Genomic DNA, 56,511 nt, shown 5'->3' on the forward strand with positions numbered 1-56,511 from the left:
ATTATATGAAGCTATTTTTTCGTCGCTTTAACGTTTTGCAAGTTGTCTTGGCAACGGCGGCATATATTACTAATTTTTCTTCGCAGCGCAACTTAAATTTCGAATCAATCGTTTAACTGCTTGTTCTTCACACGATCAAGCCCAGAAATTAGCCGATCAGACCAATTACTGGGCTTAAAAAGACTAAAGAGCAGATAAACGCTTCTGCGCTTGTTTCGCCGTATCAGTGTTAGGGAATTGCTTGATCACTTGCTGGTAAACCGCCTTGGCTTTATCGCCCTGGCCTTTTTCCTGCATGATCACCCCAACTTTATACATTGCATCTGCACTTTTCGGAGACTTTGGATAATTTTTTACAACAACAGCGTAGTAATACGCAGCATCATCTTTCTTACCCTTGTTGTAATACAACTGCCCTAACCAGTAGTTGGCGTTAGGCTGGTAAGTCGATTTTGGGTACTGTTTCACAAAGTGTTGAAAAGCAACGATCGCCTGATCGTACTGCTTCTTCTCAAGAGCCAGTGAAACTGCCGTGTTGTAGTCGCTGTTCTCATCACCACTGCTTGCCGGTGCGGCTGTATTAGCCGCTGCACCCGCCGCAGAATCAGAACCACCACCTGTCGCCGCACTCTCTGTCGACGCGCCAGCTGCAGCAGACGCAGAATTTTGCGCACCCTGCCCGCCCAGACTATCCATTTGCTGGTAGATCTGTTTTTGCCGTTCGACAATTTGATTTAGCTGATATTGGTTTTCTTGGATCTGACCACGCAAACTATCGATATCGCGCTGCGAATCGGACAGTTGTTGTTGGAGTTGAGTCAATAGCTGGCTGTGAGCGTTAGAAATACGCTCTAAAGATGTGACTCGATCTTCTACCGAGCCGGAGCCGACATTACTGATTGGCGCTTGGGCAGTAGCGGCCCATGGGACCGCTACGCCAACCAGTAACGACAGACTCAACAGGTGACGTCTGAAGTTACTGTTCATGCGATTCTCTTAGTAAACCAGAACTGCACGACGGTTTTTAGCGAATGCTGCTTCGTCGTGGCCCAGTACCGCTGGTTTTTCTTTACCGTAAGATACGATAGAGATTTGGTCAGCAGAAACGCCTTTGCCTTGCAGATACATTTTCACTGCGTTAGCACGACGCTCGCCCAAAGCGATGTTGTATTCTGGCGTGCCGCGTTCATCCGCGTGGCCTTCAACAACAACTTTGTAAGACGGGTTGCTACGCAGGAATGCAGCATGTGCATCCAGCATTTGAGCGAAGTCAGAAGCGATATCGTATTTATCGAAGCCGAAGTAAACGATATTGTTCTTTTGCAGTTCCTGCATCTGCAGACGAGCTTGCTCTTCTGAAGACAGGTTGCTGCTTTCTGTACCAGTGCCAGCGCCCATGCCAGATTGGTCATTGTTTGCGCTTTTGTTAGAACTACAAGCAGCGATAGCCAGAACTGGCAATGCCAACATCAGCCCTTTCAGCACTTTGTTCAGTTGCATCTCTTTGATCCTTTTTTATAGTTTGCCATACATACGTATTTACACATGCATCACAGATACGGCGACCAGGCAGGGAATTTTACCTGTCCATCAGTTGCCGGAAGACGCGCTTTGAAACGCCCATCAGTCGAGACCAGCTGTAACACGGAACCTAGCCCTTGAGTCGAGCTATAGATAACCATGGTGCCGTTAGGCGCGATACTAGGCGTTTCATCCAGGAACGTGTCCGTTAACACTTGAACGGCTCCCGTTTCTAGATCCTGTTTGGCGATGTGCTGGGTTCCACTGCTGGAGCTAACCAGTGCCAGGAACTTACCATCAGCGCTAACGTCCGCGTTCTGGTTCTGAGAACCTTCCCACGTGATACGCTGCGGCGCACCGCCGTTTATATTCACTTTATACACCTGCGGACGGCCACCCTGATCTGAGGTGTAAGCCAGATTCTGGCTGTCCGGGAACCAACTTGGCTCCGTATTGTTGCTACGGCCATCCGTTACCTGACTGATCTGGCCAGACGCCAGGTTCATCACGTAGAGATTCAGGCTACCGCTTTTAGACAAAGCGAACGCCAGTTTGGTACCGTCAGGTGAGAATGCTGGTGCACCGTTATGACGAGGGAAAGAAGCAACCTGTTTGATTGCGCCGTTCGCCAACGTTTGAATAACCAGTGCAGACTTGCCACTCTCAAATGTTACATAAGCAATTTTGCTGCCATCCGCCGACCAGGCCGGTGACATCAGTGGCTCAGGAGAACGGTGTACTACAAACTGATTGTAGCCATCGTAGTCTGAAACACGTAATTCATGCGGGAATTTGCCACCGTTAGTTTGCACTACATAGGCAATACGCGTACGGAACGCCCCTTTAATACCGGTCAGTTTTTCAAATACTTCATCACTGGCGGTATGGGCAGAATAACGTAACCATTGCTTGGTTATTTTATACTGATTCTGCGCCAAAATACTTCCCGCTGCACCTGCTGTATCAACTAATTGGTAAGAAACCAAATAGCTGCCATCAGCGCCCGGCTGTACCTGACCCACAACCACGGCATCAATGCCTAATGCAGTCCATGCCGCAGGCGTCACTTCCGCTGCGGTAGACGGCTGCTGCGGCATACGCGCCACGTCAATCGGGTTGAATTTGCCGCTGTTGCGTAAGTCTGCACCCACGATAGCGCCGATATCTTCAGGAGGCGTACCCGGCCCCATCCATTTGAACGGAACTACGCCGATCGGACGAGCAGAGTCCACCCCTTGGGTTATCTCAATGCGAACCTCTGCGTGTAACACAGATGCCCATAAAACTAAAAAGCCTAGTGCTACTCGAAATGCCTGCTTCATCTTGTCTCCCTTATCCGAGCGGAATGCCCGCGATAATTAGCAGAATTTTAACAAACCAACGCAAACAAAACTACATAATCCGTGGTTGATTAACAAACTTATACCCCGTTAATCAACACTTATTGTGGCTTAAAGGAAACCGGCGCATTCTTAAATACTTCGTAAACATCTTTACTCGGTGGTTTAGGAATCTTAGCCTGTTTCGCTGCGGCTATCGCGGCCTGACACAATGCAGGGTCGCCACCTTCCGCTTTTACGTCTATCAACAGACCGTCCGGTGCCAGTTTAATCCGGAGATCGCACGTGCGGCCTTTGTACAAGTCTGCATCATAAAACTTACTCTGAATCGCCGCAGTAATCTGGCCTAAATAGCCGCTGATTTCTGCACCCGACGCACCGCTTTTCTTGCCACCGCCTTTACCTGCTGCGGCTTCACCTGCGCCAGTACCACTTTTTGGCGCATTCTTGGATGACGCCAGGCCACCAAAGAGATCGTCAACATCCGTAGCACTCGCTGCTTCTGCTGCCGCCTTCTTCTTGGCGTCAGCCGCTTTTTTCGCATCTGCTGCGGCTTTCTTGGCATCAGCAGCAGCCTTTTTCTCAGCGTCGGCGGCAGCTTTCTTCTCTGCGGCTTCAGCGGCCTGCTGTTTAGCTTCTGTAGCGGCTTTTTCTGCGGCCTTCTTCGCATCTTCTGCCGCTTTCTTGGCGTCAGCCTCTGCCTGCTTCTTCGCTGCCGCCGCTACGGCAGCCTCTTTCTTCGCATCTGCTTCGGCTTTTTTCTTCGCGTCGGCGGCGGCTTTCACTACCTGCTCGGCTTCAGCTTTCGCTTTAGCAGCCGCAGCTTCGGCCTGCTTCTGTTCTTCTTTGGCTTTGGCTGCTGCCTCTGCCGCTTGTTTTTGCTGTTCGGCGGCCTGTTTTTGTTGCTCAGCCGCCGCTTTTTTCTGTTCTTCCGCCGACTGCTTGGCCTGTTCCTGTGCCTGTAGCCGCTCTTTTTCCAGCTCTTTCAGGCGCTGCTGCTCTGCGGCCTGCTGCTGTTGTAATTCTTCTGCCTGTTGTTCGGCTTTTTTCTTGCGCTGTTCTTCAGCGCGCTTCGCGTCAGCCTGCTGTGACTGCTGGCGATTATATTGCTGTGTTATCGCACCGGGATCGACCATCACGGCGTCAATCACTTCGCCGCCAGCTCCGCCGCCGCCCATTTCAGTCTTCTGCGTCAACGAGCCCCAAATTAGCAGGCCAATTAATATAATGTGCAGAACGACCGAAACAATAACGGCGCGATTCAACTTATCGTTTTGCTCGGTTGCCTTTCCCACGCTCGATTTCCACACTCGATATTCAAAAACAGGGTCAATGCCGATACAGCGATATTTCGCGCTTAATCGACATCAACACAGACTTAGATCGGCTGAGTCATCAGCCCAACCGAAGTAACGCCAGCCTGATGGAGCATATTCAGCGCCTTGATGATTTCATCATAAGGAACTTCTTTAGCACCACCGATCAAAAACACGGTTTTCGGATTGGCTTTTAGACGCGCCTGAGCTTCCGCAACAACCTGCTGCTCTGGCAACTGCTCCATCCGTTGATGATCGACCACCACCGTATATTGACCAACACCAGAAACTTCCACAATCACCGGCGGATTATCATCGCTGGATACCGTTTTCGAATCCGTAGCGTCAGGCAAATCAACCTCAACGCTTTGTGTAATGATGGGCGCTGTGGCCATAAAGATCAGCAGCAATACCAGCAATACGTCGAGCAAGGGCACAATGTTAATTTCAGACTTAAGCTCGCGACGTCTACGACCACGTACTCGCGCCATACAACCCCCTACTTATTTGCTCTCGGTGCTGGCGAAAGCCTGGCGATGCAGAATAGCAATGAACTCTTCCATAAAGTTGTCATAGTTCTGCTCAAGCTTGCTGACGTGCAGATTCAGGCGGTTATACGCCATTACCGCAGGGATTGCCGCAAACAGACCAATCGCCGTAGCAATCAGTGCCTCAGCAATACCCGGTGCAACCATTTGCAAAGTTGCTTGTTTCACTGCGCCCAAGGAGATAAAGGCGTGCATAATCCCCCATACGGTACCAAACAGACCGATATACGGGCTGATAGAACCGACGGTGCCCAGGAACGGGATATGGTTTTCCAACGCTTCCAGCTCGCGGTTCATCGAGATGCGCATAGCACGGGAGGCGCCGTCGATAACGGCTTCCGGCGCATGGCTGTTTGCGCGATGCAAACGAGCAAACTCTTTAAAACCAGAGTGGAAAATTTGCTCTGAGCCACCCAGACTATCGCGGCGCGCCTGACTTTCCTGATATAAACGGGAAAGCTCAATGCCGGACCAGAACTTGTCTTCAAAGGCTTCGGCATCACGAGTGGCAGCATTCAGAACGCGCGTTCGCTGAATGATAATTGCCCAAGACGCAATGGAAAAGCCCATCAGTACCAGCATGATAAGCTTAACGAATAGGCTCGCCTGCAGGAATAAATCCAGAATGTTCATGTCAGCCACTACTTAAACTCCGCGACAATAGACTTGGGAAGCGCTTTTGGCTTCATTTTGTGTAGATCGATACATGCGACCAATACTTCTGCACTACTCAGAAGATTGCCATGGGAATCGAAAATTCGTTGAGCAAACGAGAGAGAGGCCCCCCGCATTTCAGTAATTTCGCTCTCCACCTCTAGCATATCATCAAGACGTGCTGGAGAAAGATACTCTACCGTCATGCGTCGGACAGCGAAAGCAATATGCTCACTGAACAATTGCTGCTGGTGAAAATTGCGTTGGCGCAGCATTTCTGTGCGCGCCCTTTCGTAAAAGGCTACGTAGCGCGCATGGTAAACCACGCCACCAGCGTCGGTGTCTTCATAGTAGACACGAACCGGCCATCGAAATAACGTATTACTCACTCTACTTCCCAGTAATGCAATTAACGGACACACTATACTGAAGAGCGATTCGGTTTGGAATGACTTGCAAGGTGAGAACGAAAATAATTATGGGCCGAACGGCCCATAGGGATGATTAGCTGCAAGATTAGGCGAAAAAATGGAAAATTCCCGCGCCTAAGATCACAATTGCAGGAAGAGGCGAGAAAAAAGCTCTCAGCCATACCCGCTGCGGTCGAAAACCTACGCCATGGATGACCCCAGTACAGACAGCCCACACTAAAAACACCTCTTGCCAGACTTCTAACGAACTGGTGGCGGCGGCAAAGCGCGTCGGGTCCCAGAAAATACAGAAAGCCAGCGTGAAGGCGAGAATAAGTGAAAGGGCCCGCAGCGGGCCCTTATCCATTAAAGCGTACAACTTATCGGACAACATCTTCGCTGCCGTTTTTAGCGGCTTTCTTCTCCGCCGCATTGGCCTCACTCTGCTCTAGCGCCAGAGCAGTAATGATACCGAAGGAGCAGGCCAGAAGTGTTCCGAGAATCCAGGCAAAATACCACATGCTTTATGCTCCTTAGTACAGTGAGTGCTTGTTGTTTTCGATATATTCTTTATCGATACGACCGAACATCTTGTAGTAACACCAGCTGGTGTAGAGCAGGATGAGCGGCACAAAGATAATCGCAACAATGGTCATCACTTTCAGCGTCAGCAGGCTTGATGTCGCATCCCACATTGTCAGGCTAACGTTCGGCATGGTACTTGACGGCATAACGAACGGGAACATGGTAACCCCGGCAGTCAAAATCACACAGGCAATCGTCAGTGACGAGGAGATAAACGCCAACGCGCATTTTTCCATACGCGAGAACAGGATGGTGAACAGCGGCAGGATTATCCCTAACGCTGGCAGCGCCCACAGGCTTGGGTACTTGTTGAAGTTAATCAACCAGGCGCCCGCCTGATGTGCCACTTCTTTACGCATCGGGTTGGATTCCGCAGCGGTGTTCAGCGCTGAAGTAATCACAAAACCGTCGATACCTTTCACTACCCAGATACCCGCCAGCAGGAAGGCTACGCCCATCACTAACGCACAAATCTGTGCGGCAGCGCGGGAACGTAGATGAATTTCACCGCGGGTACGCATTTGCAGGTAGGTAGCACCCTGAGTCACCAACATGGCCAGACTGACTACGCCCGCCAACAGGCCGAACGGGTTCAGCAGTTGGAAGAAGTTGCCGGTGTAGAACAAGCGCATGTAGGTATCCATATGGAATGGAACACCTTGCAGCAGGTTACCAAAGGCGACGCCGAACACTACAGCAGGAACGAAGCTACCGATGAAGATGCCCCAGTCCCACATATTGCGCCAGCGGCTGCTTTCCAACTTCGAGCGGTAGTCAAAACCGACCGGACGGAAGAACAACGCAGCCAACACCAGAATCATCGCAATATAGAAACCGGAGAAGGCAGCGGCGTACACCATTGGCCACGCGGCAAACAGCGCACCACCGGCGGTAATCAACCAAACCTGGTTGCCATCCCAATGGGGAGCAATCGAGTTAATCATGACACGGCGTTCAGTATCGGTTTTACCGATAATGCGTAGCAGGATACCTACGCCCATATCAAAACCATCGGTGACGGCGAAACCTATCAGTAGCACACCAATCAGTAGCCACCAGATAAATCGTAATACTTCATAATCAAACATAAGTGGACTCCCGTTTACCGTGCTTCTTGCGCAGGCGCAGTCGGCTGTTCAAAGTGATAGCGGCCAGTTTTCAGGCTACTAGGCCCAAGGCGCGCAAATTTGAACATCAGGTACATTTCTGCGACCAGGAACAGCGTATACAGACCGCAAATCAGCGCCATGGAGAACAGAATATCCCCTGCTGTCACCGAAGAGTTGGCAATGGCAGTGGGCAGAACCTCACCGATTGCCCAAGGTTGACGGCCATACTCAGCCACAAACCAGCCAGACTCGATCGCGATCCAAGGTAATGGAATACCCCACAGCGCCAGACGGTGCAGCCATTTTTTCTCACCGATACGACCACGGCATACGTTGTAGAACGAGAGACCGATAATCAGCAACAGCAGGAAGCCACAGACCACCATGATGCGGAACGCGAAGTACAGCGGCAGAACTTTAGGAATAGAGTCTTTAGCTGCCAGTTGAATCTGCGCTTCGGTAGCGTCAGTTACGTTCGGCGTGTAACGCTTCAGCAACAGGCCATAACCCAGATCTTGCTTGGTTTTGTTGAACTCGGCACGAACAGCCGGATCGGTGTTACCCGCACGCAGTTCTTCCAGCAAACGATAAGCCTGAATACCATTACGGATACGGACTTCGTGCTGTGACATCAGATCGCGCAGGCCGGTCACCGGAGTATCCAATGAACGAGTGGCAATCAAGCCTAATGCATAAGGAATTTGAATGGCGAACGAGTTCTCCATTTTTTCCTGATTAGGAATAGCAAACAGCGTAAAGGCTGCCGGAGGCGGCTGGGTTTCCCATTCGGCTTCAATTGCAGCAAGTTTGGTTTTTTGTACGTCACCCATTTCGTAACCGGATTCATCACCCAGAACAATAACGGACAGCGTCGCGGCTAAACCAAAGCTGGCAGCGATAGCAAAGGAACGTTTGGCAAACGGAATATCACGGCCTTTCAACAGATAGTACGAGCTGATACCCAGAACAAACATCGCACCGGTAACATAACCAGCAGCAACGGTATGCACGAATTTAACCTGAGCAACCGGGTTCAGAACCAGCTCAGAGAAACTTAGCATTTCCATACGCATGGTTTCGAAGTTGAAATCCGCCGCAATTGGGTTTTGCATCCAACCGTTGGCAACCAGAATCCACAGGGCAGAGAAGTTAGACCCCAATGCAACCAGCCAAGTAACGGCCAGATGCTGATGTTTACTTAACCGATCCCAACCGAAGAAGAAGAGACCAACAAAAGTAGATTCCAGGAAGAACGCCATCAGACCTTCGATTGCCAGAGGGGCACCGAAGATATCACCGACGTAATGAGAGAAATATGACCAGTTAGTCCCGAACTGGAACTCCATAGTCAGACCCGTAGCGACCCCCAGAGCAAAGTTAATAGCAAATAACTTGCCCCAGAATTTGGTCATATCTTTATAGATTTGTTTGCCAGACAGTACGTAAACCGTTTCCATAATTGCCAGCATAAACGCCATACCCAGCGTTAGCGGGACAAATAGGAAATGGTACATAGCCGTTAAGGCAAACTGTAACCGTGACAGTTCGACAATATCAAACATCTTGACTCCTTGCTCCTCGCAGGAAGACTCCGACTTGCGGCAACGCGACCTCCGCTATAATTGGAAGTCTCATAACTACCAGCAGTGAATGCCCAAAAAAACACAACAAAAATAACAATATCAACTACCCAGTATTACACCGCGATAATAGTACGCTTCTAATCCCATACAATAAATAGGATTTTACGTGACCTGGCTTTGAGTTCTGGATACAGGTCAACAAACCAACTAATTATCGATAGCAGGACAAATTGATCCAGAACAATTTAAGCTCATATGAACATTATTGCCATATTGAAAACTTGATTTAGAACAATTTTCTTCTGGAGGTGTTAATTAATCGTTCAAATATTTTTATATAAACCTCCAGTGTTAAATAAATGTGATTTAATGGTTTAAGTAATGATTTATTTTTTCATTTTTCCGCGATCAAGATTAACTTTTTTAATTTATAATCTTCATGGTGAGTTGAATCACAACTTAACAATTTATATGAATATATTAATCGATTCTTGGGGAAGCGTTCGCTTGTGTTGCTATTTTGTTGCATCATAAAATTCGGTTACATGATGAAACATTGGCCCCTTCAAGAAGATTAAAATGAAAAAAATAGCGCTCGCCTCCTTACTTTGTATCAGCACCTCTTCCTCCTTCGCCGCTGAAACTGTCAACCTGACGATTTTAGGTACCTCCGATCTGCACGGCACCTTCGTTCCCTGGGACTATGCCAGCGACAGTGAAAATCTGGCCGGCAGCCTGAGCCAAATCGCCACGCAGGTGAAAAAAATCCGCGCCGAACAGCCCAATATCATTTTGGTTGACGCCGGTGATACCATTCAGGGCAACTTCGTGGAAACCTTTAAAAACGAGGCCGTCAGCCCGATGATGCTCGGTTTCAACGCCCTGAATTACGATGCTTGGGTGCTAGGTAATCACGAATTCGATTTCGGTCTGAAGGTTCTATCCACCTCTTTAAACCAGTTTAAAGGTACCGCTCTGGCGGGGAATATCTTCTGGGACAGCGGCAAGCCTTACCTGCCCTCTTATAAGATTATCGAACGCCAGGGCGTCAAAATCGGCATCATCGGTATGGATACGCCAATGACAGCGGAATTTGCCCAAGGTACCGATCGTATCAAGGGGCTGAATTTTACCGATCCTGTGCAAGAAGTTAAGAAGGTGATTCAACAAATTCAGCCGCAGGTCGACGCTATCGTGCTGGTTGCCCATATGGGGATTGATAACGAGAACCAGCGTCCCGGTACTGGCGTGGGGGACATTGCCAAAGCCAACCCGGAGCTAGCGGCCATAGTCGCGGGCCATATGCACGTCAAAATTGATAAGGCCGTAGTGAACGGCGTTATTATTACTGAACCGGATAAATATGGCCGCGCCCTTTCCCGTATCGATTTGCAATTTGAACAGCGGGATGGAAAATATCATTTAATCAATAAAGACAGTTATACCTACCCCATCAAAGGAATTCATTCCGATAAAGAACTTGAAGCTATTTATCAGCCTTATCACAGTATTTTGCGCGCCAATGCAAATCGGGTTATTGCGACCCTAAGCGGAGTAGACTTAGTGCCTAAAGATGAGATAAAAGGCATTCCGCAAGTACATATTCAGGATACCGGTATCAGTGCTCTGTTCCAGGAAGCCGCACGCCACTATGCGCCTAAAGCGCAAGTTATTGCCTTACAGATCGATAATGACCGAGCTAAATTAGATTTAGGTGAGATAAAAGCTAAAGATATTGCTTTTAACTACCAATACGCCGGCGGGGAAATAACGGTTTATCAGCTTACGGGTAAAGAACTGAAAAAATATATGGAGTGGTCAGCCGATTATTTCAATCAGGTTAAACCGGGCGATGTCACCTACAGTTTTAATCCGCAACGTCGCGCGTCTAAATATTCCACCAATGATTTCTTTGATGGCGTCACCTACACCATCGACCTACGCCAACCTGCGGGTTCACGTATCACCAATTTACGTTTTAACCATGGCGAAGCCGTTACCGATAGCACGCCAATTCGCTTAGGAATGAACAGCTATCGAATGGGACATTTGACTCAGAAAGGTGGTGTACTGGCGGGTCAGCAGTTCCCGGTACTTTCCGATACTAAGGCAGAATATGGCGAAGAGGACGGCACCATTCGTAATCTGACCATCCGTTATCTAACCGAGGTCAAACACGGTCAATACCAAGGAAAAACCGAGCAACGTTGGAAGCTGGTTGGATTGGAAGGTTATGAACCGCAGCGAGAAGTGGTGAAAAAGCTAATCAATGAAGGGAAAATAGCGGTTCCTACCACCGAAGACGGACGTTTTACCAATATCGCATCGATTAACGTTAAGGATAAGCTGTTTAGCGATAAAGCCAGCTATAACGCAGCGCTGGCGTCACTTCAGCAGCAGCTTGGCAACGCTAAAAGCGAGCAAGCTAAGCAGCAGGCACAAACGGATATGATACTGATTACCGCCCTGAATAATTTCTGATGCCCTCCCCTCTCTAACGGAGGGGAATTCTGCGATATCGGAAGGTTCACGCGGTTTCTTTATAAAAAAAAGGCCACCGGAAGGTGGCCAATATATGTCGAGCTAATCGTTATTTTTATCTATATCTAGACCTGTATGCCTCAAGCTGCCTCTGCGTTGGCTTAACCCGATCGCCCAAATCACTTAGTCGCCTAAACTCATCGGGTTCACCTGTCTACCCTCTTGCCGCCGCTCGAATGACTTAAGTCAGCTTACTGAGGTAAAACTTCTTTCACCGCGTCACCGATATCGGCCAGGCTACGAACTGTTTTCACGCCTGCCGCTTCCAGAGCCGCAAACTTGTCTTCAGCCGTACCTTTACCACCGGCAATGATGGCGCCAGCATGGCCCATACGTTTGCCTTTAGGCGCAGTCACACCGGCGATATAACCCACAACAGGTTTGGTGACGTGATCTTTGATGTAGGCTGCGGCTTCTTCTTCCGCGGTCCCGCCGATCTCACCGATCATCACAATCACTTCGGTTTGCGGATCTTCCTGGAACAGTTTCAGGATATCGATAAAGTTAGAGCCTGGGATCGGATCGCCACCAATACCGACGCAGCTTGATTGACCGAAGCCAATATCAGTCGTCTGCTTAACCGCTTCATAAGTCAGGGTACCCGAACGAGAAACGATGCCCACTTTGCCTGGCAGATGAATATGGCCTGGCATGATGCCGATTTTACATTCACCCGGGGTGATCACACCCGGACAGTTAGGACCGATCATGCGCACGCCGCTTTCTTCCAGTTTCACTTTGATAACCAGCATATCCAGCGTCGGGATACCTTCAGTGATACAGATAATCAGCTGAATGCCTGCGTCAATCGCCTCCAGGATGGAATCTTTACAGAACGGAGCCGGCACGTAGATAACCGAAGCGGTCGCACCGGTTGCTTCCACGGCTTCACGCACGGTATTAAATACCGGCAGACCCAGATGCTGAGTGCCGCCTTTGCCTGGCGTTACACCACCAACCATTTTAGTGCCGTAAGCAATCGCCTGTTCGGAGTGGAAAGTCCCTTGGCCGCCGGTGAAACCCTGGCAAATAACTTTGGTGTTTTTATTGATTAAAATAGACATTATTTACTCCCCACTGCCGCAACAACTTGCTGAGCCGCATCTGTCAGGCTGGTCGCAGCAATAATATTCAAGCCGCTGTCTGCCAGCTTTTTGGCACCCAACTCAGCGTTATTCCCTTCCAGACGAACAACAACCGGTACGTTAACACCCACTTCTGCTACCGCACCAATGATGCCGTCAGCAATCAGATCGCAACGTACGATACCGCCAAAGATATTGACCAGCACCGCTTTCACTTTGTCGTCGGACAGAATGATTTTAAAGGCTTCGGTTACGCGTTCTTTGGTTGCGCCGCCGCCAACGTCGAGGAAGTTAGCCGGTTCGCCGCCGTGCAGTTTCACGATGTCCATAGTACCCATCGCCAGACCTGCGCCGTTGACCATGCAGCCGATGTTGCCATCCAGCGCGACGTAGTTCAGTTCCCACTGCGCAGCCTGAGCTTCACGGGCGTCTTCCTGAGTCTGGTCACGCATTTCGCGCAGCTCTGGTTGACGGAACAGGGCATTACCGTCCGCACCCAGTTTGCCATCCAGACACACCAAATCACCTTGTTTGGTGATCACCAGCGGGTTGATCTCAACCATCGCCAGATCGCGTTCCAGGAACAGCGCTGCCAGACCCATAAAGATCTTGGTGAACTGGCTGACTTGTTTACCGGTTAGACCCAGTTTGAAGGCTAACTCACGGCCTTGGTATGGCTGCGGACCCGCCAGTGGATCCAGAGCAATTTTGTGGATCAGTTCCGGCGTTTCTTCCGCAACTTTCTCGATTTCAACACCGCCTTCGGTTGAAGCCATGAAGATCACACGACGAGAACCGCGATCGACTACAGCGCCCAGATACAGTTCTTTATCAATATCGGTCGCGGCTTCTACCAGAATCTGGTGTACCGGCTGGCCGTGGGCGTCAGTTTGGTAAGTGACCAACTGCTTGCCTAACCAGTGTTCCGCAAAAGCACGAATTTCTTCTTTGCTATTAACCAGCTTCACGCCGCCCGCTTTACCGCGACCGCCAGCATGAACCTGACATTTTACCACCCAAGGTGCGCTGCCGATTTTTGATGCGGCTTCTTCTGCTTCACGGGGTGTGGTACAGGCGTAACCGGTTGGAGCCGGCAGACCATACCGAGCAAACAGTTGTTTGGCCTGATATTCGTGTAAATTCATGATGTTCTATCCATTTAAGTCTGTAGACGGGACGAGCCCCGCAGTGTCTGGATAATGCCGACCCTGGGATCGACCGCAATTAGCACATAGGTTTTTGTTAACACATAGGTTTTTTAACACTAGATTTATGGCGTCAGGAGCCTGACAGATCGGGATATTCCCCAACCGTCAGGCAGCCTTTAACCGTTATCTTTTTTATACGTCGAGCAACAGGCGTGCTGGGTCTTCCAGCATCTCTTTCACCGTAACCAAATAGCCGACAGATTCACGGCCATCGATCAAACGGTGATCGTAAGAGAGCGCCAGGTACATCATTGGCAAGATCACTACCTGACCATTTACCGCCATTGGACGATCTTTAATGGCATGCATACCAAGGATCGCGCTTTGTGGTGGGTTAATGATCGGAGTCGACATCAAGGAGCCGAACACGCCGCCGTTGGTAATAGTGAAGTTACCGCCGGTCAGTTCTTCCACTTTCAGTTTGCCATCGCGGCCTTTAACAGCCAGTTCTTTGATTTTCTTCTCGATATCAGCCATGCCCAGTGTGTCTACATCACGCAGAACCGGTGTAACCAGGCCACGTGGAGTAGAAACAGCGATGCTAACGTCGAAGTAGTTGTGATAAACCACGTCTTCGCCATCGATAGAAGCGTTCACTTCTGGATAACGTTTCAGGGCTTCAACTACCGCTTTGATGTAGAAGGACATAAAGCCCAAACGTACACCGTGACGTTTTTCGAAAGCCTCACCGTACTGCTTGCGCAGATCCATGATCGGCTGCATGTTGATTTCGTTGAAAGTCGTCAACATGGCAGTGCTGTTTTTCGCTTCCAGCAGACGCTCGGCCACGCGTTTACGCAAGCGGGTCATTGGTACACGTTTTTCACTGCGGCTGCCCAATGCAGGTGCGGCAACTTCCACTTTGGCTTCGGCGGCTTTCGGCGCTGCCGGTTTGTTCGCCAGGTGTTGTTCCACGTCTTCACGGGTAATACGACCACCGACACCGCTGCCTTTAATAGCGCTGGCATCAAGAGAATGTTCTGCAATCAGGCGGCGAATCGCCGGGCTGAGGGCGTCATTGCTCTCTTCTTCCAAACTGGCGGTTTGACGTTGAGCAGGGGTGGATTCTTTGCTCTGGCTCTTCTCTTCTGTCGGTTTACCTGAGCTATCGCCCGGACGGATTCGACCCAGAATCTGGCGAGAAAGCACGGTTGCGCCTTCGTCTTCCAGAATAGAGTCCAGAATCCCTGCTTCGCTGGCGGGAACTTCAAGCACAACTTTGTCAGTTTCGATTTCTACCAGGACTTCGTCACGTTGAACGCTGTCGCCCGGTTTTTTATGCCAGGTGGCCACTGTCGCATCCGCGACGGATTCAGGTAGGTCAGGAACCAGAATATCTACGCTACTCATTATCTATCCCTTGTGTTTTAAACAATTAGCTATTCGACGTTCAACGCGTCATTAACCAAACTTTGCTGTTGTTTCTGGTGTACAGACATATAACCTACCGCCGGAGAGGCAGAGGCCGGACGGCCGGCATAGCGTAAAGAGGAACCAAAAGGAATCACTTCACGGAAGTTATGTTGGCTGCAATACCAGGCACCCTGGTTCAGAGGCTCTTCCTGACACCAGACAAAGTCATGAACGTGGGCATACTGTTCCAGAACCGCTTGAACTGCCTGATGCGGGAATGGATAAAGCTGCTCGATACGTACAATAGCGACATCTTTCTGATCGTTCTTGCGACGCTGTTCCAGCAGATCGTAGTAGACCTTGCCAGAGCACATCACTACGCGTTTCACCGCTTTCGGATCCAATTCGTCGATTTCACCGATTGCCGGCAGGAAAGTACCGTTAGCCAGTTCATCCAGAGAAGACACAGCCAACGGATGGCGCAGTAAGGATTTCGGTGACATGACGACCAGCGGACGGCGCATCCCACGCAGAGCCTGACGGCGCAGCATGTGGTAAACCTGAGCTGGCGTAGAAGGAATGCACACCTGCATATTTTGTTCGGCACACAGTTGCAGATAGCGTTCCAGACGGGCGGAGGAGTGCTCCGGACCCTGACCTTCGTAACCATGCGGCAACAGCATAACCAGACCACACATACGGCCCCATTTCTGCTCGCCGGAACTGATGAACTGATCGATAACCACCTGAGCACCGTTGGCAAAGTCACCGAACTGCGCTTCCCAGATAGTCAGGGTACGCGGTTCTGCGGTAGCGTAACCGTATTCGAAGGCCAGTACCGCTTCTTCTGATAGAACGGAATCCCAAACGGTGAAATCACCCTGACCGCTGTGAATATTTGCCAAAGGCACATACACCGAGCCGTTTTTCTGGTTATGAATCACTGCGTGACGGTGGAAGAAGGTACCGCGCCCCGCATCTTCACCGGAAAGACGAATCGGAATACCTTCATCTACCAGCGTGGCGTAGGCCAGAGTTTCAGCAGCGCCCCAATCGAACGGTTTGTTGCCTGCGGCCATTTCAGCGCGGTCACCGTAGATTTTCGCTACGCGAGACTGCATTTCGATAGCGTCCGGCGCCTGGCTGATACGACGCGCCAGCTCTTGCAGGCGTTTCATCTCAACTTTGCTCGGATATTCTTCATCCCACTCGTGGTTTAGATACGGTGACCAAGTGAAGGATTGCAGGTTCATCGGACGCCATTCTTCAACCACGCAATCTCCGTGATCCAACGCATCGCGATACAGGTTGACCATTTCCGTGGCATCTTCCAGGCTGGCAATTTTTTGCTCAGTCAGCTTGTCAGCATAGATTTTGCGCGGCGTCGGGTGTTTTTTGATCTTCTGATACATCACTGGCTGAGTTGCGCTTGGCTCATCGGCTTCGTTATGGCCGTGGCGGCGATAGCAGACCAGATCGATCATCACGTCACGTTTAAAGGTGTTACGGAAATCCAACGCCAGACGGGTTACAAACGCCACGGCTTCCGGATCATCAGCATTGACGTGGAAAATCGGCGCCTGCACCATTTTCGCGATATCGGTACAGTACTGCGTCGAACGGGCATCTTGCGGATTGGAAGTAGTGAAACCAATCTGGTTGTTGATGACGATGCGAACGGTGCCGCCAACTTCATAACCACGAGCCTGCGACATGTTCAGAGTTTCCTGAACCACGCCCTGACCGGTAATCGCCGCATCACCATGAATGGTGATTGGCAGAACCATATTGCTGCGAGCTTTATCCAGACGATCGCGGCGGGCGCGAACGGAACCGATGACAACCGGGCTAACGATTTCCAAATGAGACGGGTTAAAGGCCAGCGCCAGATGAACCAGGCCGCCTTCAGTTTCTACATCGGAGGAGAAACCCTGGTGATATTTAACGTCACCCGTACCCAGATGTTCTTTATGTTTACCGGCAAATTCATCGAACAAATCTTCCGGTTTTTTACCCAGCACGTTAATCAGGACGTTCAGGCGGCCACGGTGCGCCATCCCCAGTACGACTTCTCGAGTCCCGTTTTTACCTGCGTGACGGATCATCTCTTTCAACATGGTCACCAGCGAATCGCCGCCTTCCAGCGAGAATCGTTTGGCACCAGGGAATTTGGCTCCCAGATAACGCTCCAACCCTTCCGCAGCGGTCAGTTCGCTCAGGAAACGACGTTTCTCTTCATCACTGAACGTTGGTTTCCCTACGACAGATTCGATACGTTGCTGAATCCAGCGTTTCTCTTCAGTGTTGGTGATATGCATGTACTCGGCACCGATAGACCCGCAATAGGTCTGTTTCAGTGCGGCATACAGATCGGCCAACTTCATGGTTTCCTTGCCGATGGCAAAAGAACCCACGTTGAAGGTGTTCTGGAAGTCTGCTTCAGTCAGGTTGTGGTAAGCAGGATCGAGATCTGGCACCTCTTCCTGTTTCCATAAACCGAGGGGATCGAGATTAGCATGCTGATGGCCGCGGAAGCGGAAGGCGTTGATTAACTGCAACACCTTAACTTGCTTGGCATCAGTATCAGGATCGTTGATCGCGGAGTTATAACGGGTGGTATCTTTCGCTAGTCGACGGAAGTACTCACGCGTTTGAGAGTGGAATTGATCAGGTTTTACACCCGTAGAAGGTAGTTGTTGAAAAATCGAACGCCAACTATCATCAACGGAACCAGGATCTGTCAAATAATCTTCATAGAGCTGCTCTATGTAGGACTGGTTCGCGCCCGCCAGATAGGAGGAATCCAGCCAGGCCTTCATTGCGCCGTTCTGCATCATGATCCCTTAAGCTTTGAAGCTTCAGTTTTCGCCGTGGTTAACATATATACCGTGAAGTAAACGGTTTGCCGTAAAAACGGTTCACTCGACGTGCTCAATGCACGTTCTGCTATGGACCTTATCGGTCCCTTTCAAGGAACCTCTAGAAACAGACAACAGCGTCGGCTTTTAGAGATTCCCTACCTTTATTATCACCCGGGAAAATTATTCCCCGGGTTTATAAACTCACATCATGCACTTCGTTGCAACAACATAGACTTAATATGGCCTATTGCGCGAGTAGGATTAAGGCCTTTTGGGCAAACACTCACACAATTCATAATACTGTGACAACGGAAGACACTGAAAGCATCGTTAAGGTCGTCTAAACGCGACTGCGTTTCAGTATCACGGCTGTCGATCAGGAAGCGATAAGCAGCGAGTAAACCAGCAGGTCCAACGAACTTATCCGGGTTCCACCAGAACGACGGGCAAGAGGTTGAGCAGCAGGCGCACAGGATACATTCGTACAGACCATCCAGTTTTGCCCTCTCTTCCGGAGATTGCAGATGCTCACGCGCCGGTGGGTTTTTGCCGTCATTAAGCAGGTAAGGCTTAATTTTTTCGTATTGGGTGTAGAACTGGCCCATATCGACCACTAAATCACGCACCACAGGCAAACCCGGCAACGGGCGAATAACAATCTTCTTACGACCATTGGTTAACGCCGAAACCGGCGTAATACAGGCCAGGCCGTTTTTACCGTTCATGTTCAATCCGTCTGAGCCGCACACGCCCTCACGACAGGAGCGACGGAAAGACAGGGTAGGATCTTGTTCTTTCAGCTGAATTAGCGCATCCAGCAGCATCATATCCCGGCCTTCTTCCGCTTCCAGGCTGTAATCCTGCATATGCGGCGCATCATCAACGTCCGGGTTATAACGATAAATCGAAAATTCGAGTTTCATGACTCACTCCTCCGCAACGGGTTAACTCGGCAAACGCGTTAGTAAGAACGCACTTTCGGCGGGAACGCCGCGCGTAGCTTCGGCTGCATGTTCACCTCACGGCGGGTCATGCTCTCGGTTTGCGGTAGATACAACGAGTGGCACAGCCAGTTCGCATCGTCACGCTCCGGGAAGTCGAAACGGCTATGAGCACCGCGACTTTCGGTTCGGAAGTTTGCGGACACCGCTGTGGAAAACGCTGTTTCCATCAAGTTTTCCAGTTCCAGACATTCGATACGCTGGGTGTTAAATTCGCTGGAAGTGTCGTCCAGACGCGCATTTTTCAGGCGTTCACGAATCACTTTCAGTTCTTCCAACCCTTTTGCCATGGCATCACCTTCACGGAATACCGAGAAGTTATGCTGCATACAAGATTGTAAGGCTTTACGGATTTCCACCGGATCTTCACCGCTTGGCGTGTTATTCCAACGGTTCATACGATCCAACGAGGCTTCAATATCCGAATCGCTGGCATCACGGCTTGGCCCTTGCTCCATTAAGGATTCCTGCAAGTGCATTCCGGCGGCTCGACCAAATACCACCAGATCCAGCAGCGAGTTGCCGCCCAGACGGTTTGCACCATGGACGGATACGCAGGCAATCTCACCGACGGCAAACAGACCCGGAATCACGACGTCTTCGCCTTTTTCATTCACGGTAATCGCCTGACCGGTCACTTTGGTCGGAATACCGCCCATCATATAGTGGCAGGTAGGAATAACCGGAATCGGCTCTTTAACCGGATCAACGTGAGCAAAGGTGCGGGATAATTCCAGAATGCCCGGCAGACGGGACTCCAGAACATCTTTACCCAAATGATCCAGTTTCAGCTTGGCGTGTGGGCCCCAAGGACCGTCACAGCCACGACCTTCACGAATTTCGATCATGATGGAACGGGCTACTACGTCGCGACCGGCCAAATCTTTAGCGTTTGGCGCATAGCGTTCCATAAAGCGTTCACCGTGTTTGTTCAGCAGATAACCGCCTTCACCACGACAGCCTTCGGTCACCAGTACGCCAGCACCCGCGATGCCCGTAGGGTGGAATTGCCACATTTCCATGTCCTGCACCGGAACGCCGGCACGCAGAGCCATGCCGACGCCGTCGCCGGTATTAATGTGAGCATTGGTTGTGGACTGGTAAATACGCCCTGCTCCGCCGGTAGCCAATACCGTCGCGCGAGCTTTGAAATAAACCACTTCGCCGGTTTCGATACAGATTGCGGTACAGCCGACAAAGGCGCCATCCTGATTCTTCACCAAATCCAGCGCATACCACTCGGAGAAGATAGTGGTATGGTTTTTCAGGTTTTGTTGATAAAGGGTGTGCAACAGCGCATGGCCGGTACGGTCAGCCGCCGCAGCGGTACGTGCCGCCTGACCGCCGCCGAAGTTCAGTGATTGGCCACCAAACGGGCGCTGATAAATGGAGCCATCTTCCAGACGAGAGAACGGCAGCCCCATGTGTTCGAGTTCCAGCACCGCTTCCGGGCCGGTTTTACACATATATTCAATGGCGTCCTGGTCACCGATATAATCGGAGCCTTTCACCGTGTCGTACATATGCCATTCCCAGTTATCTTCGTGGGTGTTACCCAGCGCAACGGTAATACCGCCCTGCGCAGATACCGTATGAGAACGGGTTGGGAAAACTTTGGAAATCAGGGCGCAAGACAACCCCATTTGAGAAATCTGCAAGGCTGCGCGCATACCTGCGCCACCTGCACCAATAACAACAGCGTCAAACTCTCTGACTGGCAGTTTCATTTAAGCTCCCCACACCACAATAGTTCCGTACAGTAAGTAAACCAATAACGTAATCACCACGACCAGCTGTAAGACCAGACGCAACGCTAATGGCTTTATATAGTCCGTTAATACCTGCCACAGCCCGATCCACGCGTGAGCAAGAATCGACAGCAGCGTCAGCAAGGTAAAGACTTTGGTGATGGAAGAGGCGAAGAAGCCACGCCAGATTTCGTAGGTGATGTCCGGGGCAATGGCAACAAAGCCCAGGATGTAGAGTACATATAGGGTAATGACGATCGCAGACGCGCGCAGAAGCAGCCAGTCGTGTACACCATTACGCCCTAACGCAGAAGCATTGCTTACCATACCAGGACTCCAGCCAGAACTGACAGCACCAGGGTGATGCCCATCGCCACTTGGGCAGAACGGGTACCCGCCGCTAAACTTTCTTCGAGATAGCCAAAATCCATTAATACGTGGCGGATGCCCACGACAATGTGATAGGCCAGCGCAGTGAGAATTCCCCAGAAGATGAATTTAACAATAAAGCTATTCATGATGGCGGAGGCCTGCAGGAATCCCTCGTAGGACGAGAGAGACAGACCCAGTAGCCAGAGGAGGATACCCACAGCAACGAAGGTAATGACGCCAGAGACTCGATGTAAGATGGACGCTATCGCAGTAACAGGAAATCGGATGGTTTGCAGATCCAAGTTAACAGGTCTTTGTTTTTTCACGGTTTTGCCCACACAGCTCTTATTATTTTCCTTCCTCCGGCCTGGGCGGGGATCAGACAGCGTTATGAGTCGTAACCCTTCACATCACAAATTTCACATTACGTCCTGAGTGTCAAAAAATGTGTGCTCTGTATAACGCTGGGTGCTCCTACTTCAGGGTAATCCGGAGACCTGGCGGCAGTATAGGGGGTTCACATTCTTATTACAATTCCCACACAAACTGATTGATAACATTTGCCTTGAACAGTGATTAGGATCACGATTTACACAATTTAAATAAAATTAATTATCTGATTTGACAAAGAATAAACATTTCCATTACAACTAAGGGATAAATAAGCCCTATGATGCACGAAAGGTCTACGGATACACTTCCTTATGGACATAAGTTGTGCAACAGTGTGTAAGTAAATACCCCTAATAATCTCGTAGGCAATGATTAGAAAAATATAAGTATCCGACAAATCGTTAACAATCACGTAACGTCGCCTGACACTCCAACGTGCCGGATTGTTGGTTCTATTAGCAACATGCTCTGTACCCTAAATCGCGACTTGAACGATGAATAAAACAGGGTGCTGCTGATAACCGATAAGGCATGCCGCAGGCACAAAAGACATTACGGTTGTTAAGGATTTTAAAATATAGCGCTAAGGAGACTGTAAATGGCTGACAAGAAAGCGACGCTAACTTTGACTGGCGAAGCTACGATTGAACTGGGCGTACTATCCCCGACTTTGGGTACCGATGTTATCGACGTACGAACCTTAGGTTCCAAAGGCTATTTCACCTTTGATCCCGGTTTTACCTCCACTGCGTCCTGCGAATCAAAAATCACCTACATCGACGGTGATAACGGTATTTTGCTGCACCGTGGCTTCCCAATCGATCAGTTAGCGAAAGAATCTACCTATCTGGAAGTGTGCTATATCTTGCTGTACGGCGAAACGCCAACGCCGGAAGAATACGCCACGTTTAAAACTACCGTGACCCGTCACACCATGATCCATGAGCAGATTACCCGACTGCTGCAAGGCTTCCGCCGTGACTCTCATCCAATGGCCGTACTTTGCGGCGTGACAGGCGCACTGGCTGCCTTCTACCACGATGCACTGGATGTTAACAACGAGCGTCACCGCGAAATTACCGCTTTCCGTTTGCTGTCCAAAATGCCAACGGTTGCCGCAATGTGTTACAAATATTCCCTAGGCCAGCCTTTCGTTTATCCACGTAACGATCTGTCCTACGCCGGTAACTTCCTGCACATGATGTTCTCTACTCCATGTGAAGAATACAAAGTGAATCCGGTATTGGAACGCGCAATGGATCGCATCTTCATCCTGCACGCTGACCATGAACAAAACGCCTCCACATCTACCGTGCGTACCGCCGGTTCTTCCGGCGCTAACCCGTTTGCCTGTATTGCTGCCGGGATTGCGTCCCTGTGGGGACCGGCTCACGGTGGCGCGAACGAAGCCTGCCTGAAGATGCTGGAAGAAATCAAAACCGTTGAGCACATTCCTGAATTTATCCGTCGCGCCAAAGACAAAAATGACTCCTTCCGTCTGATGGGCTTCGGTCATCGGGTGTATAAAAACCACGATCCACGCGCTACCGTGATGCGTGAGACTTGCCATGAAGTGTTGAAAGAACTCAACCTGAATGACAACCTGCTGGAAGTGGCGATGGAGCTGGAACGTATCGCCCTGAATGACCCGTACTTCATCGAGAAGAAACTGTACCCGAACGTAGATTTCTACTCAGGTATCATCCTGAAAGCGCTGGGTATTCCTTCCTCCATGTTTACCGTGATCTTTGCTATCGCCCGTACCATAGGCTGGATTGCTCACTGGAACGAAATGCATGATGAAGGCCTGAAAATCGCTCGTCCTCGCCAGCTGTACACCGGCTACGCAGAACGCGATTTCACTAGCCAAATCAAGAAGTAAATTGACTCCCGTCGCGCACTGAATCTAGGCGCGACCCGATCATCAAACGCCACTTTTCAGTGGCGTTTTTTATGGCTGAAAAACGCGTTTTATCATTGATAATTAATGCTGACAGGCCGGACACCAATAGAAAGGACGCGAAGAAATAGCAATTTTTTCAATCGGCTCACCGCAGCGCGCGCAAGGCTGGCCGGTACGATTGAAGACCTTGAAACGGAATAATGCGCCGTGATGATGATTTTCATCCACTACGCCGCGCGTCGCGTAGGAAAGGCGTGGCACCGCCAATAAGGCCGAAGCCAACGCCTGCAATGCCTCTGGGGTGAGATCCTGCGGTTTATTCGTTGGTGCCAACGCCGCCATCCACAGAATTTCTGCGCGTAAATAATTGCCTAATCCCGCCAAAAATGCCTGATCCAATAGCATTCCGCCCAATTGCCGACGGCAAAACTGCGGCGACAATAACCGCGCAATCACGTCATTTTCCGTGAGCGCCATATCCAGCACATCTGGGCCAATACGCTGCAAAAAGGGATGCTGTTCAATCACTTCACGCGGCCCAATCTCTATATCAGAGGCGCTGTAGAGCAAAATGGCCTGGTCGGCCGTTTCCAGTCGTATTCGCAGATCTCGCTTAGTCTGTGGCGTTTCTCCCGCTTTAACCACTCGCCAGACTCCGTACAGCTGATTATGGCTATACAGCGTCAATCCATCGGAGAAATGCGTCAACAATGCTTTGCCCCGAGTTTGTATTTCATTGACCTGCTGATTAAGCAGCAAAGATTGATAAGGCTTGAGCTGAGGAAAAGCAAACCACACCTGTTTCAACGGCTTGCCTATCACCGCCTCGGCAAGTTTATCCGCAGCGCGACGAATTTCCGGGCCTTCCGGCATTCTGCTCCTCCTTAAAACGACAAAGCGGAAGTCGCCCTCCGCTTTTTTATTGATTATTCCAATAGGGATCAGTGTGTCGCGCCGCCGGATATGTGCAAATCATGTTCAATTTGCAACGCCACAGAAATAGCAACTTCCAGCGCGATCAGGACGGACTGAGCCGACATACTTGGCGAACCGGGGTGGTTTACCGCCTGCTCCGGCAAATAAGGGATATGAATAAATCCCCCTTTCACCTCGTTGTCCTGTTGATGTAAACGATGCAGTAGACCGTACATCACATGGTTACACACGTAGGTTCCAGCCGTTTGGGAAACCGACGCCGGTATTCCCGCCTCGCGGATTCCCTGCACCATGGCTTTGATGGGCAAACGGGTAAAGTACGCCACCGGGCCATCAGGCACAATCGGCTGGTCTACCGGCTGTTGTCCCAGATTATCCGCAATACGCGCATCATCCACATTGATCGCGACGCGTTCAATGGTGATATCTGCACGACCACCGGCCTGTCCAATAGCCAGAACCAATACCGGCTGAGTGGCATCAATGGCCGCATTCAGCGATGTTAAGGCTTCGCCAAAAGCGCAGGGCAGCTGATGAGCCACCACCCGAACGCCGGAAAGCTGCAAATCATTCAATTGCTTGACCACTTCCCACGACGGATTGACCCGCTCGCCGCCAAAAGGCTCAAAACCGGTAATTAATACGTTTTTCATCACTTCTCCTACAGGAACATCAGGAAATACAGTAAGAATACGTTAACAATCAATAAAGTTACGCCGGTTGGAATCTGCGCCTTAATCACCGCATTCTTGTCAGGCAACTCCAGTAACGCTGCCGGAACGATATTAAAGTTAGCTGCCATTGGCGTCATTAGCGTGCCGCAATAGCCGGAAAACATCCCGATAGCCGCCATAACTGCCGGATTACCGCCGTGCTGTAATACCAGAATTGGGATCCCGATCCCAGCGGTGACAATGGGGAATGCCGCAAACGCATTCCCCATAATCATGGTGAGCACCGCCATGCCGATAGCATAGACGGCTACGGCGATAAAGCGATGATCGACAGCCAGATATTCTTGCGTCAAATGAGCAATCGCCGTTCCCACGCCTGCGGTGGTGAATAACAGGCCTAAAGTGGCTAATATCTGCGGCAGAATAAAGGCCCAACCGATGGAATCCAGTAAACGCCGCGCTTCCTGAACCGGCTGCGCGGCGGTTTCTTTCGTCATCACCACGGCAATAATCAGGCCGAGCACACAGCCTAGAGTCATAGAGAACAGCGTCACCAAAGTGGCATGGTTACCGCTACCAAACACCCACAAATCTAACGCTGGAATGTTGTTGAATAACAGTACGCCAATAACCGTCACGACTGGAATTGCCAGCGCTGGAATAAACAGGCGGTTCCCCAGTTTCTTAGCGCTCACTTCGCGTTCCACCGGCGTGCGCTGATGATAGCTACCCAATCGAACGCCACCAAAACCGGCGATCAGCGCCATAATGACCACCACCACGCCCACGGTGATATTCAGAATGCGTTTTTCATCCGGACCGTCGCCGCCCAGCGAATTGGCCAAACGGTACGTCCAGTCTCCTACCAGAAAAATCAGTCCGTACAATCCCCAAAACAAACCGGTGGTAATTCGACGCGGGTTAGCTTTATCGCGAAATGACATCAAGGCGACAATCAGCAGCACTACGCCCGCCAGCCAATAGAGATATTGTTGTTGGAAAATCATTTCGACGCCCCTTTCTCAGCTAATGCCGACTGATTCAGCGCCGTCAGTTCTGCCGCCAATTGTTTATCTAAACGCTGCAAGCGATATGCGTGAATGATAAATGCACAAATCGCAGTCGGAATACCCCACAGGGCAATATGCAGCGGTTCGGTTTGAATACCGCCAGATTCCAACATAAAGTTATGCATAAAGATAATCGCACCGAAAGCGACGAATATATCTTCCCCAAAAAATAATCCCACGTTATCCGTGGCCGCCGACATAGCGCGCAAACGGTAGCGAACTTTCTCCGGTAACTCGCCATAACGTGTTTCCGCCGCACCTTCGGCCATCGGAGCCAATAATGGACGGACCATTTGCGGATGTCCGCCCAGACTGGTTAACCCCAGCGCTGCTGTGGCTTCACGCACAAACAGGTACACGATCAGCAGCCGACCGGAGGTGGCGCTTTTTATTTTTGAAATCCACGCCTGCGCCCGTTCTTTCAGGCCGTGGCGCTCCAATAAACCTATTACCGCCAGCGGCAGTAATAAAATCAGCGGCAGGTTTCGTGTATTCAAAAAACCTTCACCCAGTTTCTCTAATATGGTGGCAATAGGCATCAAAGCCGCTACGCCGGTAATAATGCCAGCGGTAATCACCACCAATACGGCATTAATACGCATTAAAAATCCGATGATAATTGCCGCAATACCAATAAGCGGCCAGAGATTTACGGTCTGTTCCAAATGTATTCTCCTATCCTGGGTTCTGATCAAGTGTTCACTATTATTCCGCCCGGGCTAGGCGGTTATGATTATTGACGCCCTATCAGCTCGCACTGATGCTGATATTTTTCTGTATAAAACTGTCATAGAGGCGACGAGCAAAAGCCAATGCGTGCGCGCCATCACCGTGAACACAAACGGTATCTGCCTGTACCGGCACCCAAATGCCGTCACGGGACTGAACCCGCCGCTGCTGTACCATTTCCAGCGTTTGAGATAATGCCAGTTCATCGCTTTCAATCAACGCATCCGGCTCGTTGCGCGGAACCAGCGAACCATCGGCCTGATAACGACGATCGGCAAAAACTTCCTGTCGGGTAGATAAACCCGCGCGCTGCCCAGCAAGAATTAATTCGCTACCCGCCAATCCAACCAAACGCAAATTGGAATCGACGGCTTTCACCGCCTGAGCAATGGCGTCTGCCAACTGCGGATCTTTCGCCGCCTGGTTATACAGCATGCCGTGGGGCTTTACGTGCTGCATACGCCCGCCCTCCGCCTTCACGATAGCCGCCAACGCGCCGAGCTGATAAATCACCTGCGCATAGACGGTTTCTGGCGGCAGTTGCATCGCGGTGCGGCCAAAGTTCTCCCGATCGGGAAAGCTGGGATGAGCGCCAATAGCCACGCGAAACTCCAACGCCCAACGAACCGACTGGCGCATAATTTCAGCGTCTCCCGCATGGAAACCGCAGGCGATATTAGCGGAACTGACTAACTGCAATAATTCACGATCGTTGGCGCAGCCTTCACCCAAATCTGCGTTTAAATCTACTTTCATTTGGCCTCCACCGGGTGTAAACCCGCGGCTAAACCCCGTTCAATCTGTTGCAAATACAGCTGTTGTTCGGCTTTGGCTTTCAAAGCGTCCTCCAGCGTACATTTGACAAAATGCACCGGTTCTCCCAAACGAATTTGCGCCAAATGGAAGAGATCGGCTTCGATCACGCAGGCAATTCGCGGATAACCGCCCGTAGTTTGCGCATCTGCCATTAATACAATTGGCTGGCCGTTATGCGGCACCTGCACCACTCCGGGCAGTAAACCGTGGGATAACATTTCCCGCGCGGTATTGCGGGATAACTCGCCGCCGGTCAGACGGTAGCCCATCCGATTACTTTGCGGGCTCAGCTGCCACGCACTGCGCCAAAACGCCTCTTGCGCACTGGACGAAAACTCGTGATATTCCGGCCCCGGCACCGCCCGCACTCGATTACCAAACAGTAATTGTTTAATGCCAACGGATTCCTTAGGTAAACGGCTCGCTTTGCCCAACGGCAATTCGTCGCCCTCTTTAATCAACCGCCCTTGATGACCGCCAAATCCGGCTTTCAGATCAGTGCTGCGCGAGCCAAGCATTTCAGGCACGTCAATACCGCCGGAGATCGCCAGATAACTGCGCATTCCCCGCAATGGGACATTAAGTTGAATACGCTGGCCCGCTTTCACCGGATAACGCCAGCCAGTCCACAGTAATTGGTCGTCGAGCCTGGCATCACAGCCCGCGCCAGTTAGTGCGATCCAGCCTGTCTGAGTAAATTCGGCACAAAACTGCCCCAGCGTAATTTCCAATCCTGCGGCAGCGGGGGCATTCCCCACCAACATATTAGCCATTTTCAGCGCGGGTAAATCCAGTGCCCCGCCCTGACTGATGCCCAAACGGCGAAAACCGGGACGGCCTTCATCCTGAATAGTGGTGTAAATACCGGCGCGAATAATTTTTAACATACGCCCTCCTTGAGTGGTACAAAGCGCACATTATCACCGGGGCGAAGCAAGGTAGGCGGCATTTCCAACGGGTTAAACAATGCCAGAGAAGTACGCCCTATCAATTGCCAACCACCGGGGGTAGCTAACGGATAAATACCCGTTTGGCTGCCGCCGATCCCAACGGAACCCGGTGCAACAGACAGACGAGGCTCCCCGCGACGCGGCGTTGCCAGTTGTTCCGGCAGACCGCCTAAATAGGAGAAACCCGGCTGAAAACCGAGGAAATAGACGATATAACTCGCAGAAGAATGACATTCCACCACCTGACGCGGTGACAAACCGGTGTGACGAGCCACGTCTTCCAGATCCGGCCCGAACTCTCCGCCGTAGATCACCGGAATATCAATGTTTCGGGATTCGAGTACCAAGGACTCACTTTCTTCCCACCAGCGCTGTAAACGCTCAATGGCATCCAACGCCGTTTGCTGCGGGTTCTCCAGCAACAGCGTCAGGTTATTCATGCCCGGAATGGCTTCGCGAACATCAGGATGATGAATCAGGCGATCCGCCAGACCCCAAATACGTTGTTGGCTTGCCAGAGTCACCGGCGGCTCCAATTCCAGAACCACCGCGCTTTCTCCCAATAGGTAACATCGTGCTCGTTGCAATCCTTATCTCCCTGCTCTTTATAAGACTTTGACTGTTTCTATAACTTAATAATTATTAGCCATAAGCACATAGTTATGCTTTAGCGCATTGCAACTGTCAATAGGGGCTTAACAACGGGAGATAGGCGATTAACTGCCACATAAGCGGATAACACCATTATTAATCGCTATGAAAGCAATATTTAACGTGTTTTAAACCACTATGTTGGCAATTAACTAATTTATTTCTTATTAAAAATCAGCATTGAATACCTAAAAGTTATGATAAATATAACCTTTATCGCTTAATATTCGTCAGATAGGGTTTTATTAGGATGAGTAAACTAATAACCCTCAGTTTTTACGAGGAATAGTGCTTTTCTGGTCAGGATTAGAGCAGAGAATTCACGCCACCAATTGATTGAGCGGCGTGATTGAGAGAGCATTAAGCAGGGTTAGGAATATCAATGAAAGTCACGTCAAACCCGTGTTGGTTCGCCAGCCACTCCCCCAGCGCCTTAATGCCGCCGCGTTCGGTCGCGTGGTGACCCGCCGCATAAAAATTCACCCCCATCTCACGAGCAATATGAATCGTCTGCTCGGAAACCTCACCGGTAACAAAGGCATCAACCCCGAAATCAGCCGCCTGCTGAATATAACCTTGCCCACCGCCCGTGCACCAGGCAATGCGACGAATATCCGTAGGCGCGTGATCGCCACAGTGCAGAACCGGGCGGCCTAGCTGTTTTTCCAGACGCTCTTTCAGTATCTGGTTATTGATCGGTTTTTCAAACTCGCCATAAGGCAACAACGACTCGATTTCACCGATAACATGAATATCAAGTAGCCTGGCTAGCTGCGCGTTATTGCCCAACGTTGGATGCGCATCCAGCGGCAGATGGTATCCATAGAGATTGATATCTTCAGTAAGTAAGGTTTTCAGGCGATTACGTTTCATACCGCGAACTACCACCGGTTCATTCTTCCAAAAATAACCGTGGTGAACCAGAATCGCGTCGGCCCGATGCTCCACTGCCGCATCCAGCAACGCCTGACTGGCCGTCACGCCGGTAACAATTCGTTGCACCTCAGGGCGACCTTCGACCTGTAGGCCATTCGGCGCATAATCCTGAAAAGCAGCGGTATTCAATTCGGTATTTATCAGGGTTTCCAGTTCGGTGTTACGCATGATCTTCATCTCGTTTTAGCGATTTTGGGGCTAACATACCCGCCGATTTTAGCGAAAGCAAACCCGCGACACTCAGAATTGCTGACTGTCGCCCTGCTCCATCAGAATAAATTTAACGCCCAGATCGTTAGCCTGCTGCAGTTCATCCACAATGACTTTCCGGGGATCTGGCCCCTGCTGTAACGACGGCTTGATATGGCTAATCACCACCGGTAAATCTTTCAGCGGTTGCTCGCCTTCACCGCTGTATTTCGCCAGATTTTTCAGCTCTGCCAGCAACCATTTGGGTGTCATATGACCATAAAGTTTGCCGTCAGCCACGCTGTTTGGGTAAGACACCTCGATAATCATGCCTTTTAGCTGCTTCTGTTTGACCTTTTCACCCAAAATGCGCCAAATCTGATCCAGATTTTTTGATTTTTCCACCGCGTCAGGCCCGGTATCACCAAAATAGGCGAAGAACTCATCGCCCTGACCGATCAATAACATCGAAGAAGGTGACTGGTCATGGCTCAGAGGATAGATTTCACCGATCAATCGGGTTAAACCTATAGTGAAACGTTGAGCGGGACGCGGAGCCTGCAGGCGATAAGTGCCCAAGCGCGTGCCACTGCCAGAATCGGTAAAGTTCGGCCACACGCGCCAGTTAAAATAGTGGTTTCTCAAGGTTTCCACCGTAGCGGCGGTGCCATAGATGGTTTTCTTACTGTCTTCGGGAGAGCCAATAATCAGCCCTGCAACGTGATCCAGATGAGCGTGACTAATAAAGTAGCTGTTAATGCGTTGACGGAAAATATAGCCCTGACGGGTGAAAGGCGCCGCGTTTTGCTCGGTTACATCGGCAAAGTTCCCTTTGTCCAAGCCTTTGGCTATACCGGGAAGCACAGATCCTGCGTCCAGACCAAGATACAGAGGGTTAGTATCGCTGCGAATTAAATACGAGGTTAAATTGCCATCGCTGACGCCACCATCCACGCCAAGGGCAACCACCTCAAATCCACCCCAGCTCAATGAAGAATAGAGGCTGAAGATCAGGACTAACCCTTTTTTAAACATACTGGCTCCTTGTTGTTATGTTGTGCGGGAATGTTCCCGTCTGGCGGCCTCAAATGCGGCCAACGTGTCCAATCTGGCTTGTTTGTGATCGACGATCGGCTGCGGGTAATCAAGCGGCTGTTGCCACTGCGCCCAACGCCAAGGCTGGTGAATATCACTTTCCGGCACCGCCGCTAACTCCGGTAGCCAACGGCGGATAAAAGTGCCTTGTTTATCAAACCGTTCCCCTTGAGTCGTGGGGTTGAAAATACGAAAATACGGGGCAGAATCTGTCCCCGTTGACGCGGCCCATTGCCAGCCCCCGTTATTGGCAGCCAGATCGCCATCCAACAACTGAGACATAAAATACCGCTCGCCTAAACGCCAATCCAGCAGCAGGTCTTTGACCAAAAAGCTGGCGGTAATCATACGCAAGCGATTATGCATCCACCCGGTAGCATTTAGCTGTCGCATCGCCGCATCCACAATCGGATAGCCGGTCAGGCCTTGTTGCCACGCTTGCAACTTATCGTCAGCAGGGTTCCATCGTACCTCATCCGTCCAGTCAATAAACGGACGATTTCGGCATAATCGCGGATAAGCCACCAATAGATGGCGATAAAATTCTCGCCAGATCAATTCATTAAGCCAATTGAATGCGCCACCGTCCGGCATGTCCAGCACGTTGGGGCATTCTGCTCGCAGTCGATTGAAACATTGGCGCGGAGACAGCACGCCAAGAGCCAGATAAGGCGATAATTGGCTGGTTCCGTCAACTGCCGGCAAATCTCGCTGTTTCTGATAATCCTGCACAGTTTCGCGACAAAATTGGCGAAGGCGGCGTAAAGCGGCCTCTTCTCCCGCGGGAAAGAGCTCAGCGTCCACTTCTGCTGCAGGATAATTAAAAGGTGCGAGCGCAGATGAGTCATCCATTGGCGACTGCCGCGGTTGTGGGGCTGGCACGCAGTTGCAGTCAGTCATCAACAAGCGCTGGATAAAAGCACGGCGAAATGGGGTGTAAACCTTATACATTTCGCCGTTGCCGGTCAGAACGCTTCCCGGCGGCAATAACAGGCTGTCATGGAAACCCTGACAGATGACTTGCCCACGAAGCTTTTCTTCCAGCTGCGTATCCCGCAGTCGTTCGTTCAGTTCATATTGATGATTATAAAGCAGTTTATCAATGCGTTGTTCAATACAAAGATTGGCTAACCAGTCTACTGAAGCGTCGAAATCATGGCATTGATGGTAATGCAATGGGATACCACGCAGCGCGAGTTGCTGTCGAAGTAATTGTAGGTTTTGATGAATAAATGCGGCCTGCCGCGGCGCCATATCGTGAGATGCCCACTGCCCCGGCGTAGCGATAAATACGGCCTGCACCTGCGCCTGCGGGTCTTCACAGGCCGCGTGCAGGGCCAAATTATCGGTAACGCGCAAATCGTGGCGAAACCAGACCAAATGGGTAGTCATGGCATTCCTTTTTATAAAATTATCTAAAAATCAAATAGACAGACACAGCAGCCGATCACCAACTGCTTAATGTCCGTAGCGCAACCTCAACGCCTCCGGATACGGTTCAAAATACCGCTGTTGCGCCAGATAGGCATCCGGGTACTCAGCCATATAATGTTTTAACAGAGTTATTGGCGCTAATAAGGGTTGCATACCCTGTCGGTAGCGGTCGATTAACTGGGCCAACTCTTGCCGTTGAGCAGCATTTAAATGTCGACGGAAGTAACCTTGTACATGCATTAAGACATTAGTGTGATTACGGCGGGTCGCTTTATGTGCCAGCAAATGCATCAAACGGTTACGATATTCAATAGCAAAATCTTCCAGTGATTCCCATTGATCCATTGCGGCGACAAAAGGACCGATCTGGCGATATTCAGGCTGAGAATGCGCGAGCAGTGAAAGTTTATAACGACTATGAAATGCCATTAGGCTGCCGCGCGTTAACCCTTTCTTCCATAGCGAATTAAACTCAGCCAGCGCGTAGATACGCTCGACAAAATTCTCTCGCAGTTGCGGATCGTGCAGGCGACCATCTTCCTCAACCGGTAGCCAGGGCAACTGTTTTAGCAATTCCTGAGCGAAAATTCCGGTACCCTCCTTCTTGGAAAAATCGCCTTTCTCGCTGTATACCCTCACCCGCTCCATTCCGCAGCTGGGAGATTTTGCGCACAAAATATAGCCGCACAAATGGCTGAGATGAGATACCTTTTCCTCGGCAAAAAGACGCATGGCGGCGGTAACATCCTGATTGGCGTCATTGCTGGTACGGATCAGGACGTCATCCTGCTGGCGAACCAAGCGTAGAGCGGGACGCGGAGAAGGCAAACCAATGGCCATTTCTGGGCAAATGGGTTCAAATTCGACGTAGGGAGCCAGTTCTTCTGTAGCGAAGTCCAGCCGTTTATGCCCACCGTCAAAACGTACCTTGCTGCCGAGCAGGCAGGCGCTGATACCTACGGGGATTTTTTCGCTCATAGTTCACTCCCGACATTCAATAAATTCAAGAAACGTTTGGTTAAATCACGCTATCTGGCCCGATGATACACATTGGCATCAGAATTTTTAATCTTATGAATTTTAAGCATAACTGTTATTGCGTGAAATAACCCTAAGGCGAGGTAAATATCGGCTTGATGAGGGGAGAGTGTGTGAGTAAAGCCAGCGCCGCCGGGCACTCGTGAATCGTATTATTGGGAAGCCAAAAAACAAATGCCAGTCAGCGTGCACTGACTGGCATTCGATTTCACACCGGGATTCTAATTAACTCAGTAGAAATCCCGAGCGGCTAATTCAGACTGCGCTAACCATACTGGTTTATCGCTGGTTTTCGCCCAAACGCGGTGCAAATAGCTGTAAAAACGAGCACGGTCACGGCGGAATAACATCACTGGCAAAGCCAAAACACCCATCAGGATTACTGCGCAGCGGCGCAGGAGAACCTGATGCAATGGATATACATTGTACATAGACATAGCGATCCTCCTTTAAAAGCGCCGTTCTGTTAGGCAGACCACTATCAACTCTGGGTCAGTTTTACAGCTTGGCGCTAGAAATAAACAAGTGAATTTGGAAACTGAACAAAATTTTACCGCATTGAATGAAAGTTTACCACTCATCCGACCACTAAAAGGCACGAAAAACACAAATTATCGTCATCTTCCGTAATTTTGTTACATTAAGGTTAATTTAAAACTAACCTTTAGTTATCTTGTGGCTATTTTAGTTGCGAGATTGATAACGTTATGAGCATGAAATTAGCATTCCTGTTTTCTTCGAACTCAAAGTATCTCTACCACAAACTCACCGCCTAAATTAACGTCACTTTATGAACCTTTTTTGACCATTTTTACGTTTTTTTTACACACAATGCGGATTTTTTATCAGTAACTATATTTATGACTCCGTAACCTGCTGTTATCAAAAAACATCACCTGTGGAGGTGTCCCGTGAGTTTCAGCATCGTTGTTGGTGCGTTGCTGGTCCTGTTGCTTCTGGGCTATTTGGTATACGCCTTATTTAATGCGGAGGACTTTTAAATGGCTGCGTCAGCTTTCCTGCTTATCGCCAGTTTCTTATTGGTGCTACTGGTTCTTTCACGCCCGCTGGGTGGTTTTTTGGCGCGGCTAATCGAAGGCGAACCATTCCCGCGATTACAGCGTATGGAAGCCGCTATCTGGCGCTGTAGCGGCGTAAAAAATGAAGAAATGAATGCCTGGCAATACGCGCTGGCTATTTTATTCTTTAATCTGATTGGTGGAATATTTTTATTCACATTATTAATGTCTCAGGGCGCTCTGCCTCTAAATCCTCAACATTTACCGGGGATGTCCTGGCAGTTAGCGTTAAATACCACCGTCAGTTTTGTCACGAATACCAACTGGCAGGCCTACAGCGGAGAGAATACGCTCAGTTATCTCAGCCAAATGGCCGGTTTGACGGTGCAAAACTTCCTGTCTGCCGCAACGGGTATCACCGTGGCTTTTGCGTTGATTCGCGCCTTCGCCCGCCATTCTTCCAACACACTAGGTAATGCCTGGGTTGATATTCTGCGCATTACTCTATACGTGCTATTGCCCCTTTCTCTGATTATCGCGCTGATTTTTGTCAGCCAAGGCGTTTTACAGAATTTTGATGCTTACCAACACGTTACAACGCTAGAGGGAGCAAAACAGATCCTACCGATGGGGCCAGTGGCTTCACAGGAAGCGATTAAAATGCTCGGCACCAACGGCGGCGGTTTCTTTGGCGCCAACTCCGCTCATCCGTTTGAAAACCCAACCGCTTTCAGCAATTTTGTGCAAATGCTGGCAATTTTCCTTATTCCCTGTGCCCTGTGTTTTGCTTTTGGTCAGGTAGTGGGAGATAACCGCCAGGGTCATGCGCTGATTTGGGCTATGTCACTGATTTTCATCACTGCTGTCGCTGTAGTGATGTACGCCGAACTGACAGGCAACCCGCACCTTACCCTGCTCGGCGCTGACAGCAATATCAATATGGAAGGTAAAGAAAGCCGCTTCGGGATTCTGTCGTCCAGTATGTACGCCGTAGTAACCACAGCCGCGTCGTGTGGGGCGGTTAACGCTATGCATGACTCCTTTACCGCGCTGGGCGGCATGGTGCCGATGTGGCTGATGCAAATTGGCGAAGTGGTGTTCGGCGGCGTTGGCTCTGGCTTATACGGGATGCTGCTGTTTGTGCTGCTGACGGTGTTTATCGCCGGGCTGATGATTGGCCGCACGCCGGAATATCTGGGTAAAAAAATCGATGTGTTCGATATGAAAATGACCGCACTGGCCATTCTGGTCACGCCGACCGTGGTACTGCTAGGCACCGCGCTGGCACTGAGCACCGACGCCGGGCGAGCAGGAATTCTTAATCCGGGCGCTCATGGTTTCAGTGAAGTGCTGTACGCCCTGTCATCGGCGGCTAACAACAATGGCAGCGCCTTCGCTGGCCTGAGCGTCAATACCCCGTTCTATAACCTGTTATTGGCGCTGGCGATGTTCATCGGCCGCTTTGGCGTCATTTTACCGGTTCTGGCTATCGCGGGATCGCTGGCGGCGAAAAAACGTCAACCGGCGGGGAACGGCACGTTACCAACTTCAGGTCCGCTGTTTGTTGGTCTGTTGGTCGGTACCGTGATGTTGGTTGGCGCTCTGACCTTTATTCCTGCACTGGCATTAGGGCCGGTCGCTGAACATCTGAAAGTTTGGTTAACACGCTGATTATTAATAAATAATGTTAACAACGATTCGGTTGTAGAGAGAGAACACATATGACTCGCAAACAACGCGCACTCTTTGAGCCCGCACTGGTTCGCACCGCACTGATTGATGCAGTGAAAAAATTGGACCCGCGTACCCAATGGCGTAACCCGGTAATGTTCGTGGTGTACCTAGGCAGTTGGTTGACAACCGCTATCTGGCTGGCGATTCTCAGCGGGCAAGCCGACGGCAACGCCATGTTTACCGGTAACGTAGCCCTTTGGCTTTGGTTTACCGTGCTGTTTGCCAACTTTGCCGAAGCGCTGGCAGAAGGCCGCAGTAAGGCTCAGGCCGAAAGCCTGAGAGGGGTAAAAAAAACCAGTTGGGCTAAAAAACTTAGCGCTCCTCACGCGGATGCGCCGCAGGAGAAAGTATCCGCCGATAGCCTGCGAAAAGGCGATTTGGTGCTAGTACAAGCCGGAGATACCGTCCCCTGCGATGGCGAAGTGCTGGAAGGTGGCGCATCGGTGGATGAAAGCGCCATTACCGGCGAATCTGCTCCGGTTATTCGCGAATCCGGCGGCGATTTCTCCTCCGTTACCGGCGGGACTCGCGTGCTGTCCGATTGGTTGGTAGTCGAGTGCAGCGTCAATCCCGGCGAGACTTTCCTCGATCGCATGATAGCGATGGTGGAAGGAGCAAAACGGCGTAAAACACCAAATGAAGTGGCTTTGACCATTTTACTGGTGGCCTTAACCATCGTGTTTTTGCTGGCAACGGCTACGCTGTTTCCCTTCTCATTATTTAGTGTGGAAGCTAATCAGGCTGGCAGTCCGGTAACCATTACCGTTCTGGTAGCGTTGCTGGTGTGTTTGATTCCAACCACCATCGGCGGCCTGTTATCAGCCATTGGGGTAGCCGGCATGAGCCGGATGCTGGGTGCCAACGTGATAGCCACCAGCGGGCGCGCGGTGGAAGCCGCTGGCGATGTCGATGTGCTGTTGCTGGATAAAACCGGCACCATCACATTGGGCAACCGTCAGGCTTCGGAATTCCTGCCTGCACCCGGCGTTACCGAACAGCAATTGGCAGACGCCGCCCAGCTATCTTCTTTAGCCGATGAAACGCCAGAAGGCCGCAGTATCGTCGTGCTGGCGAAACAGCGCTTTAATTTGCGGGAGCGTGATATTCATGCCTTGAATGCAACCTTTGTCCCCTTCTCTGCCCAAACCCGCATGAGCGGCGTAAACGTGCAGGATAGAATGATTCGCAAAGGCGCGGTAGATGCCATTCGTCGCCACGTGGAGTCGAATAATGGCCATTTCCCACGCGCCGTGGACGATTTGGTTGAAAGCGTAGCGAAAACCGGCGGCACGCCGTTGGTCGTCGCAGAGGGCGCTCGGGTTTTGGGTGTCGTCGCGTTGAAAGATATCGTCAAAGGCGGGATTAAAGAGCGTTTTGCCGAATTACGCAAAATGGGCATCAAAACCGTGATGATTACCGGCGATAACCGTCTGACCGCCGCAGCCATTGCCGCCGAAGCCGGGGTAGATGATTTTCTGGCCGAAGCCACGCCGGAAGCCAAGCTGGCGCTGATTCGTCAATATCAGGGAGAAGGTCGTCTGGTCGCGATGACCGGCGACGGTACCAATGACGCGCCGGCGCTGGCACAGGCCGATGTCGCGGTGGCGATGAACTCAGGGACGCAGGCAGCGAAAGAAGCGGGCAATATGGTGGATTTAGACTCCAATCCGACCAAACTGATTGAGGTTGTACACATCGGTAAACAAATGCTGATGACTCGCGGTTCCCTGACGACCTTTAGTATTGCCAACGATGTAGCGAAATATTTTGCCATTATTCCGGCCGCTTTCGCTGCCACTTACCCGCAGTTGAATGCGTTAAACGTGATGCAATTGCACTCCCCGTCTTCCGCCATTCTATCGGCGGTAATTTTCAACGCCTTAGTGATTGTGTTTCTGATTCCACTGGCGTTAAAAGGCGTCAGTTATAAAGCGATGAGCGCTGCGGCTTTGTTGCGTCGAAATTTATGGATCTACGGCTTAGGCGGTTTATTAGTGCCTTTTGTCGGGATCAAACTGATCGATTTGGTGTTAACCGCGCTGAATATGGGTTGAACGAGCGCTTAATGGCTGCCGGACACTGCGTCCGGCCTGCGTGAATAACGAGGTTTTTATGATGTCTTATCTGCGTCCGTCACTGATTTTAGTGATTTTATTAACCCTGATCACCGGTATCGCCTATCCATTACTGACTACCGGTTTGGCTCAGGTTATTTTTAGCGATAAAGCCCATGGTTCTCTGGCAACGCTGGGCGGCGAAGCGGTCGGTTCGACACTGATTGGTCAGCAGTTTACTCAACCGGGATATTTTAGTGGTCGCCCATCGGCCACATCGGATATACCTTATAATGCTCTGTCATCCGGCGGCAGTAATTTAGCTATTAGCAACCCAGCACTGGATGCCGAGATTAACGAACGGATTAAAGCACTGCGTTTGGCTAACCCAGATCAAACCGGCCCGGTTCCGGTGGATTTGGTTACCGCCTCCGGTAGCGGTCTCGATCCGCAAATATCGCTGGAAGCCGCCTATTATCAGGCTAATCGCGTGGCTAAAGCCCGCCAGTTAACATTATCCGAAGTGCAGGATCTCATCGCAAAAAATGAGCAGAAATCGGTTCCGAACTTCCTCGGAGAAAGCGTGGTGAACGTGCTGATACTGAATATGGCACTGGATAACGTTAAACCGCTAAAACAATAAGGAAAAATCACCGTGGATGCCGAACCAATCCGTCCAGATCCCGATAGTCTGCTGGCAGTGGCGAACGAAAAACCACGCGGCAAGCTCAAGGTCTTCTTTGGTGCCTGCGCCGGAGTAGGGAAAACCTACGCCATGCTGCAAGAGGCGCAGCGCCTGCGTGCTCAAGGGCTGGATGTGCTGGTTGGCGTGGTAGAAACCCATGGTCGCAGTGAAACCGCCGCGCTGCTGGAAGGGTTAGATCAGCTACCGCTCAAGCGTATTGCTCATCGCAATCGCCAGGTACGCGAATTTGATCTGGATGCGGCGCTGGCGCGTCATCCGGCGCTGATTCTGATGGATGAACTGGCGCACAGTAACGCCAACGGTTCGCGCCATCCCAAACGCTGGCAGGATGTGGAAGAATTGCTGGATTCAGGCATTGATGTGCTGACTACCGTCAATGTACAGCATCTGGAAAGCCTGAATGACGTCGTAGGCGGCGTGACCGGTATTCGCGTGCGGGAAACGATTCCCGATCATATGTTCGATGAAGCCACGGAAGTCGTACTGGTGGATCTGCCGCCGGATGACCTACGCCGCCGCCTGAACGAAGGCAAAGTGTATATTTCCGGTCAGGCCGAACGTGCCATCGAACATTTTTTCCGCAAAGGTAATCTGATCGCTCTGCGCGAGCTGGCGCTACGTCGTACCGCCGATCGGGTGGACGACCAAATGCGCGCCTTTCGGGATACCCAAGGCCGCGAGCGCGTTTGGCACACCCGCGATGCGATTTTGCTGTGTATCGGCCACAATGTCGGTAATGAGAAGCTGGTGCGCACCGCAGCGCGTTTGGCGGCTCGTCTCGGCTGTATCTGGCACGCGGTCTACGTAGAGACGCCACGTCTCCACGCATTGCCGGAAGCGAAACGCCGAGCCATCCTACGCGCCTTGAAGCTGGCGCAAGAATTAGGCGCGGAAACCGCTACCCTTTCCGATCCTTGTGAAGAACGGGCGATTCTACGTTACGCTCGCGATCACAATCTGGGGAAAATCATTATTGGTCGCCGCAGCGAGCAACGCTGGAAACTGCGCGGCAGTTTTGGCGATCGACTGGGCAAGCTGGGGCCGGATCTGGATTTGGTGATTGTCGCATTGGAAAATGACCATCAACCTGCGGCGGCCAAAGAAAATGATACACGCAGTTTTAGCGAAAAATGGCGCATGCAGCTACAAGGCTGCGCGGCCGCGATCGGGCTGTGTGCACTGATCACTATTTTATCTCAGTGGCTGATCCCCGGATTTGATCAGGCGAATCTGGTGATGGTTTATCTGCTCGGCGTGGTGATCATTGCGCTGTTTTACGGGCGCTGGCCGTCTGTGCTGGCTGCCGTACTAAACGTCGCCAGTTTCGATCTGTTCTTTGTCCAACCCCACTGGTCGCTGGCGGTGACTGATGTGCAATATCTGGTCACTTTTGGCGTGATGTTGATTGTTGGCATCGTCGTGGGGAATCTAACCGCCGGCGTACGCTATCAGGCGCGCATCGCCCGTTATCGCGAGCAACGAGCCAGACATTTGTATGAGATGTCCCGCGGCCTGAGCCGCGCATTAAGCTGCGTTGACATTGCCAAAACCAGCCGCCACTTTCTTTCCAGCAGTTTTCAGGCCAAAACTGGCCTGTTGCTGCCGCAGGAAGACGGGCGATTACACCAAATTGGCACCGAAGACGGCAATATTTTTTCGGTGGATGAAGCCATTGCCCGCTGGAGTTTCGATCACGGTGCTCCCGCAGGCGCAGGTACCGATACCCTGCCCGGCGTACCTTATCAACTGTTGCCACTGACCACCTCAAAACAAACCTTCGGCGTGCTGGCGATTGAACCGGCCAACCTACGGCAATTGATGGTGCCAGAGCAGCAGCGTTTGCTACAAACCTTTACCAGCCTGATAGCCAACGCGCTGGAGCGTCTGCATCTGGCCCGTACCGCCGAAGTCGCCAAACTGGACGCAGAGCGCGAACAACTGCGAAATTCCCTGCTGGCGGCGCTTTCCCACGATTTACGCACTCCGTTAACCGTATTATTCGGGCAGGCCGAAATCCTGACCTTGGACTTAGCGGCTGAAGGTTCCCGCCACGCGCTGCAGGCCAGCCAGATTCGTCAACAGGTGCTTAGCACCACTCGATTGGTTAATAATTTGCTGGATATGGCGCGGATTCAATCCGGCGGTTTTAACCTGCGGAAAGAATGGCAATCGTTGGAAGAAATCGTCGGCAGCGCGCTGCACATGCTGGAAACAACGCTCAGTTCTCATCTTATCGAGCTGGATTTACCCAGTGAAATGGTACTGATTAATTGTGATGGCAGTCTGCTGGAGCGGGTCTTTATCAACCTATTGGAAAATGCTCATAAATATGCCGGACCGAGCGCAACCCTAGGCATTCGCGCCAAAGTTCAGGAAGAATGGCTGAATGTGGAAGTCTGGGATAACGGGCCTGGTATTACCGGTGGGCAAGAGCAGCTTATTTTTGATAAATTCTCCCGTGGCAATAAAGAGTCGGCCATTCCCGGCGTGGGCTTGGGGTTAGCCATTTGCCGTGCCATTATTGATGTTCACGGTGGGAGAATCTGGGCAGAGAAAGGCCAAAACGGCGGTGCTGTTTTCCATTTTGTCCTGCCATTGGAGGTTCCACCAGATATGGATAACGTTAATCCTGAGGACATGTGATTATCTCTCCAGCTACCGTTTTAATTGTTGAAGATGAAAAAGAGATCCGCCGCTTTGTCCGTACCGCGTTGGAGAACGAAGGCTGCCGGGTATTTGACAGCGACACCCTACAGCGAGGTTTGATCGAGGCTGGCACCCGCAAACCGGATTTAATCATCCTCGATCTCGGGTTACCGGACGGCGACGGTCTGGATTATATTCAGGATTTGCGCCAATGGAGCGCTATCCCAGTGATTGTGCTCTCCGCCCGGAATAGCGAAGAAGACAAAGTGGCCGCGCTGGATGCCGGCGCAGACGATTATCTGAGCAAACCTTTTGGTATCAGCGAATTACTGGCCAGAGTCCGAGTGGCACTACGTCGTCACGGATCTGGAGCGCAGGAAAGCCCCATCGTCAGTTTTGCCGATGTGAGCGTTGATCTGATCAACCGTCAGGTCAAACGCGGCGATGAAGACCTCCACCTAACGCCGTTGGAATTTCGCCTGCTAACCGCCCTGCTGGCCAACCCTGGAAAAGTCATCACCCAGCGCCAACTGCTGAATCAGGTGTGGGGACCAAACTACGTCGAGCACAATCACTATCTGCGAATTTATATGGGTCACCTACGGCAAAAGCTGGAGGCCGATCCCGCACGCCCTAAACATCTGATTACCGAAACTGGCGTCGGCTATCGTTTTATTGCTGATACATTACCGCGCTAAGATTTACCTTTAAGGGTAGGCAAGGAAAGTTTGCAGGCGTAGCATCGGAGTTTTCGTTGCAAATAGGTCTTATTCGCTATGAGTACCTGGTTAATCTACGCTTTACTCTCTGCCTTTACCGCTTCGCTGGTCGCCATATTTGGCAAAATCGGTCTTCAACATCTGGATGCCAATACCGCCACCGCCGTGAGGGCCGTGGTGATGGCGCTGTTTTTAGTCGGCGTAGTGGTGGTTCAGGGGAAATATCATCTGGTGGGTACCGTACTCACCGATAAAAAAGCCTTGCTGTTTATCGTACTAAGCGGCGTGGCCGGGGCGCTGTCCTGGTTGTTTTACTTTATGGCTATCAAAAACGGCACCGTTTCGCAGGTTGCGCCCATTGATAAACTCAGCGTAGTGTTTGCGGTGATTTTGGCTGTGATTTTATTTGGCGAGAAGATTTCGTTTATCGCCGGTATTGGCGTTGCCCTGATTAGCATAGGCGCGCTGCTGGTTGCCTTGGGCTAATCGCGAAAAAAAGGCAGTCCCTTGCGGAGCTGCCATGTTATTTCATGAGTTTGCGAGAAACTTAAAGGCTATTTCTTCGCGCCAGCCAATACTTCACTCACAATATCAACGGCTTCTTTCTCAATTTTTTCGCGATGCTCTGCGCCCAGGAAACTTTCACAATAGATTTTGTAAGCTTCTTCGGTGCCAGATGGACGAGCGGCAAACCAGCCGTTGTCGGTCATCACTTTCAGGCCACCGATAGACGCCCCATTGCCCGGCGCTGCGGTCAGACGTGCGGTGATTGGATCACCCGCCAGCGTGCTGGCCGTGACCATTTCCGGCGACAGTTTGGATAAAGCATTTTTTTCTGCCTGAGTCGCCGGTGCCTGAATGCGATTGTAACTTGGCGCGCCGAAACGTTTAGCCAGATCGTTATAATGGTGCTGCGGGTTCTCACCGGTCACGGCGGTAATTTCAGCAGCAAGCAGACACATGATAATACCGTCTTTGTCCGTAGACCACGGCGTGCCATCGAAACGCAGGAAAGAGGCACCGGCGCTTTCTTCGCCACCGAAACCAAAGCTACCGTTATGCAAACCTTCGACGAACCATTTAAAGCCCACCGGCACTTCCACCAGTTTGCGGCCTAAATCAGCCACTACGCGGTCAATCATCGCGCTGGAAACCAGCGTTTTACCTACCGCGACCTCTGCCCCCCAGCGCGGACGATGCTGGAACAGGTAGTTAATGGCCACCGCCAGATAATGGTTCGGATTCATCAAACCTGACGGAGTGACAATCCCGTGACGGTCGTAATCCGGGTCGTTGGCAAAGGCTAAATCGAACTTGTCGCGCAGCGCCAGCAAGCCTGCCATAGCGCACTCTGACGAACAATCCATGCGAATTACGCCATCGTGATCCAAATGCATAAAGCGGAAAGTCTGATCGATAGAATCATTAACCAGCGTTAAATCCAGCTTGTAGTGCTCGCCAATTCGCTGCCAGTAAGCAATACCTGAACCGCCTAGCGGATCGACGCCCAGTTTCAAACCGGCACGCTGAATAGCTGGCATATCAACCACGTCAACCAAACCTTCGACGTAAGGCTGAATCAAATCCTGCTGACGCAGACGATTGCCACGCCAGGCTTTATCCAACGATTGACGCTTCACTCCAGCCAGCTTTTCGGCCAGTAACTGGTTGGCACGCTTTTCAATCACCGAAGTCAGATTGGTATCCGCAGGCCCACCGTTAGGCGGATTGTATTTAATACCACCGTCTTCCGGCGGATTATGAGAAGGCGTAATGACAATGCCGTCTGCCAGCGTTTTATTCTGACGGTTATAGGTCAAAATGGCGTGGGAAATAGCCGGAGTCGGCGTAAAGCCATTGTCTGTCTGAACCACCACGTCAACGCCGTTGGCGGTTAGCACTTCCAACACCGAAATAATTGCCGGTTCTGACAGTGCGTGGGTATCTTTACCTACGTAGCACGGGCCGGTAATGCCGTGTTGATGGCGCACTTCGGCAATCGCCTGAGCAATAGCCAGAATATGGTCTTCGTTGAAACTGTGACGCAAAGAACTGCCACGGTGCCCAGAGGTACCAAATTTTACCCCGTGAGCCGGATTTTCAGCATCTGGGCGCAGCACATAATATTGCGACGTCAGTTGAGCAACGTTAATCAAATCGCTTTGGCGGGTAGGTTGCCCGGCACGAGGATGATAAGCCACTGTCACTACTCCTAATTAGCTAAAAAACTCCTTCCGCGCAGCCTGTAGCCAACGGAAAGAGGCAATAGATGTGAATTAGATAGTCCCACACACTTTTTCGGTCAAATCCGGCGGGAACTGCATCGCCAGCATAATATGCTGAACCATGCTGCGCTTACGCTCGGTATTGGTATTGGTAATCACCCAATATGGCGTTCCAGGAACGTGTTTTGGCTTGGTATGAGTGCCATTTTGCAGCAGCGTTTGTTGATCACCGGCAAAATAGGTGCGGGTCCGGCCGTGCAGTGACTCCGTTGCCGCCGCAAATTCCGCTGCATCCAAGGTATAAAGTGTAGATAACACCAGCATAAAACGGTTAACCGCTTTGTTTTGCTCGGCATATTCATCGGAAAGCAGCAGTTCTCGCAGCGCGCGCACGCGATCTCGCGGACCAGGCACTACCGCCACCGGCGTCTTGGCGACTTCGCCCGCAGGAACAGTACGTACCGGTTGCCCAGCGGTAAATTTCAACATGCGCCGTAAAATATCGGACGCACTCTCGCCGATATGCTGCGTATGGCTGGCAATATAACGATAAAGCTCTTCGTCGACTTCAATAGTTTTCATCTTTATCCAGTACTGTTTTTCTACTTTCTTTATTCATATCCAAGGATTATAAAGTCAAAGCTGGCTGGCGAATAGCGCCATAACGGATCTGGCGATGAAAAGCCTGAATAGATCGTTATTCAACTTTGTTCTGATAATCCGCGTCATTCCGGAGCAGCACACCATCATCCAGTCATGATACCCTAACCACAATATCTCTCTGTATGAACTTCGCCATGAAATTGAACTTTCGCTTACAAAGCGCACATTCTCCGACTAATAATCTCCCTATCCTGCTGATCCACGGCTTGTTTGGCAACCTTGATAACCTCGGCGTGCTGGCTCGCGACCTGCAACAGACCCATACCGTAGTGCAAATCGATCTGCGGGATCATGGTTTATCTCCTCGTTCCCCGCAAATGAACTACCCGGCGATGGCGCAGGACGTTCTGGAATTACTCGATCATTTAACCATAGAAAAAGCCATTATTATCGGCCATTCCATGGGCGGAAAAGTGGCAATGGCGCTAACGGCTCTTGCGCCGGATCGCATTGATAAACTGGTCGCCATTGATATTGCACCGATCGATTATCAAACCCGACGCCACGATCAGATTTTCGCTGCGCTCAACGCCGTGACCGAAGCCGGCGTGACCCAACGTCAGGATGCGGCAAAAATCATGCGGGAAATCATAAAAGAAGAAGGTGTGATTCAATTCCTGCTGAAATCATTTCAGGCTGGAGAATGGCGTTTTGACGTACAGGCGCTGTGGAATCAATATGAAAATATTGTCGGCTGGCAGCCTGTTCCGCCTTGGTCGCATCCTATTCTGTTTATTCGTGGCGAATTGTCGCCTTATATTCAGGACAGTTACCGAGATGAAATTGCCCGTCAGTTCCCGCAGGCTCGCGCTCATGTTATTTCCGGCTGCGGGCATTGGGTCCATGCGGAAAAACCCCAGGCGGTATTACGTGCTATCCACCGTTTTCTCGACGCGGAATAAAGTGCGAGGCTAATACTGTTGTTTAAAATTTGTACCCTGGGGAAAAGAAATGTATTTCCTGTGGAAAAATTGTGCAAAAAATAACGAATTAGCCTGATCTAATTGCAGTTAGTCATTGTCGGCACTTCATTGGCTAGGGTATTATGGCGCGCTATAATTTTGCCGCCGCGTTCAGCCGTAATACTCAGGCCGTGCCGGGGGACAAATGCAAATTCAGCCCGGTTATTTTGGTCTGAAACGTGTTAACCAAATCATCTGGAAAAGCTAAAACGCTTTCTGATGTGAATCCCTTGTAGTACCGCTACCTATGGCAAAAGAACAAACGGATCGCACGACGCTGGATCTGTTCGCAGATGAACGCCGTCCGGGGCGCCCGAAAACAAACCCATTATCCCGTGATGAACAGCTTAGAATTAATAAGCGAAATCAACTACGGCGCGATAAAGTACGTGGCTTACGGCGCGTGGAACTGAAGATTAATGCAGATGCGGTCGATGCTCTCAATAGCCTTGCAGAGCAACGTAACATCAGCCGTAGCGAACTGATTGAGCAAATGCTGCTTGCCCAGTTGGCTAAGGATCAGGCAGGGCTATAATGCCGTCGGTGACTACGCTGGAGTGGCGTGTTTCATTACGCCACTCCATATTTACTCTTTCAATGTTATGGCACTGGTTAGTTAAAAGGTTTCCCAATTCGCGTTATTGTCCACGCGCTGGGTCGTCGGCGCTTTCACCGGGTTTACCCTGGTTTTAGCCGCCGGTGTTACCTTGTCATCCTTCAATTTAAATACCGCCACCGCTTGATTCAACTTAGCAGCCTGATCTTCCAGTGAAGCGGCAGCCCGTGATGCTTCCTGCACCAACGCGGCGTTTTGTTGTGTCACGCTATCCATTTCGGCCACGGCCTGACCGACCTGACTGATTCCTTTACTTTGCTCATCAGAAGCCGACGCGATTTCGCCCATCAGATCCGTAACGTTAGTAATAGAGCGCACAATTTCGTCCATGGTATTGCCAGCGCTTTCAACCTGCGCAGAGCCGCTGGTGACACGATTGACCGATTCGGTGATTAACCCTTCGATTTCCTTCGCCGCCTGAGCACTGCGCTGTGCCAAATTGCGCACTTCGCTGGCAACCACGGCAAAGCCGCGCCCTTGCTCACCGGCTCTGGCCGCTTCAACCGCCGCATTCAGAGCCAGAATATTGGTTTGAAAAGCAATACTGTTAATCACTGTGGTAATTTCGGCGATTTTCTTCGAACTGGCAGAGATATCGGCCATAGTATGCACTACGTCAGAAACCAGAGAGCCACCCTTTTTCGCCGTAGATGATGCCGTCGCCGCCAATTGGCTGGCGTGATGAGCATTATCTGCGTTGTGTTTCACCGTCGCCGTGAGCTGCTCCATGCTGGCTGCGGTTTCTTCTAATGCCGCGGCCTGCTGTTCGGTACGGGAAGACAAATCGGTATTACCCGCAGAAATCTCAGATGCACCATGATAAATACTGTCGGTGCTGTCGCGGATTGCGCTAACGGTGTTGGCCAAACTGGTCTGCACATCCCGCAATAGTGGGAATAACTGGCCGACACAGTTGCGCCCAAAATCGACAATGGGTTGTCCCAGCTGACCGGAGGCAATCACTTTGAAATGGTCGCGCATCATATTGAGCGGACGCACCAGATTTGCCACCAAAAAGCGATCCGTCGCCAGTAATATCAACAGACCAATCACCAGCGCCGAAACCAGCGTAACGCTGCTTACCTTGGTAAGATGAGCAAATTGCTCCTTCACCACGCCGATTTCTGCCGATGCAGTTTTACTGAATGCCTCGGATGACGCGCCATACTGACGGCTTAAGGCTGGTACCGTTTGCTTGGACAACAGCTGGTAAGCAGTATTATCACCGGCCATAGCCGCTTGATACAGTGGTTCCACCCCTTGGGCAATCAGGGCATTCCAGTTAGAAATAACATCCTCAACCAATACCGGGCTGAGCTGCGCATGATCGATAGATTTAAACTGTGCCAAGTTCTTTTTCAGGCTATCCAAGGCCAGATTGGAGGATTTCAGCTCACGATCGGCATCTGCGCTATTCCCTGCCAGACGATAATCCACTGAACGACTCAATCGGGTCACCATACGGAAATACTGATCGGTTCCCTGATTGACCAAGCTGATGTTATCGACCAAAACGCTATTCGCGTTTGAGGCTTGAGTTAACTCATTGAGTGATAATAATGTATAAGCTGAAACTCCGCCCCAGAGCAAGCTAAATGCCCCGAGAACCCAAAGTAACGCTGCCCTGATGGTGATATTTTTCAAAAACTGCATGTTCGTTCCTTTTCTATTTATTGTCGGATTGTTGCCACAAAATTCTGGTGGAGTTTGATGACCGAAAAGCGATTTAGGACGTTCCATACAGCCAACGACTTCTCCTTCCTCATCAAAAATCGATTTGACAAGGCCCTCCTTGGCACCGCAATCGAAACCCGCGGGTTTCAATTCGGTTATCGGCAATCGTCTGCCAAGGTTGAGCGGTAGATGAAAATTTTATATCGCATAAACTTGATATAAGCAGAGAGATGTTTTCTGGCATGATGACGGCCTATTGGAAATAGTCAGTCTGAGGACTTAATTCCTTATTTCTATTAAGGATTTAGTCACCTGCGTAGTCCCTGATGACTCTTTTTTGAAACAATGGCTTAGCAATCAGCCTGTTAATAAAATCAGATGAGTCAGCCTCAGCAAAAAGGCGCTTTCCACAAGCACGATGAAAAATGTGTTATATTGTGGAGCAGCAGGCTCCACAACTAACGTAACTAATTGAATTCAAAGGTATAAATTTCATATGGCAACTGTAGGCATTTTCTTTGGCAGCGACACAGGCAATACCGAAAACATTGCCAAGATGATCCAAAAGCTACTGGGCAAAGACGTTGCAGAGGTTCACGACATTGCCAAAAGCAGCAAAGAAGATTTAGAGCAATTCGATATTTTGCTGATCGGGATCCCAACCTGGTACTACGGCGAAGCACAGTGTGATTGGGATGATTTCTTCCCAACGCTGGAAGAGATCGATTTCAATGGCAAGCTGGTTGCCCTGTTTGGCTGTGGCGATCAGGAAGACTATGCGGAATATTTCTGTGATGCCATGGGCACAGTACGTGACATCATCGAACCGCGTGGCGCAGCCATTGTCGGTCATTGGCCAACCGCAGGCTACCATTTCGAAGCGTCAAAAGGTCTGGCGGATGACGATCACTTTATCGGCTTGGCTATCGATGAAGACCGTCAACCAGAGCTGACCAACGAACGCGTTGAAGCTTGGGTAAAACAAATCAGCGAAGAACTGAGTCTGTCAGATATCGTGGGTTAATCTGCCTAACATGCCCTGAATTGCCTGGTTTGCGATCAGGGCATGGTTCTCCATTCTGGTGCGTAAATGTGCGGCAAAAACCCCACAAAAATAGATGATAATAAGGCGTTAACGAAACTAAACAGTTTTAAATTTGTAAGTTCCGTCGCCATCACTGTACACTAGGGCTATCTGTTCTCCCCGTTCATCAATACGCTGCATGATTAATCTTGCAAAGTGTGCAATTATATCTTTGTTAATAACCTACGGTTTTCATTTTGAGCTACCGGTTCTATAATGAGACGCAATTATATTTTTGTGCCTACCGATGTCATAGGCTGAACAGCCTCAATTTGAATAACAAAGTAACAGGACTGAATCCGCATGACTGACAACAACAGAGCATTAAAGAACGCTGGCCTTAAGGTAACGCTTCCGCGCCTGAAGATTTTGGAAGTGCTGCAAAAGCCAGATTGCCATCACGTCAGTGCGGAAGATCTTTATAAAAAGCTGATCGATATGGGTGAAGAGATTGGTCTGGCCACGGTTTACCGCGTACTTAACCAGTTTGACGACGCCGGTATTGTCACCCGCCATAATTTCGAAGGTGGCAAGTCTGTCTTTGAACTGACCCAACAGCATCATCACGATCACCTGATTTGCCTGGATTGTGGCAAAGTGATCGAGTTCAGCGATGAATCCATTGAAGTCCGCCAACGTGAAATCGCAACTCAGCACGGTATCAAGCTGACGAATCACAGCCTGTATTTATACGGTCACTGTGAAGGCGGCGATTGCCGTGAAGATGAGACTTTGCACGACAAAAAATAAGATCTGATTCATCAGATCCGAGTATCAGACCACCCTTCTCTAAGTCGTAAAATACACTTGGAAAATGCGTGGTCTTTTTTTTACTCCTCATAAATCTATTTTCCTTCTCCGCCTATTGTTATTTAGCGTTCAAATAAACAGATTAAATTTCAATTATTTTGGGCCTAAGTCATCTTTATCTAAAATAAGGCTCAGCGACTAAAAACGTTCGCAAATAATTACACTAAATAACAGGCAAAAAAAAACCCCGGGGGCACCGGGGAAATTACCATCAACTCAACTTAAACAGGAGATAACTAGACACAGCTTAATAACACTCAATTTCGCAAAAACTCGATTTCACAACACTCAGCTTAATAACACTCAGTTTAACAACAGCTTAATTTGGCCCCAATTGCTCAGGGCCGATACTACAACTAGACGGATAATTACAAAGTTGCGCTAACGACTTCAGCACGACTGTTGCGCTTACCGTCCGGACTGGCAGAACGAATCATCACTTCGCCACTGACCTTCGGCTGGTTTTTGATATCGTATTTCTGCCATTGCTGACCACCGTCAACGGAGTATTCTATGGTCAGCCCCGGCAGGCTAACGTTAGCCTCCAATAAGCCGCCCTGAACACGCGCTCCCGGCACTGGCAGGCGATACGAGATACCGGCCTTATCCAGTTTTGCCAACTCGCGCTGACCCATAATATTGGCAAAACGCTGCCAATCGGCACTTAACGCCTGAGTATCCACATGATGGGTTTCTCCACCTTTGTACTCGCGGCCCGCTTTATAATCCTGCTCCCAAGGTGCGCGATGCCAAGCACGTTCTGCCAACGGCAGCGCTCGTGGGAACATCATGTATTCCATTTGATCGTCGGTACGTACAGTTTCATTCCACGACTGACCTGAAATACCGTGAACACCCGGCCAAGGCTTATCACTCTTGGCGCTGAAATGGTTACCATCGCGGTCAACGGAGGTTTCAGCGTTCTGCGGCATGTTATTTGGCGCAAAACTGAATACCTTAGCTTCATCGGTAAAACGAGTTGCCCAGTAATAGCCCCGCTCACGCGGGTTCACTTCATAAGGCATATCGAAGTAAACATAGTCTGGGTTAGAAGCGATGACTTCATAGCCTTTATTCGCCCAATCGTTCACCGAATCGGCTCCGCCCCAATACAGGGTATCCCAGAAGTTCACACCTACGCGTTTGGTAGCGAAAGCTTTGGCATCTTTGGCGTTTTTCAAACCATCCTGCCAGGCCTGCATTTTCTCAATACCGTGCGCATTAACCAACTTGCTCACTTCTATCGCAAAGTGGCTAGCGAGGTGTTCCACGTCCTCAATTTTTCCTTGCTTAACCATGTCCTGACAAACCTGAGACTTCGCCCAAGGTTTATCTTCGATGCTCTGATCGATAATGCCCTTGCCCGGCTCAATCTTGCCGTTTTTATCCTGGAAACCCGCGCCCAAACGGATATTTTTCGCCTCATCTCCGCCAAAGTGCCAGGTTTGCAGCGGCATACCCGCTTCTTTATGCATCTGAGCCATTTCGCCAATCACTTTATCCACAAAGCGTTTGGAAGAATCCAGGCAGGGATTCAGGTAGCTTTTACGCTCATAGAACTGAACTGAAGTCGTATTGGAATCATCCGTCGGGTCCAGCAGGCGGAATTCATTGGCTTCTGCTTCTTTACCCTGCTTCATCAGATTGTTATAGCGAGCTTCCATCGAAACGACCGCAGCACGGGCGTGAGCAGGCATATCGATTTCGGGAATCACTTCAATCTGGCGCGCTTTGGCATATTTCAGGATATCGATGTAATCCTGACGGCTAAAGTGCCCGCTTCCCAGATTATTGCTATCCGGGCCTGAACCTAACTGTGGCAATAAACAGGCATTTTCGCTGAGATCGTGGCAACGCTTGCTTCCCACTTCGGTCAGCTCCGGTAAGCCCGGAATTTCTATGCGCCAGCCTTCATCATCGCTAAGATGGAAGTGGAATTTGTTTAGCTTGTAAGCGGACGTTTGGTCCAACAAACGCAGTACCGCATCCTTGGTTTTAAAGTTACGGCCGACATCAAGGAACAGCGCGCGATATTCAAAGCGCGGTGCATCTTTGGCATCCAGAGTAGCAATTTTCTTACTGCCATCGGACGGAATCAGCGACAGGATTGACTGTAAACCGTAAAACACGCCGGTTTGATCGAAACCAATTACCTGCGCGCCCTGCTCGCCAATCTTCAGTTCATAAGCACCAGCAACGGCCAGATCGCCTTTAAAATCACTCGGCTGAATCATAGTCGTTATCGGGTAGCCCGCCGCATTAACATTCACACCCAGCATTTCAAAGCGTTGCTGCGCTGCGTCTGCCGCAGGTTTTGGTAAAGCACTCAACTCCAGCGCCACGCCTTTGCTCAGATCGACATCAGCGTTATGAACTTTGACGCTCATCGGCGTTGGAATAATCTGCCCACGCAGGCTTTCTGCCGGCAGGGTTTTCAGACTTTCGTTCTTAACAAAACGGGATTCAGGCGTCATCAGAACGTTATTATCGTCCTTGGTACGCTTCCATTGATCCCCAGTGAAGCGCGTCAGGAATTGATCGATATCTTCGGTGTCAGTACTAGCCAGAACTTTTGGCTGCGCATCGCCAGAAGTGGCGTACCAGCGCGGCATAAAGTCGGTTTCGAATAGCTGCCAGTATTCACCTGTGATCGGGATTTCCACTGCTTTATTGGCCGGAAAACCGCTGAACTTATCGGTTGGCTCGATTTTATGCAGATCGCCGGTCAAATGGGTAATTTTGAACTGATCGTTACCCACCGCCAGCACCTGACGCACATTATGGAAATACAGCGCCCAATCTTTACCCTGAATCTCATCCCCGGCGTTGGTCAGAGTAATCAGTGTTTTGTTACAAGAGGCCCAGTCAGCTCCCAACGCGGCACAATCCGTTCCATTATCTGCGGCTCGGTTATCTTTTATTTTGAAATTAACCTTAAGCTGGCTTAGTTGGTCGACAACCTGTTGGTCGGCGGGGCTGGCTTGCGCCGCCCCCATCAAACCAAAAGTTGCTGTTAACGCAGCCAAAGCACTTAGTTTGAATTTATTCATGACTCACCTCATCCATCCTTAATTATTGTTACGTATTTCCTGCCATAGCTTTCCGCACTGAGCGGCATAAGCCTGACCGTTGCCCGTCTGTTCGGCATCCAGACAACGTTGGTAATCCAATACGCGAACGTTTTCTTTCTCAGCAAAGGTCTGGTGGGCTTTTTCCTGCTTCAATACGTTTAACACCGCTTTGCAAGGAATCAGCCTTTCTGGCGACCCTTCACTGGCATTGATACAAGCACTGTAAGCTTGTTTCAGTTTCGAATCTTCCGGCTGTACCGGCGCTTGCTGAACACAGGCGCTCAATCCCAGAACAACGGCAACCACACCTATCAGTTTTTTCATGACACAGACTCCGTTATGCGCCCCGACGACTCCGCCGGGGCCGACAGTTAGAAGATGGTGAACGGCGCGATCACGATAAATTTAATGTCTTTCTCATCCTGGAAGATGTTGCCAAAACCACCGCCGTAGCTCGGGATATTGGTGTGGTTGTCATACATGGTGTAATGCAGTTTGAATAATGTCCCTTTGGCTCGGCCTTCCTGCAAGGTGTACAGCACGTCGAAGTTCCATGCAGACTCTTTTAAACGAGTATTCTGATCGAACACTGGATTAGAGCTTGGTTTTGCATCCCAGCCGTAAGCATAGGAGGTACCGACAGACCAACCAGCCATATTCCAATTAACCAGGTCATACATTACGCCAGCAAATACTGCTTTTTCGCCGTTGGCGTTAAAGTCGGAGCGGGAATCCCACCACACGTCCAAACGACCATTGGAGCTGGCATAGCCCGGAGTCATACGTTGCAGGAAGTAGCCCTGATTGCCTTCAGCCTTGGCCCAGGTACCTTCCAGACGCAGGTCAAATGGCCCGGTGGTATAACCGAAGGTCAGCGCCTGCAACCATGCCAGACCGTCGTAAACGTCGTTAGGGTTGCTTGCGCCGCCGTCAACTTTGTCTTTAGCCCCGTAGAACTGGTAAGACGTTCGCAGATCGTTACCTGCAACCGGGAAGGCATAAGAGGCTTTAGCAAAATACTGATCCATGTAGTCTTTTGCTTGACCAAACGCCGCTTCCATAACCAGTTTGTTTTTGAAGTCGTATTTAGCACCGAAGGAGTGTAGGTAGCTCACGCCGGTCAAGCCATCAGCCTGACGGAAGTTGTACATATTGCGATACCAAGGCGCTTTGTATTCGTCGGTCCACATGTAAGACATGGAGAGCGCACCGGCGGTGTCGAAATCAAACTTCGCGCCACCTTCAGCACCACGGTAGGTGCCCGGCATAAAGCTCCAGTGCGGAGCCAGTAAGCTTTGACCTTTTGGTTGAATGTAACCGCCCTGCGCCCAGTAATCGCCAAACTTGAATTTCGCGGCGGCTTTATACAGGCTCACACCGCTGGTGTCACCGGTCCATTTTTCATCCCAACGGCTTTTCGCATCACTGAAGCCGATTTCGTTTGGTGCCGCCGGGCCGCTGTTGGTCATCTCTACGGCACCGAAGGCCGCCAGGTCGATACCGAACATGTCAGCGGCGTAGCCAGAAGAGAAATCCAGATTGGCGTTAAAAGTCGAGTGATGCAGGTTGGCGACATATTTGCCGTAGTCCGCACTGTCAGGCGTTAGGTCCTTACGATCACGTTGGCGCTGCCAATAGTAAACACCACCAGTAAGTGATGAATCATCGATAAAACCTTCAGCTTGCGCCTCCGGCGCTATCATGAACCCAGTCCCTAACACCGCGCCCGCGACTGCGAGCGCTAACGTTTTACGTTTAGCACAGTGCGTAACCATATGAAAAAATTCCTCTTTGACATCACAAGTAAATAGCGTTGCCTTGTGTTCACCACTGCTCACAGGTTCCGCTGAAATAAAACCCATCTGGGTAAAGAAATAGTGAGGGATAATCCTCGTTAGCATTATTTGCTAAACACAGACTATTTTTCGCGACGCGAATTATCAATTGAAAAAAAAGGTATTTAGCCAAAATATGACAATGTGCACATAACTATGAAAAAATATTACTGACTTCACAAAATCTGAATTTCTGGTTAAAAACCTAATTAATACAACGATAAAAAGTCAACGAGGGATGATTGAAAGGTTTCAGCGACGAATCAAACTATTAAAAATCTGTTCTAATGAACATTTATCAACGCCATTAATTCGCAATGCGAATATTCTTGATGCCGTTATTCCACTCAAAATTCAGTATTAACTCGAGCGTTAGCTTTACAGCCCTAAAAGCAAAGAATGGGACATCATCAATTGGAGCAACCTGATGTTCAGGTTTAATAAATTAAACCGCAACGCAGCCCATAATAATCGAGCGACAGATGGTTGGCTGAATGACTAAGTCGTTGAGTGGTTAAGTCGTTGAGTGGTTAAGTCGTTGAGTGGTTAAGTGGTTAAGTGGTTAAGTGGTTAAGTGGTTAAGTGGTTGAGTGGTTGAGTGGTTGAGTGGTTGAGTGGTTGAGTGGTTGAGTGGTTGAGTGGTT

50 protein-coding genes are annotated in these 56,511 nt (G+C 50.4%); 13 read left to right on the plus strand and 37 right to left on the minus strand.

Annotated elements, in window-relative coordinates:
- Nucleotides 1–183: 183 nt before the first annotated feature.
- The 11 genes from cpoB to cydA form a co-directional block, all read right to left on the minus strand.
- A complete protein-coding gene (gene cpoB, locus ACQ4OC_RS17440) occupies nucleotides 184–987 on the minus strand; it encodes a cell division protein CpoB (protein ID WP_120806545.1) in 804 nt (267 codons plus the stop codon).
- A 9-nt stretch (nucleotides 988–996) separates the two neighbouring features.
- Nucleotides 997–1,500, minus strand: coding sequence for a peptidoglycan-associated lipoprotein Pal (gene pal, locus ACQ4OC_RS17445; RefSeq protein WP_004722151.1), 504 nt, complete (start codon nucleotides 1,498–1,500; stop codon nucleotides 997–999).
- Nucleotides 1,501–1,550: 50 nt separating this feature from the next.
- Nucleotides 1,551–2,843 carry a Tol-Pal system beta propeller repeat protein TolB gene (tolB, locus tag ACQ4OC_RS17450; protein ID WP_049596717.1) on the minus strand — a complete coding sequence of 431 codons (1,293 nt, stop codon included), beginning with the start codon at nucleotides 2,841–2,843 and terminating at the stop codon, nucleotides 1,551–1,553.
- Nucleotides 2,844–2,962: 119 nt separating this feature from the next.
- The gene (gene tolA / locus ACQ4OC_RS17455; protein ID WP_064512535.1) at nucleotides 2,963–4,156 is read right to left on the minus strand and encodes a cell envelope integrity protein TolA; all 1,194 of its coding nucleotides are present in this window, start codon (nucleotides 4,154–4,156) and stop codon (nucleotides 2,963–2,965) included.
- Nucleotides 4,157–4,239: 83 nt separating this feature from the next.
- Nucleotides 4,240–4,668, minus strand: a complete 429-nt coding sequence (tolR, locus tag ACQ4OC_RS17460; RefSeq protein ID WP_049596719.1) for a colicin uptake protein TolR — start codon at nucleotides 4,666–4,668, stop codon at nucleotides 4,240–4,242.
- Nucleotides 4,669–4,680: 12 nt separating this feature from the next.
- Entirely contained in the window at nucleotides 4,681–5,367 is a 687-nt protein-coding gene (gene tolQ, locus ACQ4OC_RS17465) for a Tol-Pal system protein TolQ (protein ID WP_049596720.1), read from the minus strand.
- Nucleotides 5,367–5,768: a tol-pal system-associated acyl-CoA thioesterase gene (ybgC, locus tag ACQ4OC_RS17470; RefSeq protein WP_064512534.1), complete on the minus strand. Its 402-nt coding sequence runs from the start codon at nucleotides 5,766–5,768 to the stop codon at nucleotides 5,367–5,369. The genes tolQ and ybgC overlap by 1 nt, the downstream gene beginning before the upstream one ends.
- Nucleotides 5,769–5,895: 127 nt before the next feature.
- Nucleotides 5,896–6,183 (minus strand): cyd operon protein YbgE, encoded by a 288-nt coding sequence (ybgE, locus tag ACQ4OC_RS17475; RefSeq protein WP_049596722.1) that lies wholly within the window; start codon nucleotides 6,181–6,183, stop codon nucleotides 5,896–5,898.
- Nucleotides 6,170–6,310: a cytochrome bd-I oxidase subunit CydX gene (cydX, locus tag ACQ4OC_RS17480; protein ID WP_049596723.1), complete on the minus strand. Its 141-nt coding sequence runs from the start codon at nucleotides 6,308–6,310 to the stop codon at nucleotides 6,170–6,172. Before cydX ends, ybgE begins: the two co-directional genes overlap by 14 nt.
- A 12-nt stretch (nucleotides 6,311–6,322) precedes the next feature.
- Nucleotides 6,323–7,462, minus strand: coding sequence for a cytochrome d ubiquinol oxidase subunit II (gene cydB, locus ACQ4OC_RS17485; protein WP_120806547.1), 1,140 nt, complete (start codon nucleotides 7,460–7,462; stop codon nucleotides 6,323–6,325).
- A gap of 14 nt (nucleotides 7,463–7,476) precedes the next feature.
- The gene (gene cydA / locus ACQ4OC_RS17490) at nucleotides 7,477–9,045 is read right to left on the minus strand and encodes a cytochrome ubiquinol oxidase subunit I (RefSeq protein WP_049596725.1); all 1,569 of its coding nucleotides are present in this window, start codon (nucleotides 9,043–9,045) and stop codon (nucleotides 7,477–7,479) included.
- A gap of 600 nt (nucleotides 9,046–9,645) precedes the next feature.
- Here cydA and ACQ4OC_RS17495 point away from each other — a divergent pair.
- Nucleotides 9,646–11,547, plus strand: coding sequence for a 5'-nucleotidase C-terminal domain-containing protein (locus ACQ4OC_RS17495; protein WP_064512530.1), 1,902 nt, complete (start codon nucleotides 9,646–9,648; stop codon nucleotides 11,545–11,547).
- Nucleotides 11,548–11,798: 251 nt separating this feature from the next.
- Here the strand turns inward: ACQ4OC_RS17495 and sucD are convergent, their stop codons facing one another.
- The 8 genes from sucD to sdhC form a co-directional block, all read right to left on the minus strand.
- A complete protein-coding gene (gene sucD / locus ACQ4OC_RS17500; RefSeq protein ID WP_064512527.1) occupies nucleotides 11,799–12,671 on the minus strand; it encodes a succinate--CoA ligase subunit alpha in 873 nt (290 codons plus the stop codon).
- On the minus strand, nucleotides 12,671–13,837 hold the full coding sequence (gene sucC, locus ACQ4OC_RS17505; protein WP_064512525.1) for an ADP-forming succinate--CoA ligase subunit beta: 1,167 nt from the start codon (nucleotides 13,835–13,837) through the stop codon (nucleotides 12,671–12,673). The genes sucD and sucC overlap by 1 nt, the downstream gene beginning before the upstream one ends.
- Before the next feature lie 195 nt (nucleotides 13,838–14,032).
- A complete protein-coding gene (gene odhB, locus ACQ4OC_RS17510) occupies nucleotides 14,033–15,250 on the minus strand; it encodes a 2-oxoglutarate dehydrogenase complex dihydrolipoyllysine-residue succinyltransferase (protein WP_120806549.1) in 1,218 nt (405 codons plus the stop codon).
- Between the two features lie 29 nt (nucleotides 15,251–15,279).
- Complete coding sequence (sucA, locus tag ACQ4OC_RS17515; protein ID WP_064512521.1) at nucleotides 15,280–18,087, minus strand: 2-oxoglutarate dehydrogenase E1 component; 2,808 nt, start codon at nucleotides 18,085–18,087, stop codon at nucleotides 15,280–15,282.
- A gap of 233 nt (nucleotides 18,088–18,320) precedes the next feature.
- Nucleotides 18,321–19,037, minus strand: a complete 717-nt coding sequence (locus ACQ4OC_RS17520; protein WP_049596731.1) for a succinate dehydrogenase iron-sulfur subunit — start codon at nucleotides 19,035–19,037, stop codon at nucleotides 18,321–18,323.
- 38 nt (nucleotides 19,038–19,075) lie between these two features.
- A complete protein-coding gene (gene sdhA, locus ACQ4OC_RS17525) occupies nucleotides 19,076–20,842 on the minus strand; it encodes a succinate dehydrogenase flavoprotein subunit (protein ID WP_064512519.1) in 1,767 nt (588 codons plus the stop codon).
- The gene (sdhD, locus tag ACQ4OC_RS17530) at nucleotides 20,843–21,190 is read right to left on the minus strand and encodes a succinate dehydrogenase membrane anchor subunit (protein ID WP_064512517.1); all 348 of its coding nucleotides are present in this window, start codon (nucleotides 21,188–21,190) and stop codon (nucleotides 20,843–20,845) included. It lies immediately after the preceding gene.
- Nucleotides 21,184–21,573: a succinate dehydrogenase cytochrome b556 subunit gene (sdhC, locus tag ACQ4OC_RS17535; protein ID WP_064512515.1), complete on the minus strand. Its 390-nt coding sequence runs from the start codon at nucleotides 21,571–21,573 to the stop codon at nucleotides 21,184–21,186. Before sdhC ends, sdhD begins: the two co-directional genes overlap by 7 nt.
- 653 nt (nucleotides 21,574–22,226) lie before the next feature.
- Here sdhC and ACQ4OC_RS17540 point away from each other — a divergent pair.
- A complete protein-coding gene (locus ACQ4OC_RS17540) occupies nucleotides 22,227–23,510 on the plus strand; it encodes a citrate synthase (RefSeq protein WP_064512513.1) in 1,284 nt (427 codons plus the stop codon).
- 102 nt (nucleotides 23,511–23,612) lie between these two features.
- Here the strand turns inward: ACQ4OC_RS17540 and nei are convergent, their stop codons facing one another.
- From nei to ACQ4OC_RS17600, 12 genes are all read right to left on the minus strand, one after another.
- Entirely contained in the window at nucleotides 23,613–24,404 is a 792-nt protein-coding gene (gene nei, locus ACQ4OC_RS17545; protein ID WP_430971458.1) for an endonuclease VIII, read from the minus strand.
- A 68-nt stretch (nucleotides 24,405–24,472) separates the two neighbouring features.
- Nucleotides 24,473–25,120 (minus strand): pyroglutamyl-peptidase I, encoded by a 648-nt coding sequence (gene pcp, locus ACQ4OC_RS17550; protein WP_064512509.1) that lies wholly within the window; start codon nucleotides 25,118–25,120, stop codon nucleotides 24,473–24,475.
- Between the two features lie 8 nt (nucleotides 25,121–25,128).
- A complete protein-coding gene (locus ACQ4OC_RS17555; RefSeq protein WP_120806551.1) occupies nucleotides 25,129–26,148 on the minus strand; it encodes a DUF979 domain-containing protein in 1,020 nt (339 codons plus the stop codon).
- Nucleotides 26,145–26,876, minus strand: a complete 732-nt coding sequence (locus tag ACQ4OC_RS17560) for a DUF969 domain-containing protein (RefSeq protein WP_120806552.1) — start codon at nucleotides 26,874–26,876, stop codon at nucleotides 26,145–26,147. Before ACQ4OC_RS17560 ends, ACQ4OC_RS17555 begins: the two co-directional genes overlap by 4 nt.
- Nucleotides 26,877–26,958: 82 nt before the next feature.
- On the minus strand, nucleotides 26,959–27,696 hold the full coding sequence (pxpA, locus tag ACQ4OC_RS17565; protein WP_120806553.1) for a 5-oxoprolinase subunit PxpA: 738 nt from the start codon (nucleotides 27,694–27,696) through the stop codon (nucleotides 26,959–26,961).
- The gene (gene pxpC, locus ACQ4OC_RS17570) at nucleotides 27,693–28,643 is read right to left on the minus strand and encodes a 5-oxoprolinase subunit PxpC (protein ID WP_430971459.1); all 951 of its coding nucleotides are present in this window, start codon (nucleotides 28,641–28,643) and stop codon (nucleotides 27,693–27,695) included. The genes pxpA and pxpC overlap by 4 nt, the downstream gene beginning before the upstream one ends.
- On the minus strand, nucleotides 28,637–29,293 hold the full coding sequence (gene pxpB, locus ACQ4OC_RS17575; protein ID WP_064512502.1) for a 5-oxoprolinase subunit PxpB: 657 nt from the start codon (nucleotides 29,291–29,293) through the stop codon (nucleotides 28,637–28,639). The genes pxpC and pxpB overlap by 7 nt, the downstream gene beginning before the upstream one ends.
- 424 nt (nucleotides 29,294–29,717) lie before the next feature.
- The gene (locus ACQ4OC_RS17580; protein WP_064512500.1) at nucleotides 29,718–30,461 is read right to left on the minus strand and encodes a type 2 GTP cyclohydrolase I; all 744 of its coding nucleotides are present in this window, start codon (nucleotides 30,459–30,461) and stop codon (nucleotides 29,718–29,720) included.
- A gap of 72 nt (nucleotides 30,462–30,533) precedes the next feature.
- Nucleotides 30,534–31,517, minus strand: coding sequence for an MBL fold metallo-hydrolase (locus tag ACQ4OC_RS17585; RefSeq protein ID WP_064512499.1), 984 nt, complete (start codon nucleotides 31,515–31,517; stop codon nucleotides 30,534–30,536).
- 15 nt (nucleotides 31,518–31,532) lie between these two features.
- Nucleotides 31,533–32,969 carry a deoxyribodipyrimidine photo-lyase gene (gene phrB / locus ACQ4OC_RS17590; RefSeq protein WP_064512497.1) on the minus strand — a complete coding sequence of 479 codons (1,437 nt, stop codon included), beginning with the start codon at nucleotides 32,967–32,969 and terminating at the stop codon, nucleotides 31,533–31,535.
- A 66-nt stretch (nucleotides 32,970–33,035) separates the two neighbouring features.
- The gene (locus ACQ4OC_RS17595; protein WP_430971460.1) at nucleotides 33,036–33,989 is read right to left on the minus strand and encodes a YbgA family protein; all 954 of its coding nucleotides are present in this window, start codon (nucleotides 33,987–33,989) and stop codon (nucleotides 33,036–33,038) included.
- A 290-nt stretch (nucleotides 33,990–34,279) separates the two neighbouring features.
- The gene (locus ACQ4OC_RS17600; protein WP_049596747.1) at nucleotides 34,280–34,486 is read right to left on the minus strand and encodes a YbfA family protein; all 207 of its coding nucleotides are present in this window, start codon (nucleotides 34,484–34,486) and stop codon (nucleotides 34,280–34,282) included.
- Nucleotides 34,487–34,960: 474 nt separating this feature from the next.
- On the opposite strand from ACQ4OC_RS17600, the gene ACQ4OC_RS17605 reads away from it, so the two are divergent.
- The 7 genes from ACQ4OC_RS17605 to ACQ4OC_RS17635 all read left to right on the plus strand — a co-directional run bounded on the left by ACQ4OC_RS17605 (nucleotide 34,961) and on the right by ACQ4OC_RS17635 (nucleotide 43,413).
- Nucleotides 34,961–35,050, plus strand: coding sequence for a K(+)-transporting ATPase subunit F (locus ACQ4OC_RS17605; protein ID WP_049596748.1), 90 nt, complete (start codon nucleotides 34,961–34,963; stop codon nucleotides 35,048–35,050).
- Complete coding sequence (gene kdpA / locus ACQ4OC_RS17610) at nucleotides 35,051–36,739, plus strand: potassium-transporting ATPase subunit KdpA (RefSeq protein ID WP_430971461.1); 1,689 nt, start codon at nucleotides 35,051–35,053, stop codon at nucleotides 36,737–36,739. It begins immediately after the preceding gene.
- 50 nt (nucleotides 36,740–36,789) lie between these two features.
- The gene (gene kdpB / locus ACQ4OC_RS17615; RefSeq protein ID WP_064512490.1) at nucleotides 36,790–38,856 is read left to right on the plus strand and encodes a potassium-transporting ATPase subunit KdpB; all 2,067 of its coding nucleotides are present in this window, start codon (nucleotides 36,790–36,792) and stop codon (nucleotides 38,854–38,856) included.
- Between the two features lie 61 nt (nucleotides 38,857–38,917).
- Complete coding sequence (gene kdpC, locus ACQ4OC_RS17620) at nucleotides 38,918–39,499, plus strand: potassium-transporting ATPase subunit KdpC (RefSeq protein ID WP_064518195.1); 582 nt, start codon at nucleotides 38,918–38,920, stop codon at nucleotides 39,497–39,499.
- A gap of 12 nt (nucleotides 39,500–39,511) precedes the next feature.
- Nucleotides 39,512–42,205, plus strand: a complete 2,694-nt coding sequence (gene kdpD / locus ACQ4OC_RS17625; RefSeq protein ID WP_430971462.1) for a two-component system sensor histidine kinase KdpD — start codon at nucleotides 39,512–39,514, stop codon at nucleotides 42,203–42,205.
- A complete protein-coding gene (kdpE, locus tag ACQ4OC_RS17630; RefSeq protein ID WP_064512487.1) occupies nucleotides 42,202–42,906 on the plus strand; it encodes a two-component system response regulator KdpE in 705 nt (234 codons plus the stop codon). Before kdpD ends, kdpE begins: the two co-directional genes overlap by 4 nt.
- 78 nt (nucleotides 42,907–42,984) lie before the next feature.
- Nucleotides 42,985–43,413, plus strand: coding sequence for an EamA family transporter (locus tag ACQ4OC_RS17635; RefSeq protein WP_064512485.1), 429 nt, complete (start codon nucleotides 42,985–42,987; stop codon nucleotides 43,411–43,413).
- A gap of 68 nt (nucleotides 43,414–43,481) precedes the next feature.
- Here the strand turns inward: ACQ4OC_RS17635 and pgm are convergent, their stop codons facing one another.
- Together pgm and seqA are read right to left on the minus strand one after the other, a co-directional pair.
- Nucleotides 43,482–45,128 carry a phosphoglucomutase (alpha-D-glucose-1,6-bisphosphate-dependent) gene (gene pgm, locus ACQ4OC_RS17640; protein WP_064512483.1) on the minus strand — a complete coding sequence of 549 codons (1,647 nt, stop codon included), beginning with the start codon at nucleotides 45,126–45,128 and terminating at the stop codon, nucleotides 43,482–43,484.
- A gap of 75 nt (nucleotides 45,129–45,203) precedes the next feature.
- The gene (gene seqA, locus ACQ4OC_RS17645; RefSeq protein ID WP_064512482.1) at nucleotides 45,204–45,734 is read right to left on the minus strand and encodes a replication initiation negative regulator SeqA; all 531 of its coding nucleotides are present in this window, start codon (nucleotides 45,732–45,734) and stop codon (nucleotides 45,204–45,206) included.
- 215 nt (nucleotides 45,735–45,949) lie between these two features.
- Here seqA and ybfF point away from each other — a divergent pair, with 215 nt between their 5' ends.
- Together ybfF and ybfE are read left to right on the plus strand one after the other, a co-directional pair.
- Nucleotides 45,950–46,717 (plus strand): esterase, encoded by a 768-nt coding sequence (gene ybfF, locus ACQ4OC_RS17650; protein WP_064512481.1) that lies wholly within the window; start codon nucleotides 45,950–45,952, stop codon nucleotides 46,715–46,717.
- A 307-nt stretch (nucleotides 46,718–47,024) separates the two neighbouring features.
- The gene (ybfE, locus tag ACQ4OC_RS17655) at nucleotides 47,025–47,312 is read left to right on the plus strand and encodes a LexA regulated protein (protein WP_049596757.1); all 288 of its coding nucleotides are present in this window, start codon (nucleotides 47,025–47,027) and stop codon (nucleotides 47,310–47,312) included.
- Nucleotides 47,313–47,393: 81 nt separating this feature from the next.
- Here the strand turns inward: ybfE and ACQ4OC_RS17660 are convergent, their stop codons facing one another.
- A complete protein-coding gene (locus ACQ4OC_RS17660) occupies nucleotides 47,394–49,046 on the minus strand; it encodes a methyl-accepting chemotaxis protein (protein WP_064512479.1) in 1,653 nt (550 codons plus the stop codon).
- Between the two features lie 517 nt (nucleotides 49,047–49,563).
- Here ACQ4OC_RS17660 and fldA point away from each other — a divergent pair.
- Both fldA and fur read left to right on the plus strand, forming a co-directional pair.
- A complete protein-coding gene (fldA, locus tag ACQ4OC_RS17665; RefSeq protein WP_064512477.1) occupies nucleotides 49,564–50,091 on the plus strand; it encodes a flavodoxin FldA in 528 nt (175 codons plus the stop codon).
- Between the two features lie 363 nt (nucleotides 50,092–50,454).
- Nucleotides 50,455–50,901 carry a ferric iron uptake transcriptional regulator gene (gene fur, locus ACQ4OC_RS17670; protein WP_049596760.1) on the plus strand — a complete coding sequence of 149 codons (447 nt, stop codon included), beginning with the start codon at nucleotides 50,455–50,457 and terminating at the stop codon, nucleotides 50,899–50,901.
- Nucleotides 50,902–51,329: 428 nt separating this feature from the next.
- Here fur and ACQ4OC_RS17675 read toward each other — a convergent pair whose 3' ends face one another.
- Genes ACQ4OC_RS17675 through chiP form a run of 3 tightly spaced genes read right to left on the minus strand, consistent with a single transcriptional unit; the run spans nucleotide 51,330 to nucleotide 55,807 of the window.
- On the minus strand, nucleotides 51,330–54,011 hold the full coding sequence (locus ACQ4OC_RS17675; protein WP_430971463.1) for a beta-N-acetylhexosaminidase: 2,682 nt from the start codon (nucleotides 54,009–54,011) through the stop codon (nucleotides 51,330–51,332).
- 18 nt (nucleotides 54,012–54,029) lie between these two features.
- On the minus strand, nucleotides 54,030–54,356 hold the full coding sequence (chiQ, locus tag ACQ4OC_RS17680) for a ChiQ/YbfN family lipoprotein (RefSeq protein WP_064512473.1): 327 nt from the start codon (nucleotides 54,354–54,356) through the stop codon (nucleotides 54,030–54,032).
- A 47-nt stretch (nucleotides 54,357–54,403) separates the two neighbouring features.
- Nucleotides 54,404–55,807, minus strand: coding sequence for a chitoporin ChiP (chiP, locus tag ACQ4OC_RS17685; RefSeq protein WP_064518193.1), 1,404 nt, complete (start codon nucleotides 55,805–55,807; stop codon nucleotides 54,404–54,406).
- Between the last annotated feature and the right edge of the window lie 704 nt (nucleotides 55,808–56,511).

Source organism: Yersinia sp. J1 (assembly GCF_050586585.1).
Taxonomy (GTDB): Bacteria; Pseudomonadota; Gammaproteobacteria; order Enterobacterales; family Enterobacteriaceae; genus Yersinia; species Yersinia entomophaga.

Bases quoted from the DNA above. Each gene is read 5' to 3' on its own strand.
- cpoB (WP_120806545.1), bottom strand. From the start codon at position 987: ATGAACAGTAACTTCAGACGTCACCTGTTGAGTCTGTCGTTACTGGTT.
- pal (WP_004722151.1), bottom strand. From the start codon at position 1,500: ATGCAACTGAACAAAGTGCTGAAAGGGCTGATGTTGGCATTGCCAGTT.
- tolB (WP_049596717.1), bottom strand. From the start codon at position 2,843: ATGAAGCAGGCATTTCGAGTAGCACTAGGCTTTTTAGTTTTATGGGCA.
- tolR (WP_049596719.1), bottom strand. From the start codon at position 4,668: ATGGCGCGAGTACGTGGTCGTAGACGTCGCGAGCTTAAGTCTGAAATT.
- ybgE (WP_049596722.1), bottom strand. From the start codon at position 6,183: ATGTTGTCCGATAAGTTGTACGCTTTAATGGATAAGGGCCCGCTGCGG.
- cydX (WP_049596723.1), bottom strand. From the start codon at position 6,310: ATGTGGTATTTTGCCTGGATTCTCGGAACACTTCTGGCCTGCTCCTTC.
- cydB (WP_120806547.1), bottom strand. From the start codon at position 7,462: ATGTTTGATTATGAAGTATTACGATTTATCTGGTGGCTACTGATTGGT.
- cydA (WP_049596725.1), bottom strand. From the start codon at position 9,045: ATGTTTGATATTGTCGAACTGTCACGGTTACAGTTTGCCTTAACGGCT.
- ACQ4OC_RS17495 (WP_064512530.1), top strand. From the start codon at position 9,646: ATGAAAAAAATAGCGCTCGCCTCCTTACTTTGTATCAGCACCTCTTCC.
- sucD (WP_064512527.1), bottom strand. From the start codon at position 12,671: ATGTCTATTTTAATCAATAAAAACACCAAAGTTATTTGCCAGGGTTTC.
- sucC (WP_064512525.1), bottom strand. From the start codon at position 13,837: ATGAATTTACACGAATATCAGGCCAAACAACTGTTTGCTCGGTATGGT.
- odhB (WP_120806549.1), bottom strand. From the start codon at position 15,250: ATGAGTAGCGTAGATATTCTGGTTCCTGACCTACCTGAATCCGTCGCG.
- sucA (WP_064512521.1), bottom strand. From the start codon at position 18,087: ATGCAGAACGGCGCAATGAAGGCCTGGCTGGATTCCTCCTATCTGGCG.
- ACQ4OC_RS17520 (WP_049596731.1), bottom strand. From the start codon at position 19,037: ATGAAACTCGAATTTTCGATTTATCGTTATAACCCGGACGTTGATGAT.
- sdhA (WP_064512519.1), bottom strand. From the start codon at position 20,842: ATGAAACTGCCAGTCAGAGAGTTTGACGCTGTTGTTATTGGTGCAGGT.
- sdhD (WP_064512517.1), bottom strand. From the start codon at position 21,190: ATGGTAAGCAATGCTTCTGCGTTAGGGCGTAATGGTGTACACGACTGG.
- ACQ4OC_RS17540 (WP_064512513.1), top strand. From the start codon at position 22,227: ATGGCTGACAAGAAAGCGACGCTAACTTTGACTGGCGAAGCTACGATT.
- nei (WP_430971458.1), bottom strand. From the start codon at position 24,404: ATGCCGGAAGGCCCGGAAATTCGTCGCGCTGCGGATAAACTTGCCGAG.
- pcp (WP_064512509.1), bottom strand. From the start codon at position 25,120: ATGAAAAACGTATTAATTACCGGTTTTGAGCCTTTTGGCGGCGAGCGG.
- ACQ4OC_RS17555 (WP_120806551.1), bottom strand. From the start codon at position 26,148: ATGATTTTCCAACAACAATATCTCTATTGGCTGGCGGGCGTAGTGCTG.
- pxpA (WP_120806553.1), bottom strand. From the start codon at position 27,696: ATGAAAGTAGATTTAAACGCAGATTTGGGTGAAGGCTGCGCCAACGAT.
- pxpC (WP_430971459.1), bottom strand. From the start codon at position 28,643: ATGTTAAAAATTATTCGCGCCGGTATTTACACCACTATTCAGGATGAA.
- ACQ4OC_RS17580 (WP_064512500.1), bottom strand. From the start codon at position 30,461: ATGCGTAACACCGAACTGGAAACCCTGATAAATACCGAATTGAATACC.
- ACQ4OC_RS17585 (WP_064512499.1), bottom strand. From the start codon at position 31,517: ATGTTTAAAAAAGGGTTAGTCCTGATCTTCAGCCTCTATTCTTCATTG.
- phrB (WP_064512497.1), bottom strand. From the start codon at position 32,969: ATGACTACCCATTTGGTCTGGTTTCGCCACGATTTGCGCGTTACCGAT.
- ACQ4OC_RS17595 (WP_430971460.1), bottom strand. From the start codon at position 33,989: ATGAGCGAAAAAATCCCCGTAGGTATCAGCGCCTGCCTGCTCGGCAGC.
- ACQ4OC_RS17600 (WP_049596747.1), bottom strand. From the start codon at position 34,486: ATGTCTATGTACAATGTATATCCATTGCATCAGGTTCTCCTGCGCCGC.
- kdpA (WP_430971461.1), top strand. From the start codon at position 35,051: ATGGCTGCGTCAGCTTTCCTGCTTATCGCCAGTTTCTTATTGGTGCTA.
- kdpB (WP_064512490.1), top strand. From the start codon at position 36,790: ATGACTCGCAAACAACGCGCACTCTTTGAGCCCGCACTGGTTCGCACC.
- kdpC (WP_064518195.1), top strand. From the start codon at position 38,918: ATGTCTTATCTGCGTCCGTCACTGATTTTAGTGATTTTATTAACCCTG.
- ACQ4OC_RS17635 (WP_064512485.1), top strand. From the start codon at position 42,985: ATGAGTACCTGGTTAATCTACGCTTTACTCTCTGCCTTTACCGCTTCG.
- seqA (WP_064512482.1), bottom strand. From the start codon at position 45,734: ATGAAAACTATTGAAGTCGACGAAGAGCTTTATCGTTATATTGCCAGC.
- ybfF (WP_064512481.1), top strand. From the start codon at position 45,950: ATGAAATTGAACTTTCGCTTACAAAGCGCACATTCTCCGACTAATAAT.
- ybfE (WP_049596757.1), top strand. From the start codon at position 47,025: ATGGCAAAAGAACAAACGGATCGCACGACGCTGGATCTGTTCGCAGAT.
- ACQ4OC_RS17660 (WP_064512479.1), bottom strand. From the start codon at position 49,046: ATGCAGTTTTTGAAAAATATCACCATCAGGGCAGCGTTACTTTGGGTT.
- fldA (WP_064512477.1), top strand. From the start codon at position 49,564: ATGGCAACTGTAGGCATTTTCTTTGGCAGCGACACAGGCAATACCGAA.
- fur (WP_049596760.1), top strand. From the start codon at position 50,455: ATGACTGACAACAACAGAGCATTAAAGAACGCTGGCCTTAAGGTAACG.
- ACQ4OC_RS17675 (WP_430971463.1), bottom strand. From the start codon at position 54,011: ATGAATAAATTCAAACTAAGTGCTTTGGCTGCGTTAACAGCAACTTTT.
- chiQ (WP_064512473.1), bottom strand. From the start codon at position 54,356: ATGAAAAAACTGATAGGTGTGGTTGCCGTTGTTCTGGGATTGAGCGCC.
- chiP (WP_064518193.1), bottom strand. From the start codon at position 55,807: ATGGTTACGCACTGTGCTAAACGTAAAACGTTAGCGCTCGCAGTCGCG.